We start from the raw sequence: 47459 nt of genomic DNA, 5'->3' as shown, positions 1-47459 counted from the left end.
GCAAGTGGTGGCAGCGATTCTTGAAATGAGTGAACGCAATCGATTCTCCAAGGGGATCTTTGGCTGGATTGGGTTTAACGCCAAATATCTGCCATATGCCAACGTGGAGCGACAGCATGGTGAAACATCGTGGTCCTTCACCAGTCTGTTCAAATACTCACTGGATGGGATTATCGATTTCTCAGATGCGCCATTGGCCTTTGTTTCCTGGCTTGGGGGTATCAGCGCTTTGGGTGCCTTGATTGCCTTGATTTTCATCGTGATTCGGGCCGCTATCTATGGTGATCCGACAGCGGGTTGGCCATCCATGGTATCGATTTTCCTACTCATCGGTGGCTTACAGCTTCTTGCGATTGGAATCTTGGGCCGCTATATCGGCCGTATTTACTTGGAAGTGAAGCGGCGACCGATGTACATTGCCCGGGAAATTAAATAAACTAATCACCAACAGTTGCTATAACTCTACGGGTAGCAGTTGAACAAAAAGCCCCTTTAGTTTTACTTTGTTAAAATACATCTGTAAATTATAGTCAAATCTTCACGACGCTAATCATTACCACTTGAATTTTCATTTCATAACTGTTCAACTCATAAATACATGAAGTGCCCCATAGCTGTTAGACAATCAAGCCTAACAATTATGGGGCACTTCACTCAGACGATGACTCTTTTTAATTTCAACACGTGTTGCGCCCGAAATGTAAATCCGTCAGATAAAATCTGCACAGCAATATTATACTCTCTTTAAGAATCGAAATACGCCACATGCGCGGCTTCTGGCACTTGATTCCACGCCACGGGATAGCCAGCACCGTGGGCACAGAATACGGAATCGGGTGTGTTGGCGACGTCGCCAGTGGGATTGTACGCGCGGCTTTCAATCACTTCTTCCGCATTGTGACACGGTTGATAGCCGGCCACGACGAGTTCCAATTGGCCTTGCCCATGCGTATAGGCTTGCACCTCACGCGCATAATCCTGCATCTCAGACACCGGCGCCGTACCAGTCAGCACCGCATTTGAGGCAGTTGTCTCTGGTGCATCAAATTGGCCGCTCATCCGCTGTACGTCTGTCATCGCGCGCCCGATTTGATCAGGCGCCACCACCAAGCGGAATTGATACCACGGCTCCAACAACTGCGCAGTATCCGTCACTTTGGCCATCATCAGGCCCTGGCGCAAGGCGCGCCACGTGGCTTCACGGAAATCACCACCGACTGAGTGCACATTGTTGGCTCGGCCATTGACCAGTGTGACCCGCATATCCGTGATGGGTGACCCCGTCAGCACACCCAAATGCTCTTTGGCACCCAGCTGCTCAGCACTTGGTGTTGCCAGTTTTTTCCCAACACGTCCACGGGCACGTCGGCATCAAATGTCAATCCGCTGCCCACCGCTGCCGGTTGGAGTAACAGATGTACTTCCGCATAGTGGCGCAGGGGTTCAAAATGCCCAACGCCCTCAATGGGTGCCGTGATGGTTTCTTTGTACAGAATACTCCCCTCACCAAACGCGACATCCAAATCAAAGCGCGTCAGCAGCAGTTGTTGCAACACTTCGAGTTGAATCGGGCCCATAATCTGCACTCGCAGTTCCTGCAGCTGGCTGGACCACATCACATGTAATTGTGGATCTTCATCTTCTAATTGCCGCAACGCTGCCAAGCAGGCATGGATATCATTATCTTTAGGATCCAACGCATAGTTCAACACCGGCTGCATGAACGGTGCTTTTGCATCCGCCAATGCACCCAACCCTTGTCCCGGATAGGTCGCTTCTAAACCAGGAATGACGCAGATCTGTCCCGCCATTACATTTGGCACCACGGTATATTTCTCACCGTTATATTGCCGCAACTGATTGATTTTTGGTCAGGTAAAATCATGGCCTTGGTCGCTAATTCACCGCCCGTGACCCGAACCCAAGTCAATCGTTCACCCTTGTCATCGTGCGAGATTTTGAAAACCCGCGCCCCAAACTCGGCTTCACCTGTGGCTTCATTGGTCCAACGGTTGAATCCGGCTAAAAGTCATCAACCCCGTCCAGCTTGAGCGCGGCACCAAAATAAACGGGGAAAACTTGGCGTCGTTGAATCATGCGTCGAATCGTGGCATCGGGCAGCTCCCCCTGAGCCAAATAGTCATCCAGCACTGCTTCATTCTGAAGCGCGACTTCTTCTGTCATGGTCTCTACTTCTAAGATACCCGGCGATAAGACCGCTTGTAGTTGTTCCAGCACCGCGGTCTTATCGACGCCCGGTGCGTCCATTTTGTTCACAAAACAAAAGTGGGCACCTGATAGCGCTCGAGTAAGTGCCACAGGGTCTGCGTGTAGCCCTGAATCCCATCTGTGGCGGCCACAACCAGAATCGCGTAATCCAGTACCGACAGCACTTGTTCCGTCTGACTGGCAAAATCCACGTGTCCTGGGGTGTCGAGCAGTGTAATGGCTAAGTCCTGGTACTGCAGATTAGCCTGATGCGAAAAATCGTGATGCCGCGCTGTTTTTCCAGTACATCTGAATCCAAAAACGCATCGCCATTATCAACGCGACCCAACTGTCTTAGCTCGCCACTGCGATACAACAATGCCTCTGACAGCGTGGTCTTACCCGCGTCAACGTGCGCCACAATGCCTGTTACAATATGTTTCACAATAATTGTCCTCTATTCATCTAAAACGTGACTAAGTGATGATCCCAAATCCGTTCGTAGTGCGTCACCATCACGGGAACGGGAATCAGATCATCTTCTTCCGTTGAGGTCATGTGGTGCTTCATCACAATCGGATAGCCACGGTCAAATGCCGCCTTGATGGTCGTGTCCACGCAAAACTGGGTTTCCGCGCCACAAATTTCGAGTTCATCCACGGTCAAATCATCTAATGTCTGTTGCAGCACCGTTTTGTGGAATGAATCAGGGTGCGTCTTGTCGACATAATGATCGGTATCTCGATGGTCGAGCCCTGCCACCAATTGCCAGGCGTCCGTGTTCTTTTCCATGCCGGGTTCTTGATGCCGAATAAAATAATCGGTTGCTGTTGTTGTCGGAATGCCGCAATCCGCTGATTCACGCGAGTCAGTAAGCTCGCCGCATCGATTAACGGCCCCACACCATTTTGGAGATCAATCACTAATAATGCGCGCGTCATCTGAATCCCCCCCTTGGAATCATAATTTGTTATCATTATAGCGTATTCGCCAGTCATTCGTGCAGCACTCAAGAATCGAGGCCCAATCATGCAATATATCGAATCGTTCACCTTGCCCGATGAACATGCGGAATGGAAATTCTTCATCGACCAAAAGAGCAAAGCATTCACAACATACTATCCCTTTCAGTTGTTTCCCAACAAACATCTAACCAATCTACCTTTGAACCGGTCACGATTTGTATGGTGATAATGGTTCAGGAAAGTCGACGCTCCTCAACATCATCGCGGAAAAATTAAAACTTAACCCGCGGTAGTCTCTATAACCGTTCCAGCTTTTATGAAGACTATCTTGAACTGTGCGATTATCAGCTCAGACAGCCGATTCCTTCTGACTCAGCGATTGTTACGAGCGACGATGTATTCGACGCCATGCTCCATGTTCGTGCCCTCAATCAAAATATTGACGATACGCGAACCGATATGTTCAAAGATTATCTCACCACCAAGTTCAGTGATTTCCACTATCACAATATGGCTGATTACGACAAACTCAAGAAGGTGCTCGATGTCCGCCGCAAACGCAATCTCGCTATGTACGCGAGAATCTGATGGCCAATGCGCGTGAATGGTCCAACGGTGAAAGTGCGATGCAGTTCTTTGACCAGAAGCTGCAAGACAATCATCTCTACTTGCTGGATGAACCTGAAAATTCACTTTCACCACAACATCAACAAGAGCTTGCCCAATTATTGACGGATAGTGCGCGTTTCTTTGGGTGCCAGTTCATTATTGCGACCCATTCACCGTTTGTCCTCGCGATGCCACACGCTAAGGTCTATGATTTGGATGCAACACCTGTGGTTGCTAAACCTTGGCAAGCCCTGCCTGCAATACAAGTCTATGCGGCTTTCTTTGCGCAACATCGCGATGAATTCGAACAATAATCATTTTTCAGCCAAAAAGCGATCAAATTATATTTTGCTTGACGTCAAGGTTTTTGAAGTTTAGAGTTTGATTTGTTGAACGCATGCACAACCATTGCGATGACGATCGCGACTACAATCAAGGGAGAGTCATGATGAAACATTATTTTGGTAGCAGTAAAGTGAAGTTAGGGTTAGTTTTGGGCGCAGCAGTACTGGGTATCGGCTTGAGCAGTGTCACAAGCAATACGGTGTCGGCCGCTAATTACGGCTGGACGCAAATGCATAAGGCAGCCGATGGTTACTACAGCACTATGGTAAACGATAGCACTGGGAGCTACTCGAAAGTCCTACTCAAGGTGGTCAATCAAAACAACGGTCAAACCATCTATACCCACCAATTTGTCGAAGAGCTTGATTATAATAATCTTGGTGACCACTACGATAAAGATACCATTCCATACGGCTACCAATTCGTCTCTGTTGCCGGTAATGCAAGCCACGTATTAAAGGACTCTGATGCCTTTATTTATGATGATCAAATTCTCATTCGTCCAATTTTCGCTGACGAAACGGTTGTCGTTTACGTGAAGCCAACCGGCCAAGCGATTCCAACAGCACCTAAGCCTTCCGCTAACCAGACCGGTGTCATCACCGTCAACTACGTCAAAGGCTATGGGATCCAGGTCTACCACGCAAATGGGACCAACTATAACGTTAAGGGCGGTAAGAACAGTAGCACCGTAAAATACAGTGGCGCTGCTGGTGCCAAGAAGTTACAACACGGTTCTGCATGGAAAGTCTATGGCACTAAAACCATCAAGGGGATGAAGATGTACTCCTTGGGTGGCGACCAATACTTCCAAGCAAAGTACACCATCTTCCGTGGAATTTAAATAAATTAATAAGGCATCTGTGCCAACCTACAAAGGTTATGGCACAGATGCCTTATTTTTGAATCAAACGCGTTCATTCACACTGCCTGTTCCGCCTAACCGGACTAGCATCAATCGTTAAAACCACGATTGCTTTGCTAGTCCCGTTAGTGCTCGCAAGTGTTGTCAGCTAATCGCGTTCCAAAAGGTAGAAAATTCCGGCTAACAGAGAAGTGTGCGACCTCGCGCTCAGCAACTGAGCACCAGCATAGGTTCGTTTAATTGGCAGTCTCTGCCAATAACGAACCAAGCTGGGCGCAAGTTGTTGCGAGTTCAATCACGTTAATGGATTGTTTCAAATCCTAAGTTCGGGATTTATCACCAATCCACATTAGTCCTCATTCTCTAAACACCTTTTGTCACAGCTTCTCTCTTTTAGATCAAATCAATTTGATAGTGCATTTGCTTTTGATCACGTGCCTTAACGGTCACATTGCCTTCCTTATGGAACAAGTCAGTTGGATCACCGAATTTGTCAGGCAGGCCATTGAATGGTTCCACACAGATGAATGGCGCATTCTTGTGTTCAGGACTCCAGAGTGTGACATAAGGGAAATCGTTCACTTGCAAGGTCACACTGTGCTTTTGATTAGGTGAGCTCAGCGTCACACTTTGAATTTCAGGATTGTCCAAGATAATCAGCCCATCATCCAAAAGGGCATGTGTGAGTGGAATCTTATTGCCATCTGCGGCAGCCAGTTCGGATACGTCACCGTTCCGAAATGGTACGGGATCGATATCAAATTGCTTGATGGCGCCGTCAACAGGAGTAACGGTTACACTGTAATCATCGAAGTCACCGGCATCGTTCAACGCCACTTGGAACCCAGGGTGTGAGCCCAATGAGAAGGCAAAGTCTTGCTTATCCACGTTCTTGACGGTATAAGCCACATCCAAACCCTTCTTGCTCAAGCTGTAGGTCACTAACAGTTCGAAGTCGAATGGGAACATGGTGCGCGTCTCATCGTTGGACTTTAAGCTGAAGGTCGCACTCGATTTGTCCTGCTTCACAATGGTGAATGGAAAATCACGCGCGAACCCGTGTTGGTGCATCGGATAGAGCTGGCCATCGATTGAATATTGGTCATCATTGGACTTCCCGATAGATGGGAAAAGAATGGGTGCGTGACGGCCCCAGAATCCGCGGCCCTTATCAGACCACATGAATTCATAGTCATCCTTGCGGTTCACTAAACTTTGGAGCTCAGCCCCCATCTCACTGATGGTTGCGCGAAACTTACCGTTCTCAATGGTTAACATATGATTACCCTCTTCTTGGTTTACTCGTCGGCGATGAAACGGTCTATCACCCACGTTTAAAAAACGCTGTCATTACTTCTTTATCATGAAACTATTACGCGCACTTTTCAAGTTATTTCGTGTCACTGTCACGCAATCTAAAATAGACCAGTGACAAATTTCGACATCACGCTCTATCATTAAGTATACTAATAGCAATACGAAATCACTGGAGGTCGCTGCCATGCTACTCACCGTCTTTTATCCTTACCAATATCTATTGCGCCAACCCAACTGGCAATCAACACTACGCTATGTGCTGATTTTTGCCGGGGCCCTCGCCATTATCATCAATGTCATCTATACCTTGCGCCATCGCGACGTCACCAAATATCGTGATTTGTTGGTCATCATTGTCATCGCTGTGCTTTTGACGATTGGCATTCAGGTCGTCGATTTGCAGCAGAATCAGAGTGCATCGCGTAACTCCTTAGCCGCGGCGAATCTGCTCACATCGATTGCCAAAACCAAGAAGATTTCGCCCAAACGCCTGGCTGCGAATTCCACCAGCGTTTATACGGGCATGCTGATTCAATTTGATCATGATAACGACAAGACCTACACCGTCATCATCGATACCGATGGCGCGTCCTATCAGCTCAAGCATACCAATTAATCGACCGTAACAGTCAGTACGTGCAATAGGAGGTGCCAGACATGCTGCAAGGACTCTATCTCAATACCGCACTCAAATTACTCATGGGGTTTATCACTTTTGTGGTCCAGATTCAGCTGGCCGGCAAAGGGAATTTGGCGCCCAGCACCATTGTCGATCAGATGCAAAACTTTGTGCTTGGGGGCATTATCGGGGGCGTCATCTACAATCAAGACATCTCCCTCCTCCAGTTTTTCAATGTGCTCCTGATCTGGACATTGATTGTGCTGTCGTCCAAGTACCTGACCAACCACCATCCGCTGATCAAAAATGGATTGATGGCACGCCCGTTTTGGTGGTTCATCACGGTCAAGTCTTGGTCGATAACGCGACCAAGGCAGGCATCTCGGCTAACGATCTCTCCTACAAATGCGGACGAGTGGTGTCGCCGATATTCGCGAAGTGGAACGTGCCATTCTGGAATTGAACGGCCAGCTCACCATTGTGAAACGAGGCGATACCAGCATCAAATTCCCACTCGTATTGGATGGTCAAATCGCATTCGATACGCTGGAAGACATCCACAAAGACGAGGACTGGTTGCGCCGCGAATTGGCCGAACAGGGCTATGAACCAGAGAATGTCTATATGGCCAATTACCTCGATGATCGCGTCGTGGTGGCCGCTTATGCGCGCGGCCGCAGCTTACCCAAGAAATAGCCGTCACACCGCCGTGCGAAACCAATTAATTTATTTTGTGGCACTTGGCGCTACAATGACCGCAACAAATCAAATGTTGGGGTGAGACAAATGGCAAATAAGGTATTAGCAATTTATGGTGTTGGTAAATCTGGTCTGGGTCAGGCATTGGGTGAAGTCTTTGGCAAGCAAGGGTATACTGTCGCGTTGCTCGAACGCGATCAGGATCATCTGAAGCAGGTGCAATCAGCGCTTGAGGCTGAAGGCATCACCGCTTCTGCAGTGCCTGTCGATCTTTCAAACTTCGACAGCGTCACACAATCCGTAGAAGCAATCGCTAAGCTCGGTGACCTGGATACCGTGATTTTTAACGCGACAATGCGGCGCAAGGGCCGGCCAAGCACCTTCACAGGCGCGGACATCATGCAGGATTTGACGGTCAATGTCGGCAGCGCCGTTCAAATCGCTAACCAAACCGTGCCATTGCTCAAGGAAACCAAGGGAGCCATCTTGTTCACCAACAGTGTCGTGGCTTCCAAGCCAGGCACAACAGATACGTCGCAGTCCATGGGTAAGGCAGCCGTGCACAATTTTGCCCTTTCGCTCAACAAGGACCTTCAAAAAGATGGCGTGTTCGCTGGCTTAGTTAACATCTGGACTTACATTCGTGAAGGTAATGATGGCAAGCAAAATCCTACCACCATCGCCCAAGCATTCTACGATCAAGCCACACAACGCACAGAGCCTGAATTGATTTACGGCAAGCGGTAATTTAACAACACAAAATGGGGCTGTGACGAAAGACGCGTTGAGAATGAGGATTAATTCCTATTAACCGGAATTCTCAGTCTTTTGAAACGCGATTAATCTAACGTGTTCGGAAATTGGAAAAGGGGTTGCGACAAAAATTTGTCGCAACCCCTTTTTATTGCACTTTCACACTGATTTTGCCTTGCGCTGTGCCAGCCTTAACCGCCACCATGGCCGCCTTGACGTCTTGCATCGGTACCAGCCAATCAACGGGCGCCACTAATTCATGGTGCATCACCATCGTGGCTAATGACTCAGCCATGATGGCCAAATCGTGAATCTGTGCGCCGTTATCCGAGCGATAAACACCACCCAGCGCGATACGCGCAATCGTCAGCGCGCGACCATCCAAATCAAGGCCTTCGGGAATGCCATCGCCAACGACCAAAATCTGACCATTATAGGCCATTCGGTCGATGTCGGGGGCAATTTCCTGCTGGCCGATGGTATTGAGACTCAGATCAACGCCCAATTGATTTGTCGTCTCTAAGACGCGTTCGGTCACGTTTCTACATGATAATCGATAATCACATCAGCGCCGGCTTGCGTAACCAGCTCCCGTTTGCGGGCCGAGGTCGTCGCAATCACGGTCAAGCCTAATTTCTTTGCCAGCTGAATACCGATGAACCCGACGTTACCGCCGCCCGCGTGAATCAGGATAGTCTGTTTGCCCACCAAATTAGCCTTGCGGTACAGCGCTTGATACGCGGTCATCGCAGAGCACAGAATCGCCGATGCCTGTTCATCGCTCATCGTATCAGGCACATGGCCCACACCGCGAAAATCCGTGGCCGCAAATTCTGCTAGGCTGCCGTCATGCCGCAAATCACCATGGTAAAAGACCCGATCGCCGATATTGAAGCCACTGGTTTGTTCTCCCAGCGCGACAACCTCACCGACCGCGTCAATCCCGACCGTATGCGGATATTGCCAACTATCAATCCCATTCTCAATCACCTTATAGTCCACTGGGTTGAGTCCAACGACGTGCATTTTAACCAGTAGTTCCGTGGCCGTTATCTGGGGTTCGGGTACCTCGGCCAACACCAAATCCTCAATCGTGCGATTAGCTGCACTTTGCACTTGCCATGCTTTCATTCAATTGTCCTCTTTTTTCAATTTTAATGTCTGTCAGTATAACGCAAACTCATCGTTAATTATCGATAAAACCAGCTTGTCGTCGCTCGATAATGCCGCCTGATAGTGATAATTGAGCCGATCAAACATCCGCAGCTCGTCCAACGTGGTCACGTTATTTTCGGCCATGAAGCGCACCATCTCGCCACGGGCCATCTTGGCCAATGTCGCCCGCGTTTTCACTTTGCCATCCACTAGACTACCGAACACAATATCGATGAAAACATCGCTCGGTTGCAGGTACTTTTGAATTGTCTTGGCATATTCCTGTGACGCCAAATTGATGATGGGCTCCCCTGCATTGTTTAGCGCGGTGTAGAGCTTATCGCCCCAATAGGCGTAAAGATTGTCCGCATCACCCACGCGCAGTTTAGCCTGCATTTCCAACCGATAAGGCACCACACCATCAAAGGGCCGCAAGATGCCATAGAACCCTGAGAGAATACGCAGATGGGCTTGCACATAGGCCAACGCGGCCGCCGTGAACACATCAGGTGCCATGTACTGATACTGAATCCCCGAATAGGCAATCAACGCCGGCGTCACTTGGTGGGTCAAATCGAGCCTCTCCAAACGCGCTTGATTGAGTCGCGTCACTTGTCGTTAGTGTGCCACAGAGTTTGTAATTCATCATAGGTGGCGCGTTGCAGTGTCTGCGCGATTTCCGCGGTCTCAGTCATATACTTTGGCTGACTCAACACGGCAAAACTATCCGCATCCACCTTCATTTTTGGCGGGAGAAATAATAATCTTCATTCAGGTGCGCCTCTCGATCATTTGATTGCAGCAATGGCCGCATAGTTATCTGCCCATGGAAATGTATGTTGCGCTTGAATCTCTTGTGCACTCAGCATCGATAGCAACGGCATTTTTCGCGTGTGTCCAAAAATAATAGCCTTGCGGCACCGAGAAACGGTCGAACTGCGCTTGCAAGGTGGTGCGCGGTATCATCTCGATTGTGGCCATCCGCAAGATTGGAATCGCGAGCCCGCCCGATGGCTGAAAATAATCAATGAGCTCATGATAGTCATCCTGTTGCACCGTCATGCCGATCTGTGCGAGTTTTGCAGCATCTGCTTGAATCGCTGTATCACACTTGATAAACAGTTCAATACCGCCATTTTGCCCGTTGTGCATACAAAGGCTTGGAAGGCATCCTTGAAGAAACGCTTGCGATACTCGATTTGTTTGTGCCCCTGCTTAATCGCCGTCACATTCTCTGGGTGTAACGATATCATGAGCGTTGGCATGAGTGGATTGATTAGGTCGCCTATCATCATTGTATGTCTCCCCCCTGATTTAGTTAGTCGCGGTTGAACAGTCGCGTCATTAACTTCTGGCCGCGCCGCCGACCCATGCGATAGCGCACGTGGACAACGCCCAACGCAATCATCACAAGATCCAGGCCAATCGATAGCCACACACTCGCAGCAGGCCACCATTGATCCAGCATCGTGCCCGTCACCACAATCCCATTCAGAATGCCGGCCAGCGCAATGTAAAACCAGGCCGTTGCGCGATTAAAGAAGCGCAATAACTCATCTGACTCTTCTTCCTGGTCGACACGATCGCGTAGAATCTGAATACCGCGCTGTTTTTCTTTTGAAATCTTAAGTGGTGGCAGCAGCCAATACCATGGCGATACTGGCGGATAAGCCACATCGGTGCCTCTAAACTTGTCGATGACTCGTTTTTGTTCAGAGAGTTCCAACACACCTTGATAGAGCGGGTAGAAATACAGCATCCAACCGCCAATAAAGGCCAATACAACATAAATCTGTTCACGCATCTGTGCATCTCCTCCACATCGAACAATTACATCAATAATTGCCAAAAAGATGGGGATTGTCCAGTTTTTTGATGAGAATACGCAAAGTGGTCGATGATACGGAAAAATCTCTGACCAAGTCAGAGATTTTTACTTGCGATTAATTTCAAAAAATTATTTTCCCCTTTTCAAACATTTGACATTGAATTTCATTCTCCGCTCAAAACAATTATTCAAAGATATTTTTGTATCCCAACCATGACAGTCACTATAGCTTATATTCTTTAGTAGATATTTAAAAGCGGCAATGACTGTCAAGCAATTGTTTCTTTTACTTTTTGAAATAATAACTAACGCTAAATTCGTTCTAAAATTTATGTTGATAATAAAAACAACTTATTGTAAAGTGGTACTCGTTTGGTGTGTTTAGCATGATTAAATTTGAAACAATGTTTTTTGCAAACACATCTAGAATTGGGGGAACTTTACATGAGAGAAAAATGAATTACAAACGTTTATTTGTCGCGGGCACCGTTTTACTGGCTACCGCTGGGCCACTGATGGCAACGCAGGTACCGGTGCGAGCGGCAGAAACGACACAGAAAAAACAGTGCCAAATGTTCTACCCACAGGTGCAATAATGCCTGCTGGCTATGATCTTACCGTGAACCCAGACGGCAGTTGGAAATTAACACCACCACAAGCATCTGAAAGTGTCACCATACCAACACTTGATTCAGCCTATCTGTCAAATCAAGAAACTATTAATAATAACCCACAAGCATTGTTAACTTATCTCAACAACTTTGGTATGACCGTATTTTCAGGCTCAACATTACAAGGGCAAGGCGCATACGATGGCAGTTTGGCAACGGGATCAGATTTACAACTAGCTCCCGGTGGTGGATTACATCTGAAATCAATCCACAATCAGAATTATTCTGCGTTACTCAATGGCGATATTATTCTATCTCCCATAGAGGGAACTCCAATTTCCAGCGATTCTCCGATATATTTTACTGAAAATCACGGATTTGTCGGTAAAGGCACAATCACCTGGGAACTAATCAATCATATCAATGGCGGCACCTTCAAAGCGTTCACGCTACCAACATCTGCCCAGAATTGGACGAGCTACTTCCGATCCATTCACACAGCATTGAATGGTTTATCACACTACTTTTCACAAAAATCGACCGCTGCAGCGCAAGCGAAAGTAACTGCCCAAGCAAACGGAAATTTTATCCTGCCACTCTCTCAAGCAATGTATGACGAACCAACCCATACTTATTATTTTGCCGTCAGCAGTACGGCCGACTTGGAAGATCATACAATCGAATTTACTGGCCAAGCAGAAGTGCCTGACGCAAAAGTTGTCGTTAACTTCATTAATGATAACGACAAGAATACCGATAATACAGACATAGATACAAATCTTGCCAAGGGTCAATCGCTTAATAGCACTACCAATGTCAATTCGAGCAATATCATTCTCAATTTGCCAGACAACACCACTGTTAACATGAGTGATACCTCAAATAGTTATAATGGCGTACGCATATTAGCTCCTAGTGCCGTCATCGTTAAGCATGATGCCATCTTTAGCGGTAGCGCCAACATCTACGGTGGTAAATCAGAAAACCCATTCCACGACCAAATGGAAAAAAGATAACCGTTCATTTCATCGATGATACTGACAAACAACCGCTACCTCCAGATTTAGTGATGACCGCACATGAAGGGTTACTGGATGATTTAAAAAACACTGTGTCATCCACGATTAAAGATTTCGAATCAAAGGGTTATCGTCTTGTGACAGATGAAACGTCAAAGCTAGACGAGAATAGCCAGCTTGACGGTCTCTATAATGTGCATTTGGAGCATGCGACAGAAGTTCGTCCATCAGCAGCAGTAAAAGTAATTACACAAACCATCAACTATATCTCGTCTATTGACCGTAAAGTATTGCACGATCCTTATCGTAACCAAATTGAATTTAGGAGAGCAGATACTATTGATCTTGTAAACAAAGAAGTGATTAATCACACTTGGTCAAAAGAAAGCGACAATTTTGCTGCAGTGGATGTCCCCCAGATTACCGGCTTTACTCGCAAAATCGATAACATTCCCTCCGTATCAGTGACTCCTGATTCTCAGAATATTGTCAAAAATGTGGCCTTTACACCAAAAATGACGAGAATGGGGCCACAACTAACCCCGTTGAGCCTGGCGATAATGGTGACAACACAACATCCGGTGAGACCCACCAGCCTGGCGATAATGGTGACAACACAACATCCGATGAGACTCACCAGCCTGGCGATAATGGTGACAACACAACATCCGGTGAGACTCACCAGCCTGGCGATAATGGTGACAACACAACATCCGGTGAGACCCACCAGCCTGATGATGATACATCTACGCCAACCAAACCTGGCATCGTTCAGGATCCCGTCGCACCATTCAATCCAGAACATCCTAATCAGCCAACACACAATGGCAAACCAACCAAACCAGTAACCAACCAAACTAACCACGATGCGACAAAACCAAGTACCGATACGGGCAGCAATCATATTGCCGCTCATCAAACTGGTCAAAATAAGCCGGCTACTTCTACCACTGGCACGCAATCAATCCCAAAGAACGATGCAAGTAACACTCACAGCACCGCTACTCAGCAACAAGCACAATCGAGCACGAAAGCATCTGCTGACAAGTCAAACACGGCACGCTTGCCACAAGCAGGAGATGCCACTCATAGCGGGCTTGTCGCTGCCGGGATTGCATTAATTACATTAATCGCTGCCGGATGGTACAGCCTCCGCAAATTGAGCCGCTAAACAAAAAAAGAGATGACCGATAATCGGTCATCTCTTTTTTTCAGAATTACCAGAGGTATTCCACTGGATTCTTGATATAGGTATCATAAACATCTTTAACAACAGCCATTTGTGCGTCTGTCAGCGCTGGTAAAGCAGCCGCTTCCGCGTTGGCTGTGATCTGAGCCGGCTTACTTGCGCCAGGAATCACGGCGGACACGGCGTCGTACATCAAAATATAACGCAGTGCCACAGCAGCCAAATCGTCCGTTCCCAAACGTTGCTTGAGTTCATCGGCAGCCTTCACACCTGTTGCGTAGTCCACACCAGAGAAGGTCTCACCCTTATCAAAGGCCTCCCCGTGACGATTGTAAGACCGGTGATCGTCTTTACCGAATTGTGTGTTCGCGGTGTACTTACCGCTCAACAAGCCACTCGCTAGTGGCACCCGAGCCAGAATACCGACATTGGCCGCCTGTGCTTCAGCAAAGAACTGTTCAGCCGGACGCAGCCGGAACATGTTAAAAATAATTTCGACAGCGGAAATATCGAATTGCAATGCCTTCATAGCTTCTTCGACCCGTTCGACACTGACACCATAGTTTTGAATCTTCCCGGCTTTTTTCAAGTCGTCTAAGGTCTCAAAAACGGTTGGATCATAGTAGACGCTGGTTGGTGGGCAGTGCAACAGTACGAGGTCCAAGCTATCGACATCCATATTGCGCAGTGAGCTGTCGACAAACTGCGTCAAATTGGCCTTGGAGTAACTTTCTGCCGTATGTGGTTCTAACTTGCGACCCATTTTGGTTGAATAATGCACATCTGGGTGGCGCTTGATGAATTGCCCAACGGCGTGTTCACTCTGGCCATCCTGATAAATATCAGCGGTATCAAAGTAATTCACGCCCGATGCATAAGCCGCTTCAAGTGTGTCGAGTGCGTCCTGTTCATCAAATGGATCGCCCCACTTGGAGCCTAATTGCCAAGTACCGAGTGATACTTCACTGATTTTGAAACCAGTCTTACCTAATGTTCGAAATTCCATTCTGTTTCCCCCTCAATAACTTCTCAATCTATGTTAGTCATTTCTCAAGCTTGGTTCAACCAAGCGCCAAATGGCCTCAAAGTCAGCTTGGGATTGTGGCCCCCAAGACTTGGCAAACACCGGCGTCGTGAATTGCGCAAATGCCGAGATAAGCGCCCGCACCTGCACCTCGTCATCAGTGCCGAGCGCTTGTTTGAGGCTGGCGACGAGATCCCCCACATGAATGGCGAGCACATCCTCATTGGCGTCAATGTATTCCGTGTAGAGCGTGAACATGGTCGGATCGTCCTTGTACGCGTTCATCTTGCCTTGCGCCAAATCCCACAACCAATCGTGGGCAATCGCCGCTTTTGAGGTGTATCCGGTTGTGTCGAATGGAAAAATATCACGCAAAATCGCATCGAGCCAACGCAATGATAGGGAAGTCCACAGATCACGCTTGTTCTTAAAGTATTTGTATAAGGCGGCGTGACTGATTCCCAGTTGACTGCCGACATCGGCGAGCGTGACGCCATCCACGCCCTTTTGCTCAACCAGTTCAGCCGCTGTATCCAAAATTACCGTTCTTGTTATTTTTGTCATAGCGTCATTATACACCTCAAAATTACATGTCGCTCATTTTGTAACCAATCAATCCAAGTGCTCCCTGGCATCCATGAGGTCATTCAAGAAGTGCGTGACAAGCGTCAAATCCGCATCGGAATACCGTGTCAAAACCGCGTCATAGTTCTGTTGCTGGCGGCGATGAAGTTCATCATGCAGCTGGCCGATTTCTTGGCCCATGGATGTTGTTCGCAGCACAACCGCCTTCTTATTAGTCGGCGTATGGAACTTCTCAATCAGCTTCTGTTTGGCCAAACGATCGACGTAGCGCGATAACATGCCCTGTGATAAGTCTGACTCTTCCTGAATTGCCTTGAATGGCACCGCGGCATCCGCCCGCGCCAAGACAGTCAGAATCATCAGTTCGGAATGCGTGAAGTGCTTGGACTTACCGACAAGGTCCGCCACAGCTGGTGTCTGTGCATGTGCCGCTAACCATGCACGCTCAGGATCTTCATCAGCTTCATTGCGAATGCGCGCAATCACTTGTTGTAATTCATCTGTTTTTTTCATTTTTAATTACCTGTAATATATTTGTTGACTTTCTCAATTTTAGGTTCTATACTCAGTTTACATTACCGGTAATTAAAATTCAATCAAAATCACAACTAACAGATTTATCACAGCGAATAAAAAGGAGCACTCACTATGAAAGCAATTATCGTTCGAGATTTTACGACAGGTCCCAGATTTGAAACAGATTTCAGCACCCCAACGCCAACAGATAACGAAGCATTAATTCACGTCACCGCATCATCCCTTTCGAACCGGGCACGATCCGGTGCAATGGGCGCACACTACAGTTCAAACGGCAAACTGCCGATGATTCCTGGCGTTGACGGCATCGGCACCTTGGTAGACGGGCAGAAGTTTACTTCATCAGCGAAGGTAGTTTTGCCGAAGAAGTCGCTGTGCCAAAGGGCCACTGGGTACCCGTTCCCGCCGGTTTAGATGACGCTAAGCTGGCCGGGATGATGAATCCCGCACTTTCCTCTTGGATGGCCTTGAAGTACCGGGCCGATTTTCAACCCGGGCAGAAAGTCATGATTCTCGGCGCCACAGGTAACGCCGGCGCCCTCGCCGTCCAAATCGCACATCGCATGGGCGCATCTGAAGTGATTGCCGTTGCCCGTAACACACAAAAACTTCAGGCACTCACACAACTAGGCGCGACCCAACTCGTTGATTTGAGCGGTGATCCCGAAACCGTCAAAGCCGATCTGGCCAAAGCTGGCAGTGATGTCGATATCATCCTCGACTACTTGTGGGGCGATGTCAGTGCCAACGCCATGCGAGCCATCATTCCTAATCGCCACGATGATGAGCAATTATTGAAATGGGTTGAAATCGGCAGTTCCGCTGGCCAAACCGCACCCATCCCCGGTGCCGCCTTCCGCGCGGTCACACTGGAATTAATCGGTTCCGGCCAAGGTTCAGTGGCCCCTAAATATATTTTGCAATCACTCGCTGAAATTCTCGCGGCGGAAGCAGAAACACCTTTCACCTTCACTATCCACCAATTACCCCTCAGTGATTTTGAGGAAGGTTGGCAAGATCGCGGGTCTGGCCGTATCGTCTTTACAATGTAAAAATAAGAAGTTGTGACAAAAGGCGCCTTGAGAATGAGGATTCACAGAGATTGATGCTAAAGCCCGAACTTAGGCTTTGAATCAATCCATTAACGTGTTTGAACTCGCAACAACTTGCGCCCAGCTTGGTTCGTTATTGGCATAAACGCCAATAACGAACCTATGCTGGTGCTCAGTTGCTAAGCGCGAGTTCGCACACTTCTTTGTTAACCGGAATTCTCAGTCTTTTGTAACAGGATTAATCTATTTTGTTTGGAAATTGAAACAGGGGGTGTGACAAAACTACGTTTTGTCACACCCCCTCATTAGTGAACCATTAGTTAAAGCCGCCGCTCACCACGACTTTACCAATCATCCGATCAGCCTCAACATCCGCATGTGCTTGGCGAATCGTATCAGCTCTGATGCCGTGATAGGTCTTACTCAGCGTTGATTTGAGCACGCCCGCATCAAACAGTTCAGCCATCAATTGTAGCGCTTGGCCCTGTGTTTCGATGTGATACTGATAGTTAGCCTTAGCGAACATGAACTCCCAGTCGAAGCTGGCACTCTTATTCTTGATTTTGGACATCGGTAAATCTTCTGTCGATTCAACGATTGACGCAATGTGGCCAAATGGTGCCACGAGTTCGGCCGCCCGATCAAAGTGTCGTTCTGTTGAATGCAGCAAAATGATATATGGCACATAATCAAAGCCCAAATCATGCACTTGGTCGACATAGTTCTCACGGTGATTGACGACAAAATCGGCACCCATCGCTTTGACCTGTGCAATGGTTTCTGGTCGTGACGCTGAGGCAATCACCGTCATCCCGATCCACTTGGCGAGTTGAATGAGAATCGATCCCACACCACCAGCGCCATTGATAATCAATAAGGTCTTGCCATATTCCGCATTGGCTTCTGGAATCAGGTGGAGCTTGTCAAACAACAACTCATAGGCCGTCAGACTGGTTAATGGCATCGCGGCCGCCTGCTCATCACTCATTTTTGAGGTGCGAGGCTCACCAGTCGTTCATCGACTAACTGGAATTCTTCATCACTCCCCGAACGGTTCACAGCGCCAGCATAATACACGCGATCGCCGACCTTAAACTTGGTCACCTCATCGCCCACTTCCGCCACGGTGCCGACTGCATCCCAGCCAATCACCTTAGCCGCTTCCTGAAGTGGCGTAGTCTGGCGAATTTTGGTATCAACCGGATTCACCGATGTCGCTTTGACCGCAACCAAAATATCGCGACCTTGTGCGCTTGGTTTTGCCAGTTCAAGATCTTGCAATGCCTTTGGATCTGACAGCGGTAAGCCTTGATAGAAGCCAACTGCCTTCATTGTTTCTGTCATCATCGTCCACTCCTTGCTTGTGTCTTCTTCTCCATGGTAGTCATGTCACCCACCAGACGCAAGAAATGGAGTCACGACTTACACACAAATCGGTGTGTGCACAAAATATCTTGTGCCATAGTCGCATCCAAAATATACTGCTTACCCGTTGCTTCAGCCTCACAGACCAGCGGCGTCGTCTGAACCACATCAAGCGCCGCATTGAGTGGTATTCCCAACTTATCCAAATAATTCAGCATGGTTGCTGATTCCACAAAACTGACAATGGTAAAAGTACTGTCAGCCTTAACATCGATTAACCGATTAAATGCCGGTTCTCAAGTTTCAATGGCATAATCGGATGTCCGAATGGATTTAACTCAGGATGGCCTAAATAAATGTCCAGCTGTGCCGCAAAATCCTCATCAATATCGCCCATATTCCACGCCAGCTCTGGTATGAGCGGCAATGGGTAGTGCAACATCCGATCGAGCCAAACCTCTAGCAAATAGTAGTGGCGCATGAGTACCGTTGCCGTCGCAAACCCATACGGCGTTAGTGCGACGGTACCATAGATGTGCCGTGTGATAAGTTTGGCTGTCACTAAATTTGCAATCGCCTCACTCACCGATCCTGGTGCAATGTGCAGTTCATCCGAAATCGCCTTGTTCCTTGTTGTACCAGTGATTTGACTGCATTCAAAAATAGCTTTCAAATAATTATCCCGACTGTTCCGCACCCAATCCCCCCAAAAATATTCAGGTAATCCTAATTTACCCCTTTTCATCAACAAAGTTTAGCGTATAATAAGCGTTGGTTCAAGATAAAAAGGAGGAGTTATTTATGGACAAAGGTATCAAGAACCCTAAGCAACGGCATAAGTTGATTCAATATGCTAACGGCCGTTCCTTAGAGGAAATCAACGGGACAGTTAAGGTACCCAAAAATATTAGTTTCTGGAAGGCCTTATTTATGTATTCGGGTCCAGGCGCACTGTTGCGGTTGGGTATATGGATCCGGGTAACTGGTCAACATCAATCACCGGTGGACAAAACTTTCAATACATGTTGATGTCCGTCATCTTAATCTCAAGCTTAATTGCGATGTTACTGCAATACATGGCTGCTAAGCTTGGTATCGTAAGTCAGATGGACTTGGCGCAGGCGATTCGGGCCCGTACCAGTAAAACGTTGGGAATCGTTTTATGGATTTTGACCGAATTAGCCATCATGGCAACCGATATCGCTGAAGTTATCGGTGCCGCGATTGCGTTATATCTCTTATTCCACATTCCACTCGTCATCGCGGTCTTCATTACCGTGTTCGATGTCTTGCTCTTATTATTACTGACAAAAATTGGTTTCCGTAAAATCGAAGCGATTGTTGTCTGCTTGATTCTTGTCATTTTATTCGTCTTTGTTTACCAAGTTGCCTTATCTAACCCTGATTGGAAGGGTGTCTTATTCGGGCTCATTCCTTCTGCTAAGGTGATGGCAAGCTCACCATCCGTTAACGGCATGTCCCCACTGAGCGGTTCCCTCGGGATTATCGGGGCGACAGTTATGCCCCATAACTTATACTTACACTCAGCGATTTCACAAACTCGTGAAATCAACCATCACGATGAAGAAGACGTGGCACGTACCGTTCGTTTCTCAACATGGGATTCTAACATTCAATTAACCGCCGCTTTCTTCGTCAACGCGCTTTTACTTATCATGGGTGTCGCCGTCTTCAAGAGTGGTGCTGTGAAGGATCCATCATTCTTCGGTTTGTTTGAAGCGTTATCCGATACTTCCACCTTGAGCAATGGTGTGCTGATTGCCGTTGCCAAATCCGGGATTCTCTCCACCCTGTTTGCGGTTGCCTTGTTGGCCTCTGGTCAGAACTCAACCATCACGGGGACACTGACTGGGCAAGTCATCATGGAAGGTTTCGTGCACATGAAGATGCCAATCTGGGCGCGGCGTTTGATCACCCGGTTAATCTCCGTTATCCCAGTGCTCATCTGTGTCATGATGACCAGCGGTAAGAGTGCCGTCGACGAACATACGGCGCTGAACAATCTGATGAACAACTCACAAGTCTTCTTGGCCTTCGCCTTACCATTCTCCATGCTGCCACTATTGATGATGACCGACAGCAAGGTCGAAATGGGTGAACGCTTTAAGAACACACTTTGGGTCAAAATTGCTGGTTGGGTTTCCGTTGTCGGCTTAACCTTCCTGAACATGAAGGGATTGCCTGACTCAATCACCGCCTTCTTTGGCGATAATCCTAGTGCCAGCCAAGTCTCAATTGCACACACCATTGCGTACATCTTAATTGCTGCTGTCATGGCATTGCTCGCGTGGACGGTTTACGACCTCTACCGCGGGAACCAACGCTATGCCAAGCACTTACAAGATCTCGCAGACGCTGAAGATTAGGAGGCCACACAATGGATGCACAATTAAAACGAATTTTGGTCGGTGTTGATGACTCAGAAGATGCCTTAATGGCCTTCGACTATGCAATCAACCTAGCATTGAAGGATAACGCCGAATTAGTCATCGTCTCTGTCTTAGAAAATGACGAAATGAATGTTTTTCAAGCCTTGGATAAAGATTATGTCCACGGTGAACGCGATGCGCTTGAAAAACACATCTTAGATTTCAAACAGCAAGCACAAACTAAAGGTGTGAAGAACGTGCAAGCAATCGTGGCGGAAGGCGACCCTGGCGAAACCATCGTTCGAGAAGTCATTCCTGCTGTACAGCCTGATCTCCTCGTTATCGGGGCACGTGCTAAGCAAGGTGTCTTTGGTAGTCAGGCCGCTTACATGGCCAAAAACGCACCTGTATCAGTTACCGTGGTCCGCTAAGTGAATTGAAGCTGTGTCAAGAAGTTGTGACAAAAGACGCTTTGAGAATGAGGATTAACAGGAATTCTCAGTCTTTTGGAACACGATTAATCTATTTTGTTCGAAAATTGAAACAGAGGGTGTGATAAAACGTAGTTTTGTCACACCCTCTGTTTTTTGCGCTCAGTTAGTCTTTTCACTTTCATTTACAGATGAAAACGTGTAGTATACATGTTGTAATCAACATATGTTTATTCATTCATGTATTGGAGGCTTTATTGTGAACTATGGCGTACTCGCACTCACCTTCCTCAGTGTGAACCTGGATTTCTTTTTCATGCTGATCTTTCTATTAAAGAAGTATTCACTGCCCAAAGTCATGCTGGGATACCTATTAGGTAACCTGATTCTGTTGACGGCGAGTTATTTCATCGGGCAAATTCTGGCCGCATTCTTACCCGAATGGATTCTGGGTATTCTCGGAATTTTACCCATCTATATGGCCTTTCGTGATGACGATGACGACGACGATACCAAGACACATCGGTCACCCGTTCTCAGCGTCTTAATCACCTATCTATCGGTCTGTGCCGGCTGTAACCTGTCGATTTTCTTACCCGTTCTGGTCGGCGAGACCATGAGTAATTTCCTTATCACCCTGCTGTTCATCGGCGTTCTCACAGTCCTCGTTGTCTTTGTTATCAAATGGGTGGCAGATATACCAAGTGTCTCGAAACTCATGACGGATCACGGCGAAAAGCTGATGAAGATCTGTTATGTCTTAATTGGCCTCTATGTTTTCTGGGACAGCGGCTTGATTAGTCACATCCTGAGTTGGATTTAATTCTTCCCTGTAAACGCTGTATAATAGAGATTAAAACCAGCAGAGAAGGATAACCCGATGGATAATATCGAATTAATTGATCAGCAGCATCTGCAAGAATCCGAGCGTATCTTCAAACTCCTGAGCAATCCCAATCGACTACAGATGCTCAAGGCGCTTGAAGGCCATGAACTGAACGTCAGTCAGATTGGTGAGCTCCTACAACTCGAACAATCTGTCGTCTCACATCAGTTGGCAATTCTGAAAAAGCATCAACTCGTGAGCGCGAAAAAAGTGGGCAAATCTAGCTATTATATGCTGGACGACCCCCATATCTTAGATGTCATCAATGAGATGCTCGAACACGCCGATCACGTGGTACGCGGCAAGCATCACGGTGAATGAAACCCGCTTATCTCTAAGGAGCAACAATGAAGACAACACTGGCAGCATTCTTAGCCCAATTCAGCACCGGCGACAGCTTGATTCAAACACATGCAATAAATACCCAGCAAACGCACATCTTTCAAGATGAGCAGGCCATCAATGGTGTTGTCACTTGGTGGACAAATAACTTCCATCCAACAGCACTCTATTTTGCGGTCCTGATTCGACCTGGTCACAAGGCTTTGAATCCAACGGTGCTGCAGTTTGTCAAAGACATCGCACAAGCCATGAATTTGTCGCATCTCGTCATCCGTGAATATGCGCCAGTGAGTCCATTTGTCAGTTGGCTACTCACACAAATTTCATCGAACTGCGCCGCACGGTGATGCCAACACTAACTTTGGCCACTACACCGACAACCAACGCGGGTGCGACGGCCTTGAGTTTCAATCAATTATCTGCAAGTCAAAGGCAGCAACTACTCACGATGAGTTATGCCCGCTACCAGACATTGCACGCGCGCAATCCTGTCATGGCCTACAATGAATCAACTTGGCAATCCACAGCCTTTACGGACCTCATCCCCGATGCCCCATTACTCATTTGGCAGAACAACAGGATTCAAGCTTATTGTCTGGTTTACGAAGATGGACCTTCATTGGCAGCTTGGGGCTGGATGGGTGGCTCAAACGCTGCGTTGCTTGCACTCCAACAAGAACAGATCAGCTCGCTACAATCACGATACACAACACTTCAAGGTGAATTTGATAGTACCGATTCTATCGCTGATCAGACCCGGCAACACTGGCCGTTTGCACCGGCACCAGTAGCCATCACCTATCTTGCACCATGTTGAGTCAGGAATTGCCAGACGCATTAACCGTTTTTCAGTAAATGTGGTAGAGTATTACTGGATGTAGAAAAAATTGTGAACGGCTTTTTCTACAAATTGCGCTGTTACTCAGAACATTTGATAGGAGACATTAATTTAATGATTACACTCAAATCAGAACGTGAAATCGAAGGCATGCGTGAATCCGGTAAGGTTTTGGCCGGTGTTCACTTAGGTCTGCGTGACATGATCAAGCCAGGTATTTCCGCTTATGATATCGAAAAATTCGCCAACGACTATATCATCGAACACGGTGCGACCCCTTCTGAAAAGGGATTCGAAGGCTACAAATATGCGACCTGTGTCGACGTGAACGACGAAGTAGCACATGGGACACCACGTAAGGACTTAATCCTCAAAAAGGGCGATATCGTCAAGGTTGACATGACCGTTAACAAGAACGGCTACGAAAGTGATTCTTGCTGGAGTTACGCCGTGGGTGACGTGACCAAGGAGACCCAAGATCTGATGGATGTCACCAAGAAGGCGTTATACCTCGGCATCGCACAAAGTGTCGTCGGCAAGCGTTTAGGTGATATCGGTTTTGCGATTCAAGACTTCACTGAAAACAAGCACGATTACGGCGATGTTCGCGAATTAATCGGTCACGGCATTCAGCCAACCATGCACGAAAAGCCTGATGTCATGCATTACGGTGAAAAAGGTGAAGGGTTACGGCTCAAGGCCGGCATGACCATCACTATTGAACCCATGATTAATGAAGGCACTTGGAAGATTAAGGATCACCAATTAAAGACAAAAACGATCCTTGGGTATACTACGTGTCAGCGGATGGCAGCTGGTCATCACAGTATGAACACACACTCGCCATCACCAATGACGGTCCTGTTATCTTAACATCACAAGATCCTGAAGAAGATGCTGAATTATTGTCCTGGGCACAACAATACATCAAGGACAATAACTACTAATTCAAGAGAAAAAGCCGTGACAAAAGGCGGTTTGAGAATGAGGATTAACGGGGATTGCTTCAAATCCTGTTTTTAGGATTTGAAGCAATCCATTAACGTGTTTGAACTCGCAACAACTTGCGCCCAGCTTGGTTCGTTATTGGCATAAAACGCCAATAAAACGAACCTATGCTGTTGCTCAGTTGCTGGGCGCGAGTTCGCACACTTCTCTGTTAACCGGAATTCTCAGCCTTTTGGAACGCGATTAAGCAATAATGTTAGCAATAAAAAATAAGGTTGTGGCTTCCCGCATAGGAAGTCACAACCTTATTTTTGTTTAAACGTGCTCAGTCACACTGCCTGCTCCGCCTAACAATACTAGCGACAATTGCATAAACCGCAATTGTTTCGCTAGTTCCGTTAGTGCTCACAGCCAAACCGTGTGCCTTCGCACTCTTAATTACAACACCGCTTTTGAAGAGATCCATTGGTTGCCGCCGAGATTATACCAGACAGCACCTGCCCATGCCGCAACACCGGTCACTTGCCAACGAGTACCACTCGCAAGTGTCTTGATTACCTTTGTTGAACCAAACCGTTAACGAGTTGACCTGATGTTTTGGTTGTCACCGTCTTAGGTTGAATCAAACCGTATTGCCCGTAAGGCTTGCTGGTGTAGGTTGCTTGAATCCATTGGTCGCCGCCCAGATTGTACCAGCGTTGTTGATTAATCACAGCTTCACCGAGAACACGCCAACTGGTTCCGGTCTTCAAGTAACGGCCTGTCGCATACTTACTTGTTCCCAAACCTTGCCACAGCGCAATGCCGTAGTTTGGCTTGTATTGAATTGTCACCGTCTTTGCGGTAGGTGCCTGAGTCACAGAAGAATTCTTTTGTGTGAAAATTCCTGTGAAATCATAACTCATATCGACACTCTTACCAGCATAATTGCTGGTATATTGCCAAGCCGCTGCGTTATCAACTTGTGGCATGTTAGCACTATAGTTAGCCACCCAGATTGGGTAGTTCAGTGGCAATTTCTTGGCCCAGAACCATGAAGCCATGGAATAGGTCACTTGATTGTGGTAACCCCAGCTCGCTAATTGCTTCTGGAATGTCACCGTATCTGCATATGGCGTCTTCAAGCCATTATCTTCAACATCGGCCACCATCACAGTGTCGGTCCCCAAGCCAGCATTCTTAGCTGCCTGAGCAAATTGATTGGCCTCACTACGCGCACTTGCAGCACCATTATAACGGGCGAAGTGATACAGGCTCACCTTCATGCCTGCAGCCTTAGCGGAAGCAATCTGCTTGTTTGCCTTAGGATTGATGTAACCACCACCCTCGGTCAACTTAACAACAACACCAGCAACTTGATCGGTTGCCAAATTCTTAAAATACACCACGTCATCAGGTTGATAGCTGGCGACGTCGGCAAATTTGGTTGCCGCCGAAACATTAGCGGCCCCACTCAGCGCAAACATCAGCACGCCTAATAAACTGATCCAAAAACTTTTCCGAAATTTCAAAGTATTACCCCTCAGTAATTAATTTTAATATTGTTGCATCAAGACAACTTGACCATCTGGTAATACGGCATAACTCGCCACAGTACTGCGACCGTTATCCTTGCCGATATCAACACGATAAGCCTGTTGTCCTTGAACGGTCACCATCTGAACGTACCCAAAGACCAATGGCCCACCAACTTGTTCTCCCAAGCAGTTTGTTGTGCCGCTTTGAGCACAGCGACTGCTTGATCACCATTAGTGACCTTCACCGTGTTTTGGCTTGAAGAACTGGCTTGTGCTGGTTGTGATGAACTGCTGCTAACAACTGATTCACTGCTTGAAGTGGCACTGGATTGTTGACTCTCAGAGCTACTTTCAGATGAAACGCTTGATTCACTACTACTTGTTGCACTCGATTTGCTACTCGAAGATGTTTTGGCCGGCTTCTTCACATGCTGGCTCGATGATGTGGCAGAACTGGAATCCTTGGCGGTACTTGAGGACTGACCACAGCCACTCAATATCACCAACAGTAATCCCGTGACTAATGCGAGATGCTTTTTACTGATATGCATATTTCTCCTCCATGGTTCGAATTCTAGGACATCCGTTATTCATTCTATACCTATTTGACCACGCTCAAAATTTCATTTTTATTACAAAATCAGATTTGTCGAATCTACTTCACCAAACTCTGCCTGTTTTATATAAGTTAAAAAGTGAAAAACACTCTTTACTATTATCAAACGATTATAGGCAGTCATCCAAAAGCGATATAAAAAGTGTGGCCGGCATCACAATTTCGTCTAAAAAGCACCTGTAATAATTTTGCCAACTTTTCTGAAAATTGATCGTGATATCCTTTATAATGTAGGAAATACGGAAAGAAGGTCCCGAAAGTTAATACACTAATCAACCTATATGCGCCATTCTTTGAAGCCGCGGACTGGCACGAGGCTCTCTTCACTGGGTCCGGTCTCGTGACGGTGGCGACACTTGCGATTATGGAGTGTCTCCTGTCCGTCGATAACGCCGTCGTCTTAGCGGCTCAAACTGCCACCCTGAATGATCCTAAAAAGAAAAGAGTGCATTAATGTGGGGGCTCTGGGGCTCCTACATCTTCCGCTTCATCGCCATCGGCTTAGGCAGTTTCTTGATCAAGTTCTGGCTGGTGAAAGCTGTCGGTGCCGCCTATCTGCTCTACATGGCGATTCATTTCTTCTATGAACAGCATCAACCCAAAGCCCAGAGCACAACCACACCCGACAAACCACGTTCATTTTGGGGAACCGTCGCTGCCATCGTTCTGTTAGATATGGTGTTCTCCATCGACTCCATTCTAACGGCACTCGCTATCGATGATAATCCGGTTATCGTGTTGTTGGGTGGGATGATTGGCATTCTGGCCATGCGTTTTGTCGCCCAGATGATGATCGTCTTAATCGCCAAAATTCCCGAATTGCTTTATATGGCCTATATTCTGATTGCCTTCATCGCAATCAAGCTGGGATTGAGCTTACCGGCAATCGGCATTGAAATCTCCAACACCTTATTCAGCATCTTTGTTTTGGTCGCCTTTGCGGCAACATTTGGGTTGCATTACTGGCGCCAACGAAAATAAAAATAATCAGCTGTGACAAAGGGCGCTATGCGAATGAGGATTAACACCCTTTGGCACACGATTAATCTATTTGTTCGGAAATTGAAACAGGGGCTGTGACAAAACTACGTTTTGTCACAGCCCCTTTATTTTAATGATCATGTTACGCGCGCTGATGCTTCGCGTGGTACAAATAGACGGGCACACCGAGTGCGGTGAGCACAATCCCAATGATGGCCAACAGTGGTTGCGTCATCAATGTGACCACCAGAATGAAGATACCGCCGATCAAGGCAATGGCTGGAATAATAGGATAACCGGGCACGCGGTATGGCCGCATTAATTCTGGTTCTCTTTTGCGCAGGATGAAAACAGCGATAAAGAGTAAGACGGAAAAACCCCACATCACAAACACCAACATGTCTGTCAAAAGATCGAAACTACCCAGCAGCATCATGATGAGCGCAATCCCAAACTGCACCGCACCGGCAAAATATGGCACGGAGGTATGTGGTGATAGGCGCTTGAAGAGATGACTGAATGGCAGCGCATCTTCTTCGGCCATCGCAAATGGCACGCGCATCCCGGTCATCGTGTAACCATTGATGGCACCATACACCGAAATCAAAATCCCGATTGTGACGAGTTTGCCACCCAGATCACCAAAGATTCGTAATGCCGCATCCGCTGCCGCATTCAGGTTGCCCGATAAGGCGCTGATTGGTAAGGTGCGCACGAAAACCAAATTGATTAACACATAGATTAATGTGATAGCGATCAGGCCACCACCAATCGCGAGTGGCAGATCACGCTTGGGATTCTTCATCTCACCAGCGATAGCACCGACACCGAGCCAACCATCATAAGCAAACATGGTCGCCACTAACCCTGCTGATAAGGCAGAGAGGAAACTGGTTTGGTGCGTTGAGGTGAGTGCTGTCCACGCAAATTGACATGGGCAGGTGCCAGTAACCCAACAATCACAATCAGCGCAATGGGAATCAATTTGAAAATGAGTGAAACGGATTGCACACGTGCACCAACGCGGGCACCCAAGAAGTTGAGGCCGGTAATACTAGCGCCTGCCACAATAGCAACGGGCAAAATTGCGCTATTCGACCAGTGCAACAAGGCCACCCACTGCGTGCCAAAGATAATCGAGAGCGCCGCAATATTGGCCGGGAAATAAACAATCATTTGCGCCCAACCCAGTAAGAAGGCCGGTAACTTTCCATACGTGTATTCGATATACTTGACGGCGCCACCGGTCACCGGAATGGCCGCGGCCAGTTCGGTGACGGTCAATCCCGCCGCTAACGTCAGCAGGCCACCCAATACCCAAACCAATAACGTTAAACTCGCAGACTGTGTTGCGGCGACGACTGTGGCGACTTTGAAGAAAACCCCGCCCCCAATAACAGTCCCCATGACGGTTGCGATTGCCGCAAACAAGCCGATTTCTTTTTCAAATGGCTTTGTTTCTGTTCCATAACTGCTACCTGTACTTTCGTCTAAATGTGTTCGTTCTATTCTAACAAATTCAGTTTCAGAAAACAGCTATTTATTCGACACGCATTAACACGTGTGATGCGAGTTGCTTGACCGTCTATAACATTTTAGGTATGCTAATAATAGGAATTAAATAACAGGATCTTTTGAGCGATGATTTCAACAACGCTTCCCCAATCGGAAACGCTCGAGAAGTTGTCGCTCTTTTTTCCAATATTGCTACGATACGAGTCACGCGCACCAGATCATTAAGGGGGTCTTTGATGCAACAACCATATCGCACACACAAAGCTGAGGTATTGAAATCACTCGATACCGACCGACAGACTGGGCTCACACAGACAGTCGCAGAGGCACGCCAGACGGAATACGGGCCCAATCAAATGCAACGGGGCGAACAGACCCCAGCATGGAAAATGTTGCTCAAAACATTCACCGAACCGCTCGTCATTATTCTGTTTGTCGCGGCCGGTCTCGCCTTGCTCAACGCCGGCTATGATTTCTTTAACACGGGCGATGTTGAACATGGCCGCGCCGCCATTTATGAAGCAGTTGCCATTATTGCGCTGATTCTTTTGACGCCGGTATCGCCTTTTTCCAGGCACGCAGCACGCAAAAGTCACTCGAAGCACTCGAAAGCATGACTGAGCGTACCGCAAACGTCATGCGGGACCAGGATTGGGAAGAAGTGCCTGCCGCCCAACTGGTACCCGGGGACATCATCTGCGTCAACACCGGTGACTTCATTGAAGCCGATGTGCGTTTCTTGAGTGTCTCTGAATTACAAGTCAATGAAGCACATTTGACCGGTGAAGCAGAACCGATTAATAAACAGACACATGCGCTCGATGAAGACGTGCCACTTGGCGATCGCACCAACATGGGTTACTCGGGCTCGATGGTGACCCATGGGAATGCTATCGCGGTTGTCACTGGAACCGGTATGGATACCGAACTCGGTCACATCGCAACACTGCTCGATCAAGTTCCTGATCAACGCACACCGATCGAACGCGCCGTTGCCCGCTTGACCAAAGTCTTGATGCGCATTGCCATCAGCTTGGTCTTCTTCACACTCGCGGTTGAACTGATCAAACCTACGTTGAAAATGGCGGTATCTCATTTGATGCCTTCATTAACTCACTGTCACCATCGATTGCCATCGCGGTTGCCGCCATTCCTGACGCACTGCCGGTCGTGTTATCGATCGTGCTGACTATTGGGGCAGCCACCCTCGCCAAGAATCGTGGCTTGGTCAAAACGTTAAACAGTGTTGAAACACTGGGCGCCACCAATTTTATCGCTTCAGATAAAACTGGAACGTTGACCAAAAATCAAATGACGGTCACGCGTTTTTTACGCCAACGGTGCCACCTTCAGCGTTGAAGGGAGCGGGTACGCGCCTGCCGGAGACATCTCTCCCGTCGACGATAACGATACACCCGACTATACCGGCTTCGTGCGCAGCGCCGTCTTGAACAATGAGGCCAGCGTCCACCAAGATGAACAAGGCCACTATGTCCCATACGGGAATCCAACCGATGTTTCCTTGACGGTCTTGGGTCACAAAGCAGAATTCGACCGCGATCAGCTGCAAAACAATGGCTATGAAATCATCCGTGTCCTGCCGTTCGATAGCACACGTAAGCTGATGTCCGTTGTTATCCACAGCGAAGATGGGTATCAAGTGGCTGACCAAGGGTGCACCGCGTGGTGTTGCGCGTCACCGACAATGTTTTGGACCACGATCAATTCGTACCGTTGGCTGAGAAGAAAGACGAAATCGAAGCCAAAATTCTCGAGTTCGCTGAACAAGCGCTGCGGACACTGGCCGTCACATGCCGTACCATTGATGAGGACTTGGCACAAAACGGGTCAATGGAAGAGCTCGAGCAGCAGCTGACTTTACTCGGCATCGCCGGCATTATCGATCCACCGCGTCCTGAAGTCAAACAGAGTGTTGCCACCCTGCGGCACGCCGGAATTGCGGTCATTATGATTACCGGGGATCACGCCGCAACCGCAAAGGCCATTGCCCTACGCCTCGGAATCATCCAAGATAACGATGCTGAAGTCATCGATGGCCCAATGTTAGACCAAATGAGTGACGCCCAATTGCGCGATCACGTGCTCACCACCCGCGTTACGCCCGAGTCTCACCTGAGCACAAGCAACGTATCGTTCAGGCGTTACAAGCGCACAAGGCCGTTGTCGCGATGACCGGCGATGGTATCAACGACGCACCTGCGTTACGCGCCGCCGATATTGGGATTGCAATGGGAATCAATGGGACCGCCGTGACCAAAGATGCTGCGGATTTGATTCTGTTGGATGACAAGTTCACAACCATCACCAACTCTGTCGAAGCGGGGCGCACCATTTTTGGTAACATCCGCAACTTCATGCGCCAGGAGCTGATTACCAATGTGGCTGAAGTCTTGACCTTGTTATTCGGAGCCATCTTTATCCTGAGTGATATCGGTAAAGTGCCTTCTACCGCGCCGATTCTCAGTGCGCTGATGGTATTGTGGGTCAACATGATCTCCGACTCACTGCCGAGTTTCGCGCTGGGGTATGACAAGCCGGAAGCCGACCTCATGCAACAACCACCGCGCGATGTGCACGAGAGCATTCTCAAGGGCATGGTCGGTCGTATCGCCTTACGCGGGATTGTCATGGCGGCCGTGGTGTTTGCCTCCTTCTTATGGGCCGCAAACGCCGGCTACACCCTACCGATGGCACAAACCGTTGCCTTCTTGACGCTGGTATTCGGTCAGCTCTGGCATGCCTTTGATGCCCGCAGCAACAAGACTATTTTCCACCGCAATCCGTTTGATAACGGTCGCTTGCTTCTCGCGGTCGGATTTGCAGCGACAAGCTCCATCCTGGTGACGATGATTCCATTCTTCAACACCGTGATGGGAACCGCACCACTGCCACCAATCTGCTACTTGTACGTGATCTTCTTCCCTGCCATTCCAACCTTTGTGATTTCAGGGATTAAGGCACTCTGGTTGCGCAGTAAAGGCGCTGCCTAGCAATCAAAAAACGGTCTAAAAATTCGAAATACCCCCTAACTGTCAAACGGTATCGTTTAACAGTTGGGGGGTATTTTTATGAAAATTTACCGTATACTGACATTAAAACCATGAAAGGACGTCGGCACATGCCTCACTCAGCAACGACCAGTTTAATTCGATTCAAAACCGCCTTTGCGGCACTACTACTGACCCGACCACTCGATCAGATTACGGTGCAAGATATTGTCCGAAAAGCTGACGTGAATCGCTCGACATTCTATCGCCACTTTCTGGATATCAACGACTTCTTGGATTGGTTAGCAGACACCATGCTCAGCGAAATCACGCAACAGTTTCCCCAACCACAGGCCGCCGTGCTAGATTTCACCCAGTTCTATCAGTACGCAACCGACAACCGAATCTTATTGCAAGCTTTTCTTGGCAGCAGACGCTGGACGGATTTTGTCACTGCGCTACAAGAAACGGTCGCCAAGCGCTACACCAGTTTGTTGAATCAGCAAACCTCAGATATGCCGCCTGCGGTTCAAGCGGCCTTTCTCATCGGTGGCCACATTGCACTGTTCAATTGGTGGATGCAACAAGACCAACCACCTCGACCTGCACAAATGGCGATTTACCATAAAGCGCTCAGCAGGCCACGTTAAGATGCAACACATTTCGCCAGATATGTTGTTCCTTTGTAGCTCCTGAGCCGCTATCATTGTCCTTATCAAATCAAAAGGACGTGAACATTCATGCAAGTACAAACACCAGATCATTCACAACTCAACGTCACTCGCGTGGGTGAGGGACCCGTTTTAATCCTCATTCCAGGCGCTAACGGGACAGGTGATATCTTCACCCAAACCGCCGCCATTTTAAAAGCACACTTTACCGTCATTACCTACGACCGGCGTGGCTATGGTCAGACCGTTGTCGCCAATCCCCTACCCGCCGAAGCCAAGCAACCGGACAGTGATTATCGCATCAATGCCGATGTCGATGATATTTTCACATTAGCTGACACCTTCAGTCCCAATCAACCGGTTAACATCATGGGCTCTTCTTCTGGTTCGATTGTGGCGGCAAAAGCCTTTGAACGTCAACCTGATCGCTTTGCCAAGGTCGCGATTCATGAAAGCCCACTGACAACGGTGCTTGATGATGATGGTGAAACCAAAAAGATGTCTGGAGCGCTGGTACAAGAAGCACTCAATGGCCATTTTGAAGCCATTTCGGATCTATTCGTGAATACCATGCACATCCAACCACTTGATGCCCAGATGATGGGCCTTGCTGCCGATTCCAAACCCGATCCTGCTAAGATGCAGGCCATGCGCTTTTGGCTCGAATATGAATCCGCACAATACACAGGCCAGGTCATCGATTGGCACATCTTTGCCCAGCATCGTGACCAAGTTATCCTGCTCAATGGGACAGATTCCGTTGGCTTTTTGCCGCAAACAGTCAATCAAGCCATCGGCAAAGAAATCGGTGTTCCCATCACATCGATTCCTGGGGGTCATTTAGGCTATGCCCAAAAACCTGAGGGCTTTGCCCAGGCACTGACTAATGCACTTCTGAGACACGTTTAATTTTGAATAGGTTGTACGAATAAGGCGTTGTGACAAACCATCAGGTTTTGTCACAACGCCTTTAATGTGTAATTGTCTATTATCGAATCGCTTCTAAACAGGTGAAATAATGCTGTTGTTTACACCTGAACTGCCTTCTTGAGTGCTTGCATGAACTGCTTTGCATCCCCTGTGAAAGTGTAATCGGATTGGGCCATAATGGGTGCTTGATTATCGCGATTCACTGAAACAATTAAATGACTATTACTCATACCGATTTGGTACTGAACAGACCCGCTAATGCCGACATTCAAAATGAAATCTGGGTTGACTGTTGTACCACTCTGTCCAATTTGTTGTTCAACGGTGAAATCAGGTCGATCTGTCAGCGGTCGTGATACACCCACTGCAGCACCTAGTCGCGTCGCAATAAGCCGCGCTTCAGCAACCAACTCATCATCATTAGCACCACGGCCCAATGCCACAATCTTGCTAGCCGTGGCAATGCTGTTGGCCGCAGATACCTTTGGTGTTGTTGCTGTAATCGTAATATCCTTAGCAGCTGAAATATCCAAGGTCACTGTCTCAATCGTTGGTGTAGCGCCTTCAACCTTGACTGCTGCAAACGTGTTGGGGCGAACTGAGGCCATTTGTGGGCGATGATCAGGACATGTGATTTCACACATCACATTATCCCCCATAAGATGGCTTTACCTGCACCAAAAGGTCCTGCTCATAGTAAAGATCCAAACAATCTGCAGTTAATCCTGTCTGAAGCTTTGCCTGCAGTCGGGGTGCAACAGAACGTCCTAGTGGCGTAGCGCCAAACAAAACTGTATTAGGTATGTATTGGTCAATCAGCTCAAATAACCCTGTAGCAAACACGCTATCTGCAGCGTTTTCGAAGACGGCATCACGAACCACAATGATTTCGTCTGGGCCATATTCGGCGATACTATCTTCCAAATGTTCTTTCAGGCTTTCTAGCAAAACTACTGCTACCGGTTGATTGGCAATCGCTCTAGCCTTAGTGATCAATTGCAGGGTCACGGGTGCAATCCGCTCACCCTCTCGTTCGGCAAAAATCCAAACTGCTTCTTTGCTTATCATGTGTTTCCCCCCTAAATTAATCCATTGGCTTGCAAAATCTTGAGCAATTCACTTGCTGCACGATCGGGATCTTCAGGCAATGCAACTGCCTGACGATTAACCGGCTCTGGTGCATAAATCTTCCGGACAATAGTTGGTGAACCCGCTTGTCCAATCCGCTGTTGATCGAGCACCAAATCCTTTTCATTCCATGTGGTCAGTGGCTTCTTGAAACTGTTTTGAATGTTAATTGGTGTCTCATAACGTGGTTGATTGAGCTCACCGCGGACAGTGGCCACGGCGGGCAAAGTCAGTTCAACGGTCTGTAATGCTTGATCCAAATCACGAATCACAGTGACGTGTTGGGCATCACTTGACGCAATTTTAGTCACAAAAGTTGCTTGTGGTAGCGTCAACTCCTCAGCCACAATCGGCCCTACCTGGCCCGTATCGGCATCCACCGCTTGGCGACCAAATAAAATCAAATCAACCGCGCCAATTTTTTTGAATAGCCTGTGCCAATATATAACCCGTAGCCAGGGTGTCAGAACCCGCAAAAGCCCGTGATGATAGCAGATAGGCCTCATCAGCCCCCATAGCGAGGCCATCACGTAAGGTTTCGACCGTACTATCTGGTCCCATTGAAAGTAGAATCACGTCGCCGCCATTTGCTTCACGCAAATCGAGGGCAGCCTCAATCGCATTTTGATCAAAAGGATTCATTCGGCCGGCCACATTAGTCCGGACCAAGTTATGGGTATGGGGATCAAACTTCACATTATTATTATCCGGAACTTGCTTAATACATACGACAATCTTCATCAAAATCCTCCTCGTTCGGCCGTTAAATCACGCTTTTCCTAACTCGGCTAACGCAATTGCACTTTCCATCTTTTCTACTGTACCTTCGGCAATTTCGAGCGCCCGCGCATCAGCAATCAAGTGTGCTAGTGGGTATTCACGACTGTACCCATAACCACCGTAAATCTGAAGTGCATCGTCACCGGCTGCGACCGCTGTTCTCGATCCGTAAGCCTTAGTCATCGTTGCAGCTTCACTATACGGTTGCTGAGTGGCTTTCAAATAAGCAGCTCGTTCATATAATAATTGGGTTGTGTCGCGACTCATGGCAATATTTGCCAGTTTGTGTTGAATGATTTGTAACTGACCAATCGGCACATCTAGCGCTTTGCGTTCCTTCGCATAAGTCACAGAAAGGTTGAGTGCATGTGTCATAATGCCACTTAAAACGGCGCCCATCAGAATCCGGGCATCATCGTGTGCCGAGTCCCCTAGCATTGGTCCGTCACCAACCTTGCCCAGTAGATTATCTGCAGGGACATAAACATCGGTCAGCACAATTTCGCCAACTGGTGTCCCCCGTAAGCCAATAAAATCTTCTTGCTTCCCAAATTGAAATCCGGGCATGTCCTTATCAACGACAAAAACTGACAATTCATCCGGCGCGGTCTTAGCCAAGACAGCGTAGACTTCTGCCAAACCACCATTTGTGATCATCACCTTGTTGCCGTTTAACAACCAGCCATCACCTTGACGCACAGCTGTTGTCTGAATTCCCATCGGATTTGAGCCACCACTTGCTTCAGTCATCGAAAAGGCAAAAATTCGCTCACCTGCCGTTGGAAAATACTTTGCTTTAAGTGCGGATGTCCCGTACTTAAGAAATTGATCCAGCGTTTTGAAGTGTCCTTCAAGCGTCACAGCAACACTTGCATTCCCTTGAGCAATACGTTCAATGACTGCAGCCGTGATTTCAGGACCAAACCCGGCACCACCAAATTCTTCAGGTAACATCATTGTCAAAAACCAGTATTCACTAATTTATCAAAGAGACCTGCAGGCAATTTACCCTCATGGTCAATTTGCAAATCAATGGTGCAATTTCATTGTCCGTAAAATCATTTGTCATGCGCAAGAGCATTTGTTCAGGTTGGGTCCATTTACGATTCATCTCAACACCTCATTTGTGAATAATTACGCTTTCATTAAATCATTCGTGTTATGTTGTGTCAATTTTATTTTAATTTGCTAATTCGCTCCTGTATTTCGCTAAACTGTTTATTTTCGCGGTGACTCAATTACGCCTGTGTGTTTCTCATGTGATGTTCACAGGCATAATTCTCAGTTGTATAAAGCGGATGTACCACAAAAAAGAGGCTCGGCGTTTCGTCGATGCCTCTATTTTTACCTATACTTAGTTAATCTTGCGCTTTGGATTCAGGATATTCATGGGGTCAAACACAGCCTTGATTTGATGTTGCAACATATCGACATCTTCGCCCAATTCCTCGTTGTTCCATTGATTCTTGAGCACACCAACCGCGTGTTCACCCGAAATGGTGCCACCCAATTCCAATGTCTTGCGGAACATGCGTTGCAGTCCCAGTTGTACATTTTCTGGAATATCAGGTTGATCTTCTGGCCAGATAATCGTTGGGTGCACATTACCATCACCCGCGTGTCCAGCTGTATAGATTTCTAGGTTCAAATCAGCGGCAACCTGCTTGATGTAATCCATCAATTCAGCCAATTTGGACAGCGGCACCGCCATGTCTTCCATGACGTGTTGGCCGTTGGCAAAGATGGCTGGCAGCATATCCCGCCGCAACTGCATGATGGTCTCTGATTCATCGGCATCCGTGGTCAGCTGCAAGTTTTGTGCGCCGTACTTATTGAGGATGTCCTCGATCACTTTGAGCGCTGCATCCGTGCTGCTATCCAGTTTCAAAATGAGCATGGCGCCACTATTTTGTGCATAGTGTGTCTTCTCGTAGCGATCCAGCGCTTCAACGGTATCCGCATCCAGCGCCTCGAGCATAGTTGGATAGGTCCCCGACGCCCGAATTTCATTGACCGCTTGAGCCAATGTCGACATGTCCTTGAAGAAGGCCATACCGGTAATCGCGTCGCCCAGTGGAATTGGGAACAAGCGCACCGTGATTTCGGTGATGATGCCGAGCGTTCCTTCTGAGCCGACAAACAGCTGAGTGAGGTTGTAGCCGAATGCTTGTTTCAATGACTGTGAGCCCACTTTAATTTCGCGGCCATCCGCTAACACAACCTTTAAGCCCAGAATCGAATCCTTGGTGGCACCATAGCGAACGGTACTCATCCCACCAGCGTTTGTCGCGGCATTACCGCCAATCGATGAAATCTTTTTGGAACCGGGATCTGGGGCATAAAACATGCCTTGCTTCCGGGCTTCGGTATCCAGTGTCTGATTGATGACACCGGGTTCAACCACGGCCAGTTGATCTGCGACATCAATTGTCTTGATATGATTCATGGACGCGGTCGACAAATAAACTATTCGCGATGGCATCAGAGCCTGACACCGTACTGGTGGCTGTAGTTTGCGGCACCACCGGAATATGGAACTTACGTGCTGTCTTGAGCACACCCTGAATATCAGCAACACTGGTGGCCTTGATAAACGCCAGTGGTAACCCGGTCGCCGTATTGACCCCGTAGGCATCATTTTCGTGTTTTTGCAGATCAGCGAGATCGGTCAACACCTTGTCTGGTGCAACATTCTGCTTCAGGTCCGCCAAAATTTCATCGTTCGAATAAGCAACAAAAGTAGCCATACGATACACCCCTTTTTCCGTCGGTTAGGCGGTGTGATTGTTTTCACTTTCATTGTAGTCGTTTAGCCATGAAATGCGAGCGATTGCCTTCATTGCACTTTTTTTATAGCTGACGTTCGAGTGCCTGTGCCGCCAATTGAACCGCATCCCAAGGTGACCCTACAACAGGGGAGTAGGTTAGGTCCAAATCGCTGAATTCCGCAACAGTCATGTGATGATAGATGGCCGTCGCAAAATATCGGTGCGTTTGGCAACTTCACTTGTCGCTTGCCCCATCAATTGGGCACCGAGCAACTGACCTGATTGTCGATCTGCAATCAGGCGAATTGTGATTTGGTGTGCATTTGGGTAATACGCCTTATGATCATCAACGTATGATGTGCTCACAACGGGGTCAAATCCTGCTGTTCGCGCTTCGGCTTCTGTCAGGCCTGTCCGCGCCGTCACCAAACCAAAACCGTCACCACTTGCGATCCAAGAACGCCTTGAAAAACAGCTGATCGACCAAGCATAGTCGCACCGGCAATGCGGCCCTGTTTATGTGCCGTTGTGCCTAATGGCAAATAGGTATTACCCAGCAGGCGATGCTTTGTCAGCACCAAGTCCCCCGCTGCATAAATATCTGGCAACGATGTCCGCATCGCATCATCCACCTTCACGGCACGGGTGGCCGCATCCAGTTGCGCCCCCGCTTGTGCCAATAGTTGACTGTTGGGAACAACGCCAATGACGACCAAAATCAGATCAGCATGAATTGTTTCATCAGCGGATGTTGTCACCATGTAACCTTTCTTCGCTGACTTAATTTCAGTGACAGTCTGATCAGTCAGAACAGCCACGCCATGTGCACTCAAAACATGGTGCACCTCTTGGCCCATAGCTGAATCGACCGTCGACAATACTTCTTGGCCGCGTTGAATCATGGTCACTGCAATCCCGCGCTTTATCAGTGCTTCTGTCACTTCCAATCCGACATAGCCGGCCCCAACAATCGCAACACGCTCCGGCTTATTTGTTGTCAGCAGATCCTCAATCGCAAAGAAATCCGCCATGGTCCGCAGAACATGTGTCGCTGCAGTTGGTGCCGTGACTCCCAGCGACTTGGGACGTGCGCCCGTTGCCACTAATAATTTCTGATACGCGAATACTTGGCTGCCATCTGAATTGTGTGCTAGTACTTGATGCGCCTCTGAATCAATCTTATCCGCCACAGTATTGGAATGAAAGGCAATGTGATAGGCTTCCAAATCACTGCGCGTGCGATGCGCCAAATGATGCCAATCGGTCACTTCACCACTCAATGCATAGGGGATGCCACAGATTGAAAAATTAGGAAAATCGTCGCTTAGCAGCAAAGTGATGCTGACCTGATCATCGAGTTCACGTGCTCTTAACGCTGCTGAAATTCCGGCATCACTACCGCCAATAATGAGTAAGTCTGTTGTTATCATATGTTCATCTACTCCCCCAGTTTAATAGCTTCAGTTTACGCAATTACACAACCAAGAACAACAGAAAAAATTAATGTTGACTCGTGTTACCCATAGGTGTAGATTTAATTAGCCGGCTAACTACTTTTTGAACGGGGGGGAATATTCTTGGAAGATTTCAGCTTTGCGGATCGGCCCGATAAAGAGCGACTCACACTGTCTCTAGGAGGAAACACCACCATTAATCCTGAGACGGCATCACTCTACATCGACTTGCAGTGGACGTATCTGGAAATGCAAAAGCAATATGAAGCTGTTCTGTCACAATTTGAGCTCTCTGAATCTCGATTCTTGATTATGATGTTTCTCAGTCACGCGCCTAACTGGTCACTAACCCCATCAGAAATCGCAGATAAACTCGGTGCGACTCGGGCCACGGCTAGTAAATTACTGAAGGCACTCGAACAAAAGCAATGGGTCGTTAAAACCACCTCGCCCACTGACAAACGGTCATCCTTGGTGCAACTCACCGAGGCGGGCAACCAAGTGCTGACAACCTTTCTGCCACACAATTTTGATGTCATTGCCCAAATGATGCATTACCTGACCCCTGAAGATATCCAACAATTTACGATCCTCTTAGACAAGTTAAAGCACGGTACACAAGCCGTAAAAATGAAATGGAGCAGCCACATGGAAACTAAAAAATCGAATTTCTCGAAACTTATCTCAGTCTCTACATTGACCACCAAACCGTGATGGCAGAAATGGATAAACCCGACTCAGCTTATGTGATTCTGGATGTCCGCAATGCCCCCGCACAAATCAAGCAAGACCAGATTAAGGGCGCGATTGCTTTACCTGCCAAGGACTTGGCACAACAACTCGATACCCTCGACAAAGACAAAACCTATGTCGTATACGACTGGACAGCCGGCACCACACTGGGCAAGATGGCACTATTTATCTTATTATCAGCTGGCTTCAAAGCATTCGAACTCTCCAGCGCGCTTGAAGGCTGGAAGGGCATGCACTTACCAACAGAACCTGTTGCACAATAACCCCACAAAAATAACCTGTGACATCACCTTTTGGGGTGTCACAGGTTATTTTTGTGGTTTTTAGAAAATCTCGCTAGTCTTCGACGTGAATCACGATTTTACCCGTCACGTGGTGGCCTTCAATTTCTTTGTGGGCCTCAATCACGTCAGCAGCAGAGAAAGGCTTGGTGGCCATGGTTAATTTGATTTTGCCATCCAGAACATAGTTAGCTAGCGTTGTCAGATCAGCCGGTGTGCCGTTAGTGAACTGGAACATCACTTGTTGTTGCAAGTGGTTCTGTTGCTCAGGTGTGGGTTGAGCGGCAACCGTCACTAACTTGCCGTCAGCCTTCAAGACCTTCAACCCCGTGTCGATATCGCCAACGGTATCAAAGACAGCATCATAGTCCTTGAGAATATCAGCAGGTGAGGTCTTGTGATAATCAATCACTTCATCCACACCCAGAGACTGCAACAATTCGGAATGCGATGGACTCGCTGTGGTTGCGACATATGCGCCACGGGCCTTAGCAATCTGAACGGCGAACAAGCCAACACCACCAGCACCGCCTTGAACCAAAACCTTTTGACCCGGTTGCACATTGAGATTCGTCACAATGGCGCAGTAAGCTGTTAAGCCGGCGATTGGTAAGGCAGCAGCTTGATCAAATGATAATCCTTCTGGCATAGGCGCAATCAAATCAGATGTGACAACGACTTCTTCACTGTAGGCGCCGTTGTTACCAGGACGCGTTGTGGGTGCTTGGCCAAAGACACGATCACCAACCTTGTAGTCTGTCACATCTGAACCAACTTCTGCCACGACACCGGCAAAATCATAGCCTAAGACAATTGGGAAAGACCATTGATCATTAAATGGTGAACTCAAGTAGCCTGCGCGACCCGCAATATCCATCGGGTTGATACTGAAGGCGTGTGTTTCAACCTTAATTTCATCAGACTTAACGGTTAATGCGGGTAGGTCCATTTCAGTTAATTCGTTAGCAGCACCAAATTGTTTAATTGCGATTGCTTTCATGTTGTATAACCTCTTTCGTTTTTGAGTGTTTTCCGACGACTACAAGTGGTAGGTCTCCCATAATTTTTCGACTTCGATATCTTTGCGATTCCGCTGATCCATCCGTTCATCGAACGTATCGACCTTGTACTGAAGCAAATCGCGGGTCCGCTCAATCTCTTTCAGTTTGAGATTAAGCCGATCGAGTTGCTCCTGCAGCAATTCTTTTTGTGCTGCCAGTGGATTGTCTGAAACCTGCTCCAAAGCGGCGTATTCAACCAATGATTCAATCGATAGGCCTGCGTTGCGCAATACCTTGGCCACAAACAAGCGATTGATATCACCGACCTGATAGTCGCGATAACCGTTCTTATCACGCTGAACCGGTGGCACAACGCCGATGCGCTCGTAATAACGAATCGTATCAATCGTCAAATCCAACGTGTCAGCAACTGTTTTAATGTTCATCTTGCCATCTCCTTTGCCACGCGTTAATCGGCAATTGTCAAAATCTGATCGACCGGAACGCGATCTGTGCGGAACTGATTCAAGGTTTTCTCTGGCTTCTCATAGCCAAGCGCGACTCCCATCGCCACAAACTTCTTGTTGGGCAAGCCAATCGCTTCACGAATGATGTCAGGGTACTTCACCAATCATAGGAAGCGAGGGATTGCACGCCACGGCCTGTTGCGGCCAGCATCAACGTCTCCGAAAAAGCACCCAGATCATAGATTGACCAACTGTTGGGGCTTTGATCAAGCAGGAGATAGGCAATGGCTGGTGCCCGGTACAGGTGACCACGACTGTCCCAGTAGGTGGTTGGGTCCGATTCAATAATTGGGTGGAAGGTACCGACCCAGTGACCCATATTCTGGTTAGCAAAGGCAGAGAAATCACCGCGATGGACCTTAGAGAGATCCGCGTTCTCAGTGAGTCCGGTTTGAGTGGCATCCGCAAATCCCTGCTTAATCCGTTCCAATGTTGCACCGGTTGCAATCGCCACTTGCCACGACTGTGAGTTGCCCCATGACGGTGTTTGTTGCGCATCACGAACAATGTCTGTCAGCGTTTCAACCGGCACCGGGGTATCTTTAAAGGCACGCGTTGAATGCCGTGCATGAATCGCTTCAATAATTTCCAAAATAGTTAGCTCCTCATTCGTTCATTTCGTTTTGAATATATAGAGCATATACCCTTGAGTGCACTCCAGAGCAAGCTTTTGTGTGACTTTTTTCTAGCATCAGAACAAGTGAGATTTCGCGCTTTATCACAAAATCACAGTGCCTCATCCAAATAAATAACACGTGGGAGCGAATGCTTTACTTCCAATTGCGGAAGCGGTATCATTTGCGCAAATAGAGGAGGCGCAATGATGACAAAGTGGCAATGGTTACCGGTGGGGCACAAGGAATCGGTAAAGCAATCGTAACAAGACTGGCAAAAGATGGTTTCGCGGTGGGTGTCGCGGATCTCAAGTTAGATAATGCAAAGAAAGTTGCGGATACGATTAACGCGGGCGGTGGCCAGGCATTAGCAGTTGAGGTGGATGTGGCTGACCGGGACAGTGTTTTTGACGCTGTACGAAAAGTTGCCGATGAATTTGACGGTTTCGATGTTTTGATCAACAATGCAGGCCTCGGCCCCACAACCCCGATTGACACGATTACGCTCGAACAATTCGATACCGTCTATCACGTCAATGTCGGTGGTGTGCTGTGGGGGATTCAAGCGGCCCACGAACAGTTCAAGAAGTTCAATCACGGCGGCAAGATCATTAACGCGACCTCACAAGCAGGTGTTGTTGGTAATCCAAACCTAGCACTGTATAGTGGCACCAAGTTTGCTGTGCGTGGCATCACACAAGTCGCAGCACGTGACTTGGCTGCTGAAAATATTACCGTTAACGCTTTTGCTCCCGGCATCGTTGATACACCGATGATGCGTAATATTGCGCATGAAGTCGGCCAAAACGCAGGTAAGGACGATGACTGGGGCATGCAGACCTTCGCCAAAGATATTGCCCTCGGACGTTTGTCTCAACCATCAGACGTTGCTAATGCCGTTGCCTTTCTGGCTGGTCCAGACTCCGACTATATGACGGGGCAAACACTCGAAGTCGACGGTGGGATGCAATTCCATTAAGCACATGCCATCAATGTAAAATGCCACCAGAATCAGCCGATTCTGGTGGCATTTTTTGTGTTCACTTCGTCTCATTCGCCCTGTTGCGCCATAATCGCTGGCAGCACAATCGTGTCCACCATGGTTTCAATGAACATTGGTGTCACTGGCTGTTGATCGACCATAGCTTGATACAACATCTGATCAAACGGTAGTAGTTTGATATTGTCGGTCACCGTGTGTTTGATTTCACCCGCCAACTGCGCCTCACTCAGCATCCGTTCCATGATGTAGAGCTGCTGTTTGTGTAGCTGATCAAAATATCGGTGCACAACCGGATTATTTTGCCCTAGCTCAATCAATAGCGCGCGCAGGAAGGGCTGTGAGCCATCAAAATGCGACAGGCTACTGATCAGATTGTCACGTAAGCTATGGCCCGCAAAGTCCAAGTCGTCAAACGTAGCGATTTCTTCGTCATCAAAGTAATCCTGCGCATCCAGCAGAAGTTCAAACACCGACTGCCAGTGTCGATACAAGACCGCGCGACTGGTTCCCGCACGCTGGGCAACATTATTGAAGGTGACCTGCTCATAGCCATCTGTGTTCAAAATCGCAATGGCGGCCGCAAAATATTGGCATTCAATTCTTTGGCTGTCTTACGTGGTGCACGTTTTGATGTTGGCATCTGTCTCGCTCCTTATGAAGTCTCGTTCCGATTAGTGTAACACACAGCGTCAAAAGCGCCACTATTATAAATACACTTTGTATATAAAATATAACAATGTGTTGACTTAAGCTAATTTGCGTGTATAGTACGCAGTGTATTCAGCAATCGCCGGTGCAGTGTCGACCTGCCTGCACGCGATATTTCATCGATAATTAAGGAGCACATCATGCAAACTGTCTTACAAACTAATTTTAACGGGATCGATGGCCTCGAACTGACCCAAATCGACAAGCCCACGCTCACCGCAAATGGCGTCATAGTCGAGATGGATCTCGTTCCCATCTCACCCACCGACATCAAACGTGAATCCAATCCCAACGCCACGCAAGAAGCGCTGGCACAACTCCCACGCACCATCGGCTACAGCGGCACTGGAACGGTTGTCGCAGTCGGTGAGAATCGGGATCAAGCCCTGCGCAATCGTCGCGTGCTGGTCATGCACCCCACCGGCAGTTACAGCGACTATCTCGTCTCTGAGAACCCCGATTGGCTCTTTCCACTCCCCGATGCGGTCGACAACAAAAGCGCCACAACGCTCACCGCAACGCCGTATGTTCTACTAGATGCAATCATGAACGCGACTGCGCATGGCACAGATAACATCGTCATCACGGGGGCCAATTCGGTAATCGGCCAATACCTCTTGCAGCTTCTCGCCCATGAGGCTGATTTCAAAGCCAAGGTCTGGCCCATTGTCTCGCCATCGAGTGCAACTTACTTTGAACAACAATTCCCCAATCAGGCGCACAACACCTCAACCACCTTGCCACAACTGAACCGGGCCGTGATTGTCGACATCGCTGGCAGCACTGCACTCATCGAGGCCTTGCTGACTCATATCGCACAACCCACAATTGTATCCATCGCACTGATGCACTATCAGACCACGGTGCCATTCCAATTCGTTCACGAAGAATTCAATGCTGAACAATATCGGGCCTTGATTCAACAACTTGCCACCAAGCAATTGACCGCCCCAGTCGGTCGTATTTTTCCCGTCACTGAAATCAAACACGCGCAACACTTCGTCCAAGAAACACACAGTCGTGGACGCGTCCTGGTTTCATTTCATTAATGGAGGTTTTCTCTTATGCCAGACTTCAAAACACTACTTCAAATCACCTGTTTCTCTACCGATACCGCGGCACAACGCTTAGCCGCAGAGCAATTGCAGAGTCATTACAACTTCGAAATCAATTGTCTGCACCTCGATCCCAGCGTCCAGTTCGCACACAACGGCAAGGGCTGCACGATTGCTGCGTCAATGATTAGCGAAGGTGTTGTGATTTTTCAAAACGTCACCATCGGCGCGAATCAAACCTACAACCACACCAGTCATGAATGGGAACATCTCGGTAACCCCGTGATTGGCAAGAACGTGATTATCGCGGATGGCGCCAAGGTTGTTGGCCCCATCATCATCGGTGACAACACGCTCATCGGCACGGGTGCCATCATCACCAAAGATATCCCCGCCAATAGCATTGCCTATGGCGTCAACAAGTTTAAGCCCCGCGATCCCAACTACTCACCCGTCTTCTACAAAGACATGCCGCACGCACCCGAAATCATCGCTGCCTGCGAAGATGTCGTCGCGCGTATCAAAGGCAATAAGAAGATCTTCTGTACACGTCTAGCCAGCATGACTCGTAACAATAAAAAAGCTTCTATTTGATAAAAGCAGTCTTCCTTCTTCTACAGGAGGTTGACTGCTTTTTGATTGTCGGCATAACACGCGCCAATTCAGCGTAATAACGATGATTATTAATACAAATAATGATAGAATAAGCATGCTTACATATTGTAATATTATCAACATAAATTCTTTGGATCAGGAGTGTTCAATTATGAAAATCACGACACATGTCTTGCTCACAGCGGGTATTCTGCTCACGAGTATCGGTTTGGCGGGCTGCCAAATGGGTAACAGCAGCCAATCTTCACAATCAAGTGCCCCAGCCGCCGCTTCGGCCAAGTCTAGCTCAGAACCAGCGAAACTCGCCGAATACAACGGTATTATCAAAACCGCTCGCAGCCTCAACCAAGATGGCCAATACAAGGCATCAAACAAGGCCTTGAACCAGATCGACATTACCGACCTCAGCGAGAAAGCCTATGCCACCATCAAGACAGAGTACTTCGATCTTCAAAAGAGTAATGACCAATTCCTCTTGAAGAAAAATGCAGCCTCAAGCAGCAGTGCGGCAGCCAAGAGCAACAATGGCAGTAGCAAACAAGCTGCTGCACCAGCGCCAACCACCAACAATTCCTTTAGTGGCTATGGCAAATACACCGGACACTACTTCTTCTACAACACGAATGATGACCGCATCCAAAGCGGCCTCAACATCTCTAGTGATGGCTCTGTGATCCAAAACAATTCGGATGGCACAACCTTCAGCGGAACGGCCTACATCCAACCTTCTTCACAAGGTGGTATTCTCTCGTATGATGTTTCTTCCGATTCCAACGACACCAAGACGATTACCGCAAACGTGGCCATTGTCGTCACATGGAGTAATGGTGAAAAGGAAACCTACTACGGCTATACTGGTTACGATGGCAGTACCGTATTAACAGACGGCCAGCCCTACGATGGCGATCTCGTCAACGAAGTTTGGCAAAAGTTCTAATCAGGCAGTGAACAAAA

General features: G+C 48.0%; 48 protein-coding genes and 13 pseudogenes. 31 read left to right on the top strand and 30 right to left on the bottom strand.

The genetic code is table 11. From position 1 onward, the window contains the following. A pseudogene (locus JCM17471_RS11125) lies at positions 1–436 on the top strand (glycosyltransferase family 2 protein); the annotation flags it as partial. Positions 437–744: 308 nt separating this feature from the next. Here JCM17471_RS11125 and JCM17471_RS11120 read toward each other — a convergent pair. After that, positions 745–2653 (bottom strand): annotated as a pseudogene (locus JCM17471_RS11120) (GTP-binding protein). A 20-nt stretch (positions 2654–2673) separates the two neighbouring features. After that, entirely contained in the window at positions 2674–3000 is a 327-nt protein-coding gene (locus JCM17471_RS11115) for an isochorismatase family protein (RefSeq protein WP_054777947.1), read from the bottom strand. A 388-nt stretch (positions 3001–3388) separates the two neighbouring features. Between JCM17471_RS11115 and JCM17471_RS16665 the strand changes: the two genes are divergently transcribed. From JCM17471_RS16665 to JCM17471_RS11105, 4 genes are all read left to right on the top strand, one after another. Then, complete coding sequence (locus JCM17471_RS16665) at positions 3389–3466, top strand: ATP-binding cassette domain-containing protein (protein ID WP_225354279.1); 78 nt, start codon at positions 3389–3391, stop codon at positions 3464–3466. A 115-nt stretch (positions 3467–3581) separates the two neighbouring features. Further along, a complete protein-coding gene (locus JCM17471_RS15530) occupies positions 3582–3761 on the top strand; it encodes a hypothetical protein (RefSeq protein ID WP_225354274.1) in 180 nt (59 codons plus the stop codon). Then, positions 3761–4096 (top strand): AAA family ATPase, encoded by a 336-nt coding sequence (locus JCM17471_RS15525; RefSeq protein WP_225354273.1) that lies wholly within the window; start codon positions 3761–3763, stop codon positions 4094–4096. Before JCM17471_RS15530 ends, JCM17471_RS15525 begins: the two co-directional genes overlap by 1 nt. Positions 4097–4230: 134 nt before the next feature. Then, entirely contained in the window at positions 4231–4971 is a 741-nt protein-coding gene (locus JCM17471_RS11105) for a hypothetical protein (protein ID WP_054777946.1), read from the top strand. A gap of 414 nt (positions 4972–5385) precedes the next feature. Here JCM17471_RS11105 and JCM17471_RS11100 read toward each other — a convergent pair whose 3' ends face one another. Continuing rightward, positions 5386–6270 (bottom strand): aldose 1-epimerase family protein, encoded by an 885-nt coding sequence (locus JCM17471_RS11100; protein WP_054777945.1) that lies wholly within the window; start codon positions 6268–6270, stop codon positions 5386–5388. Positions 6271–6493: 223 nt separating this feature from the next. On the opposite strand from JCM17471_RS11100, the gene JCM17471_RS11095 reads away from it, so the two are divergent. The 3 genes and pseudogenes from JCM17471_RS11095 to JCM17471_RS11085 all read left to right on the top strand — a co-directional run bounded on the left by JCM17471_RS11095 (position 6494) and on the right by JCM17471_RS11085 (position 8374). Beyond that, positions 6494–6925 (top strand): DUF3290 family protein, encoded by a 432-nt coding sequence (locus JCM17471_RS11095; protein ID WP_054777944.1) that lies wholly within the window; start codon positions 6494–6496, stop codon positions 6923–6925. 41 nt (positions 6926–6966) lie between these two features. Then, positions 6967–7624 (top strand): annotated as a pseudogene (locus JCM17471_RS11090) (DUF421 domain-containing protein). Between the two features lie 90 nt (positions 7625–7714). Further along, entirely contained in the window at positions 7715–8374 is a 660-nt protein-coding gene (locus JCM17471_RS11085; protein ID WP_054777943.1) for an SDR family NAD(P)-dependent oxidoreductase, read from the top strand. A gap of 154 nt (positions 8375–8528) precedes the next feature. Here the strand turns inward: JCM17471_RS11085 and JCM17471_RS11080 are convergent, their stop codons facing one another. From JCM17471_RS11080 to JCM17471_RS11060, 5 genes and pseudogenes are all read right to left on the bottom strand, one after another. Next, complete coding sequence (locus JCM17471_RS11080; RefSeq protein WP_054777942.1) at positions 8529–8918, bottom strand: zinc-binding dehydrogenase; 390 nt, start codon at positions 8916–8918, stop codon at positions 8529–8531. After that, positions 8915–9511 (bottom strand): alcohol dehydrogenase catalytic domain-containing protein, encoded by a 597-nt coding sequence (locus tag JCM17471_RS11075; protein ID WP_054777941.1) that lies wholly within the window; start codon positions 9509–9511, stop codon positions 8915–8917. Before JCM17471_RS11075 ends, JCM17471_RS11080 begins: the two co-directional genes overlap by 4 nt. 33 nt (positions 9512–9544) lie before the next feature. Then, a pseudogene (gene yaaA / locus JCM17471_RS11070) lies at positions 9545–10306 on the bottom strand (peroxide stress protein YaaA). Positions 10307–10351: 45 nt separating this feature from the next. Next, positions 10352–10687, bottom strand: a complete 336-nt coding sequence (locus JCM17471_RS11065; RefSeq protein WP_054777940.1) for a hypothetical protein — start codon at positions 10685–10687, stop codon at positions 10352–10354. A 166-nt stretch (positions 10688–10853) separates the two neighbouring features. Further along, entirely contained in the window at positions 10854–11339 is a 486-nt protein-coding gene (locus JCM17471_RS11060) for a hypothetical protein (RefSeq protein WP_054777939.1), read from the bottom strand. Between the two features lie 479 nt (positions 11340–11818). Here JCM17471_RS11060 and JCM17471_RS14215 point away from each other — a divergent pair, with 479 nt between their 5' ends. The 4 genes from JCM17471_RS14215 to JCM17471_RS16660 are packed head-to-tail and all read left to right on the top strand — an operon-like array spanning position 11819 to position 14164. After that, a complete protein-coding gene (locus tag JCM17471_RS14215) occupies positions 11819–11959 on the top strand; it encodes a hypothetical protein (protein ID WP_156321693.1) in 141 nt (46 codons plus the stop codon). Then, on the top strand, positions 11959–12990 hold the full coding sequence (locus JCM17471_RS11055; RefSeq protein WP_054777938.1) for a collagen-binding domain-containing protein: 1032 nt from the start codon (positions 11959–11961) through the stop codon (positions 12988–12990). The genes JCM17471_RS14215 and JCM17471_RS11055 overlap by 1 nt, the downstream gene beginning before the upstream one ends. A gap of 50 nt (positions 12991–13040) precedes the next feature. Further along, positions 13041–13841, top strand: coding sequence for a mucin-binding protein (locus JCM17471_RS11050; RefSeq protein ID WP_500778364.1), 801 nt, complete (start codon positions 13041–13043; stop codon positions 13839–13841). Then, positions 13760–14164 carry an LPXTG cell wall anchor domain-containing protein gene (locus JCM17471_RS16660; RefSeq protein WP_082395312.1) on the top strand — a complete coding sequence of 135 codons (405 nt, stop codon included), beginning with the start codon at positions 13760–13762 and terminating at the stop codon, positions 14162–14164. The genes JCM17471_RS11050 and JCM17471_RS16660 overlap by 82 nt, the downstream gene beginning before the upstream one ends. Positions 14165–14210: 46 nt before the next feature. On the opposite strand, the gene JCM17471_RS11045 is transcribed toward JCM17471_RS16660, so the two are convergent. Genes JCM17471_RS11045 through JCM17471_RS11035 form a run of 3 tightly spaced genes read right to left on the bottom strand, consistent with a single transcriptional unit; the run spans position 14211 to position 16304 of the window. Continuing rightward, entirely contained in the window at positions 14211–15188 is a 978-nt protein-coding gene (locus tag JCM17471_RS11045) for an aldo/keto reductase (protein ID WP_054777936.1), read from the bottom strand. A gap of 33 nt (positions 15189–15221) precedes the next feature. Next, positions 15222–15770, bottom strand: coding sequence for a TetR/AcrR family transcriptional regulator (locus tag JCM17471_RS11040; protein ID WP_054777935.1), 549 nt, complete (start codon positions 15768–15770; stop codon positions 15222–15224). A gap of 48 nt (positions 15771–15818) precedes the next feature. Beyond that, a complete protein-coding gene (locus JCM17471_RS11035) occupies positions 15819–16304 on the bottom strand; it encodes a MarR family winged helix-turn-helix transcriptional regulator (RefSeq protein ID WP_054777934.1) in 486 nt (161 codons plus the stop codon). 135 nt (positions 16305–16439) lie between these two features. Here JCM17471_RS11035 and JCM17471_RS15515 point away from each other — a divergent pair, with 135 nt between their 5' ends. Beyond that, positions 16440–16742, top strand: a complete 303-nt coding sequence (locus tag JCM17471_RS15515; protein ID WP_225354272.1) for an MDR/zinc-dependent alcohol dehydrogenase-like family protein — start codon at positions 16440–16442, stop codon at positions 16740–16742. Next, positions 16703–17380, top strand: a complete 678-nt coding sequence (locus tag JCM17471_RS11030; protein ID WP_225354271.1) for a quinone oxidoreductase family protein — start codon at positions 16703–16705, stop codon at positions 17378–17380. Before JCM17471_RS15515 ends, JCM17471_RS11030 begins: the two co-directional genes overlap by 40 nt. A gap of 316 nt (positions 17381–17696) precedes the next feature. Here the strand turns inward: JCM17471_RS11030 and JCM17471_RS11025 are convergent. The 3 genes and pseudogenes from JCM17471_RS11025 to JCM17471_RS11020 all read right to left on the bottom strand — a co-directional run bounded on the left by JCM17471_RS11025 (position 17697) and on the right by JCM17471_RS11020 (position 19442). Continuing rightward, positions 17697–18712: pseudogene (locus JCM17471_RS11025) on the bottom strand (zinc-binding alcohol dehydrogenase family protein). Between the two features lie 83 nt (positions 18713–18795). Beyond that, the gene (locus JCM17471_RS13555; protein ID WP_263849493.1) at positions 18796–18963 is read right to left on the bottom strand and encodes a hypothetical protein; all 168 of its coding nucleotides are present in this window, start codon (positions 18961–18963) and stop codon (positions 18796–18798) included. 56 nt (positions 18964–19019) lie between these two features. Further along, on the bottom strand, positions 19020–19442 hold the full coding sequence (locus JCM17471_RS11020; protein WP_054777933.1) for a metal-dependent transcriptional regulator: 423 nt from the start codon (positions 19440–19442) through the stop codon (positions 19020–19022). A 104-nt stretch (positions 19443–19546) separates the two neighbouring features. On the opposite strand from JCM17471_RS11020, the pseudogene JCM17471_RS11015 reads away from it, so the two are divergent. The 7 genes and pseudogenes from JCM17471_RS11015 to map all read left to right on the top strand — a co-directional run bounded on the left by JCM17471_RS11015 (position 19547) and on the right by map (position 24579). Next, a pseudogene (locus tag JCM17471_RS11015) lies at positions 19547–21132 on the top strand (Nramp family divalent metal transporter). Between the two features lie 11 nt (positions 21133–21143). Further along, complete coding sequence (locus JCM17471_RS11010) at positions 21144–21566, top strand: universal stress protein (RefSeq protein ID WP_054777932.1); 423 nt, start codon at positions 21144–21146, stop codon at positions 21564–21566. Between the two features lie 259 nt (positions 21567–21825). Continuing rightward, positions 21826–22389, top strand: coding sequence for a cadmium resistance transporter (locus tag JCM17471_RS11005; RefSeq protein ID WP_054777931.1), 564 nt, complete (start codon positions 21826–21828; stop codon positions 22387–22389). A gap of 57 nt (positions 22390–22446) precedes the next feature. Then, positions 22447–22773, top strand: coding sequence for an ArsR/SmtB family transcription factor (locus tag JCM17471_RS11000; protein WP_054777930.1), 327 nt, complete (start codon positions 22447–22449; stop codon positions 22771–22773). A gap of 26 nt (positions 22774–22799) precedes the next feature. Then, complete coding sequence (locus tag JCM17471_RS10995) at positions 22800–23141, top strand: hypothetical protein (protein WP_054777929.1); 342 nt, start codon at positions 22800–22802, stop codon at positions 23139–23141. After that, complete coding sequence (locus JCM17471_RS10990; protein ID WP_054777928.1) at positions 23141–23611, top strand: hypothetical protein; 471 nt, start codon at positions 23141–23143, stop codon at positions 23609–23611. Before JCM17471_RS10995 ends, JCM17471_RS10990 begins: the two co-directional genes overlap by 1 nt. A 135-nt stretch (positions 23612–23746) precedes the next feature. Beyond that, positions 23747–24579, top strand: a pseudogene (map, locus tag JCM17471_RS10985) (type I methionyl aminopeptidase). A gap of 555 nt (positions 24580–25134) precedes the next feature. Here the strand turns inward: map and JCM17471_RS10980 are convergent. From JCM17471_RS10980 to JCM17471_RS10975, 3 genes are read right to left on the bottom strand one after another with little or no spacing between them, the layout of a single operon-like run. After that, a complete protein-coding gene (locus JCM17471_RS10980; protein WP_054777927.1) occupies positions 25135–26091 on the bottom strand; it encodes a GH25 family lysozyme in 957 nt (318 codons plus the stop codon). A 24-nt stretch (positions 26092–26115) separates the two neighbouring features. Further along, on the bottom strand, positions 26116–26259 hold the full coding sequence (locus tag JCM17471_RS14210; RefSeq protein ID WP_156321692.1) for a hypothetical protein: 144 nt from the start codon (positions 26257–26259) through the stop codon (positions 26116–26118). Further along, positions 26232–26648 (bottom strand): hypothetical protein, encoded by a 417-nt coding sequence (locus JCM17471_RS10975; RefSeq protein ID WP_054777926.1) that lies wholly within the window; start codon positions 26646–26648, stop codon positions 26232–26234. The genes JCM17471_RS14210 and JCM17471_RS10975 overlap by 28 nt, the downstream gene beginning before the upstream one ends. Positions 26649–26984: 336 nt before the next feature. On the opposite strand from JCM17471_RS10975, the pseudogene JCM17471_RS10970 reads away from it, so the two are divergent. Beyond that, positions 26985–27694, top strand: a pseudogene (locus tag JCM17471_RS10970) (TerC family protein). A gap of 142 nt (positions 27695–27836) precedes the next feature. On the opposite strand, the pseudogene JCM17471_RS10965 reads toward JCM17471_RS10970, so the two are convergent. Further along, a pseudogene (locus tag JCM17471_RS10965) lies at positions 27837–29101 on the bottom strand (APC family permease). A 344-nt stretch (positions 29102–29445) separates the two neighbouring features. Here JCM17471_RS10965 and JCM17471_RS16245 point away from each other — a divergent pair. From JCM17471_RS16245 to JCM17471_RS10930, 3 genes and pseudogenes are all read left to right on the top strand, one after another. Further along, positions 29446–32220 (top strand): annotated as a pseudogene (locus JCM17471_RS16245) (cation-translocating P-type ATPase). A gap of 128 nt (positions 32221–32348) precedes the next feature. Beyond that, complete coding sequence (locus tag JCM17471_RS10935; protein WP_054777920.1) at positions 32349–32867, top strand: TetR family transcriptional regulator; 519 nt, start codon at positions 32349–32351, stop codon at positions 32865–32867. Positions 32868–32957: 90 nt separating this feature from the next. Then, on the top strand, positions 32958–33797 hold the full coding sequence (locus JCM17471_RS10930; protein ID WP_054777919.1) for an alpha/beta hydrolase: 840 nt from the start codon (positions 32958–32960) through the stop codon (positions 33795–33797). A 119-nt stretch (positions 33798–33916) separates the two neighbouring features. Here JCM17471_RS10930 and JCM17471_RS16655 read toward each other — a convergent pair whose 3' ends face one another. The 7 genes and pseudogenes from JCM17471_RS16655 to JCM17471_RS10905 all read right to left on the bottom strand — a co-directional run bounded on the left by JCM17471_RS16655 (position 33917) and on the right by JCM17471_RS10905 (position 39924). After that, complete coding sequence (locus JCM17471_RS16655; protein ID WP_369395873.1) at positions 33917–34462, bottom strand: electron transfer flavoprotein subunit alpha/FixB family protein; 546 nt, start codon at positions 34460–34462, stop codon at positions 33917–33919. 4 nt (positions 34463–34466) lie between these two features. Then, positions 34467–34886 (bottom strand): electron transfer flavoprotein subunit alpha/FixB family protein, encoded by a 420-nt coding sequence (locus JCM17471_RS16650; protein ID WP_369395871.1) that lies wholly within the window; start codon positions 34884–34886, stop codon positions 34467–34469. An 11-nt stretch (positions 34887–34897) separates the two neighbouring features. Next, positions 34898–35687, bottom strand: a pseudogene (locus tag JCM17471_RS10920) (electron transfer flavoprotein subunit beta/FixA family protein). A 27-nt stretch (positions 35688–35714) separates the two neighbouring features. Continuing rightward, a pseudogene (locus tag JCM17471_RS10915) lies at positions 35715–36837 on the bottom strand (acyl-CoA dehydrogenase family protein). Between the two features lie 243 nt (positions 36838–37080). After that, positions 37081–38473 (bottom strand): annotated as a pseudogene (locus tag JCM17471_RS10910) (FAD-binding oxidoreductase). A gap of 207 nt (positions 38474–38680) precedes the next feature. Then, complete coding sequence (locus tag JCM17471_RS16645; protein WP_369395870.1) at positions 38681–38920, bottom strand: oxidoreductase dimerization domain-containing protein; 240 nt, start codon at positions 38918–38920, stop codon at positions 38681–38683. Next, positions 38917–39924, bottom strand: a complete 1008-nt coding sequence (locus JCM17471_RS10905; RefSeq protein ID WP_369395869.1) for an NAD(P)/FAD-dependent oxidoreductase — start codon at positions 39922–39924, stop codon at positions 38917–38919. The genes JCM17471_RS16645 and JCM17471_RS10905 overlap by 4 nt, the downstream gene beginning before the upstream one ends. A gap of 147 nt (positions 39925–40071) precedes the next feature. On the opposite strand from JCM17471_RS10905, the gene JCM17471_RS10900 reads away from it, so the two are divergent. Both JCM17471_RS10900 and JCM17471_RS10895 read left to right on the top strand, forming a co-directional pair. Next, positions 40072–40662, top strand: a complete 591-nt coding sequence (locus JCM17471_RS10900) for a MarR family winged helix-turn-helix transcriptional regulator (protein ID WP_082395308.1) — start codon at positions 40072–40074, stop codon at positions 40660–40662. After that, complete coding sequence (locus JCM17471_RS10895) at positions 40662–40964, top strand: rhodanese-like domain-containing protein (RefSeq protein ID WP_082395313.1); 303 nt, start codon at positions 40662–40664, stop codon at positions 40962–40964. The genes JCM17471_RS10900 and JCM17471_RS10895 overlap by 1 nt, the downstream gene beginning before the upstream one ends. Positions 40965–41037: 73 nt before the next feature. Here the strand turns inward: JCM17471_RS10895 and JCM17471_RS10890 are convergent, their stop codons facing one another. The 4 genes from JCM17471_RS10890 to JCM17471_RS10880 are packed head-to-tail and all read right to left on the bottom strand — an operon-like array spanning position 41038 to position 43102. Next, positions 41038–41982 (bottom strand): NADP-dependent oxidoreductase, encoded by a 945-nt coding sequence (locus JCM17471_RS10890; protein ID WP_054777917.1) that lies wholly within the window; start codon positions 41980–41982, stop codon positions 41038–41040. Between the two features lie 39 nt (positions 41983–42021). Beyond that, on the bottom strand, positions 42022–42429 hold the full coding sequence (locus JCM17471_RS10885) for a MerR family transcriptional regulator (protein ID WP_054777916.1): 408 nt from the start codon (positions 42427–42429) through the stop codon (positions 42022–42024). Positions 42430–42452: 23 nt separating this feature from the next. Continuing rightward, the gene (locus JCM17471_RS15475; RefSeq protein ID WP_225354267.1) at positions 42453–42611 is read right to left on the bottom strand and encodes a nitroreductase family protein; all 159 of its coding nucleotides are present in this window, start codon (positions 42609–42611) and stop codon (positions 42453–42455) included. Further along, positions 42608–43102 carry a nitroreductase gene (locus JCM17471_RS10880; protein WP_225354266.1) on the bottom strand — a complete coding sequence of 165 codons (495 nt, stop codon included), beginning with the start codon at positions 43100–43102 and terminating at the stop codon, positions 42608–42610. The genes JCM17471_RS15475 and JCM17471_RS10880 overlap by 4 nt, the downstream gene beginning before the upstream one ends. 239 nt (positions 43103–43341) lie before the next feature. Between JCM17471_RS10880 and JCM17471_RS10875 the strand changes: the two genes are divergently transcribed. Continuing rightward, complete coding sequence (locus tag JCM17471_RS10875) at positions 43342–44103, top strand: (S)-acetoin forming diacetyl reductase (protein WP_263849491.1); 762 nt, start codon at positions 43342–43344, stop codon at positions 44101–44103. A gap of 71 nt (positions 44104–44174) precedes the next feature. Here JCM17471_RS10875 and JCM17471_RS10870 read toward each other — a convergent pair whose 3' ends face one another. Further along, positions 44175–44690, bottom strand: a complete 516-nt coding sequence (locus JCM17471_RS10870; RefSeq protein ID WP_263849490.1) for a TetR/AcrR family transcriptional regulator — start codon at positions 44688–44690, stop codon at positions 44175–44177. 285 nt (positions 44691–44975) lie between these two features. Here JCM17471_RS10870 and JCM17471_RS10865 point away from each other — a divergent pair, with 285 nt between their 5' ends. The 3 genes from JCM17471_RS10865 (at position 44976) to JCM17471_RS10855 (ending at position 47442) form a co-directional block, all read left to right on the top strand. After that, the gene (locus JCM17471_RS10865) at positions 44976–45884 is read left to right on the top strand and encodes an MDR/zinc-dependent alcohol dehydrogenase-like family protein (RefSeq protein ID WP_054777913.1); all 909 of its coding nucleotides are present in this window, start codon (positions 44976–44978) and stop codon (positions 45882–45884) included. A 15-nt stretch (positions 45885–45899) separates the two neighbouring features. Continuing rightward, entirely contained in the window at positions 45900–46484 is a 585-nt protein-coding gene (locus JCM17471_RS10860; RefSeq protein WP_082395307.1) for an LbetaH domain-containing protein, read from the top strand. Positions 46485–46656: 172 nt separating this feature from the next. Beyond that, positions 46657–47442: a hypothetical protein gene (locus tag JCM17471_RS10855; RefSeq protein WP_054777912.1), complete on the top strand. Its 786-nt coding sequence runs from the start codon at positions 46657–46659 to the stop codon at positions 47440–47442. Positions 47443–47459 lie beyond the last annotated feature (17 nt).

The organism is Lacticaseibacillus saniviri JCM 17471 = DSM 24301, from assembly GCF_001311785.1.
In the GTDB taxonomy this organism is placed as follows: domain Bacteria; phylum Bacillota; class Bacilli; order Lactobacillales; family Lactobacillaceae; genus Lacticaseibacillus; species Lacticaseibacillus saniviri.
The sequence above is the reverse complement of the archived record's forward strand: the minus strand, read 5'-3'. Positions and strand labels throughout refer to the sequence as shown.

Coding starts and splice junctions, on each gene's coding strand:
- JCM17471_RS11095 (WP_054777944.1), top strand. CDS start 6,494: ATGCTACTCACCGTCTTTTATCCTTACCAATATCTATTGCGCCAACCC.
- JCM17471_RS11115 (WP_054777947.1), bottom strand. CDS start 3,000: ATGGAAAAGAACACGGACGCCTGGCAATTGGTGGCAGGGCTCGACCAT.
- JCM17471_RS10905 (WP_369395869.1), bottom strand. CDS start 39,924: ATGATAACAACAGACTTACTCATTATTGGCGGTAGTGATGCCGGAATT.
- JCM17471_RS15515 (WP_225354272.1), top strand. CDS start 16,440: ATGAAAGCAATTATCGTTCGAGATTTTACGACAGGTCCCAGATTTGAA.
- JCM17471_RS11045 (WP_054777936.1), bottom strand. CDS start 15,188: ATGGAATTTCGAACATTAGGTAAGACTGGTTTCAAAATCAGTGAAGTA.
- JCM17471_RS10930 (WP_054777919.1), top strand. CDS start 32,958: ATGCAAGTACAAACACCAGATCATTCACAACTCAACGTCACTCGCGTG.
- JCM17471_RS15530 (WP_225354274.1), top strand. CDS start 3,582: ATGCTCCATGTTCGTGCCCTCAATCAAAATATTGACGATACGCGAACC.
- JCM17471_RS10895 (WP_082395313.1), top strand. CDS start 40,662: ATGGCAGAAATGGATAAACCCGACTCAGCTTATGTGATTCTGGATGTC.
- JCM17471_RS10885 (WP_054777916.1), bottom strand. CDS start 42,429: ATGAACATTAAAACAGTTGCTGACACGTTGGATTTGACGATTGATACG.
- JCM17471_RS11075 (WP_054777941.1), bottom strand. CDS start 9,511: ATGAAAGCATGGCAAGTGCAAAGTGCAGCTAATCGCACGATTGAGGAT.
- JCM17471_RS11105 (WP_054777946.1), top strand. CDS start 4,231: ATGAAACATTATTTTGGTAGCAGTAAAGTGAAGTTAGGGTTAGTTTTG.
- JCM17471_RS10865 (WP_054777913.1), top strand. CDS start 44,976: ATGCAAACTGTCTTACAAACTAATTTTAACGGGATCGATGGCCTCGAA.
- JCM17471_RS10855 (WP_054777912.1), top strand. CDS start 46,657: ATGAAAATCACGACACATGTCTTGCTCACAGCGGGTATTCTGCTCACG.
- JCM17471_RS11035 (WP_054777934.1), bottom strand. CDS start 16,304: ATGAAAAAAACAGATGAATTACAACAAGTGATTGCGCGCATTCGCAAT.
- JCM17471_RS10890 (WP_054777917.1), bottom strand. CDS start 41,982: ATGAAAGCAATCGCAATTAAACAATTTGGTGCTGCTAACGAATTAACT.
- JCM17471_RS14215 (WP_156321693.1), top strand. CDS start 11,819: ATGAATTACAAACGTTTATTTGTCGCGGGCACCGTTTTACTGGCTACC.
- JCM17471_RS11040 (WP_054777935.1), bottom strand. CDS start 15,770: ATGACAAAAATAACAAGAACGGTAATTTTGGATACAGCGGCTGAACTG.
- JCM17471_RS10935 (WP_054777920.1), top strand. CDS start 32,349: ATGCCTCACTCAGCAACGACCAGTTTAATTCGATTCAAAACCGCCTTT.
- JCM17471_RS10990 (WP_054777928.1), top strand. CDS start 23,141: ATGCCAACACTAACTTTGGCCACTACACCGACAACCAACGCGGGTGCG.
- JCM17471_RS11010 (WP_054777932.1), top strand. CDS start 21,144: ATGGATGCACAATTAAAACGAATTTTGGTCGGTGTTGATGACTCAGAA.
- JCM17471_RS10995 (WP_054777929.1), top strand. CDS start 22,800: ATGAAGACAACACTGGCAGCATTCTTAGCCCAATTCAGCACCGGCGAC.
- JCM17471_RS10975 (WP_054777926.1), bottom strand. CDS start 26,648: ATGCATATCAGTAAAAAGCATCTCGCATTAGTCACGGGATTACTGTTG.
- JCM17471_RS11085 (WP_054777943.1), top strand. CDS start 7,715: ATGGCAAATAAGGTATTAGCAATTTATGGTGTTGGTAAATCTGGTCTG.
- JCM17471_RS11100 (WP_054777945.1), bottom strand. CDS start 6,270: ATGTTAACCATTGAGAACGGTAAGTTTCGCGCAACCATCAGTGAGATG.
- JCM17471_RS11060 (WP_054777939.1), bottom strand. CDS start 11,339: ATGCGTGAACAGATTTATGTTGTATTGGCCTTTATTGGCGGTTGGATG.
- JCM17471_RS16655 (WP_369395873.1), bottom strand. CDS start 34,462: ATGTGTGAAATCACATGTCCTGATCATCGCCCACAAATGGCCTCAGTT.
- JCM17471_RS13555 (WP_263849493.1), bottom strand. CDS start 18,963: ATGCTGAATTATTTGGATAAGTTGGGAATACCACTCAATGCGGCGCTT.
- JCM17471_RS10860 (WP_082395307.1), top strand. CDS start 45,900: ATGCCAGACTTCAAAACACTACTTCAAATCACCTGTTTCTCTACCGAT.
- JCM17471_RS15525 (WP_225354273.1), top strand. CDS start 3,761: ATGGCCAATGCGCGTGAATGGTCCAACGGTGAAAGTGCGATGCAGTTC.
- JCM17471_RS11065 (WP_054777940.1), bottom strand. CDS start 10,687: ATGCACAACGGGCAAAATGGCGGTATTGAACTGTTTATCAAGTGTGAT.
- JCM17471_RS11055 (WP_054777938.1), top strand. CDS start 11,959: ATGCCTGCTGGCTATGATCTTACCGTGAACCCAGACGGCAGTTGGAAA.
- JCM17471_RS11000 (WP_054777930.1), top strand. CDS start 22,447: ATGGATAATATCGAATTAATTGATCAGCAGCATCTGCAAGAATCCGAG.
- JCM17471_RS16650 (WP_369395871.1), bottom strand. CDS start 34,886: ATGATAAGCAAAGAAGCAGTTTGGATTTTTGCCGAACGAGAGGGTGAG.